Genomic DNA, 57,671 nt, shown 5'->3' with positions numbered 1-57,671 from the left:
AATGACACGCTAGCCAGATCATCTTCAAAAGCATTAAAAAAACCTAATTCATAATCTGAAAAATTAGTAAAGTAAGTATAATACCATTCTAGGTCGTTACCCTTTACGAAAAACTCCCGATTAAAATTGATTAAAATAAAGAAAAACACAAGCGATATAGGTAGTAGCTTTACCAATTTATAGTTGTGAGTATAAACAATCAAAAAAGCACAACAAAGAAACGATAAAAAAGGAGTAAATATAGAAAACAATATTAAAACAGCAAAAACAAATGAAAACTTAACATTTAGAATACTATCATCATCGCTATATGATAAGTGACTATCCACAAGTACTCCTTGTTAATTACTATGTTTTATTTTATAAGCCATTCTTTTTATCAAGAAAGGTAAGCCTGTTACGGTTTTCAGTGCATAAAAAAATGATTTACCATTAATAAAAATAGCATTACCATCTTGCTCTATCGAATACAAAAATCTTTTGGTACCAATAAACCTTTTTTTAAAGGAGTTGAGTCTTGGCATCACTATATAATAAAAACAAAGATATTTTTTCCTATATAATATAATCGCTTTCAATCTCTGATACTCAGCATCGTCTAAATTAAGACTGTTGAGTAACTTTTCTTCATATTCAAATCTAAGCTTAACCGTCTGATAAGAACACGGTGTATTTGAAATTCGATACTCATCATGATCCACATGGATAAATGTTGGCTGCTTAAAAAACAGCACACTTAGCTTGCTTAAATGTATTTTAAGGATTAGCACATGGTCTTGGTATTTTTTACAATTATCAAAGCCACCAATTTGCATCAATGCTTTTTTTCTTCCCATAACCATAGGAGTATAACAGTTACCATCTTCGAGTAATTCAATCGGAGTGGTTCCCTTGAAGTGGCAGAAATCTAACTGATATTTTTTCCCATTAAACTTAGAGTACATATCACTGCAACAAATATCGTACTCGCTGTGCTCATTAAAAAATTGAAGTTTAGCTAAGGTTGCTTCAACAAGCAGCATATCGTCATCATCTAAAAAAGTGACGATTGAGGTTTTGGTTAATTCAACCCCTTTATTACGTGCTATACAAGCGCCTGAATTATCATTTAAAGCAAAATATAATAAGCGGCCATTAAACTCAGGGGCTACGTTATCTATTAGTGCTTTAGTTGAAACCTGGTTAGGTGTATCTAGTCCATTATCATCTATCACCACAATTGATATATCTGGATGCTGACAAGAATGTATTGATTTTAAAATCTTTTCAGCTCTGCCATAAGTAGGGATCACCACGGTCAACTTGTTAACATCATTGTCTTTATCCAACATACTACCTACCTAACACGTAATGAGTCATCCAACTATTACTACTTAATAGTTTATCAATAACAATAGAGCCTGCGATGCCTGCTGTAAGCCCAACCATAAAAACTAAACTCGTATTTAATACATCAAAATAATTTAAAAAAATCCGGCTTGATGCCGTAAAGAACACATGGAACAAATAAATAGAAAAAGAATAAACTCCAATGTACGAAAGCCATTTCATCTTTATTTTCAATAAAAACAGAGTAAAACAAAAGCTAAATCCAATGCCAATTCTTAATGCTCTGTCATCGAAGTCAAAGTATAACGATAACCCGTAAGACACCAGTATCGCTAAACTAACAGTTAACATTTTTTGCACAGCAGAGGGGAACCTTGAGTTCATCATGCCAAATAAAAAGAATGGTAATAAGTAAAAAAAACCATCTAAAGATAAATAGTTAACATCAACGCCTAAAAGGTAAATAACGATAGAAAGAACCAAAATAAAAACAGACGTTAGATAACTATTGAGCAGATTAAAAAACTCAAACAAAGTAACTAAACAAAAAACTAAAAAAATCGCCTCTAAAAACCAATAATGGTCGACAGGAATAATATGCATAAGCCAAAAGTTTATCGTTTCTCGATTAGTCCCTGGCACATAAAACTGTAACAAAGCAAACAAAGTTCCAACCGTTAGCATAGGGTATAGCAATCTTGCCGTTTTCTTTTTTAAAAAAGGAATAAAATTGCTTTTTAAGGGTCTCATACCATATATGAGTCCTGATAAAAATGAGAAAAGCGGCATACGAATATAAATAAACACATCATTAATATCACGTAATACGCCTGAGTCTATTCTCATTCCTTGCGTAGATGAAGATCCAATTACGTGATAACTAACTAACAATATACATGCCAACCCCCGTAACGTGTCAATTTCAAGCTTTCGACTAGCCAACATAATTAAATCCTTATGTTAAAGCATCTTACGAAAACAAATTTCCTATAAATCCATTTAAAAGATAAATATTGTTCATTAAAATAATGCTATCAACTAAAAATTATCATTTCACATTCATATAAAAACAAAATAGACAATGAGCAATAAAATGAATATTTTTTATACTTGCTACTCTTTGAAGAATCGACAACGGGTTTAGATAAAATCCTGTTTAAAATCAATCTTGGATTCTTAATATAATTCTTATATGACTGGGGAAAAAAAGGTAAATGACCTTTCGAAAACGCAAACAAGGTCGACAAAGCCAAAGGGGGATCTATTTTATCTCCTGCCAATTTAAATACTGAGATAACTGAATGATTTTCGGTATTTATTTTTTCATTTATTATGTAGGATGACTCTCTCAAAGCCACCTCAACTCTAGAAGAAACAACCTCTTTTGAACGGTTAACAGTTAAGGTACCAACACCTCTGGTCACACAATAAAAAACTTCATCCAACACACTAATATTATTCGCTTTACTCCCTGACACTAAAGAGAACATCACATCATTAGATGCTAAAACCTCATCAAAGCGAACATTATTCTCAACTAAGAATTTACGTCTAAACACCTTGCTCCAGGGGACATAAAATTTATAGCGGATATCTTCACATTCAGACTGTAAATAGTTATCAATCAATTTAGCATATCGAACATGCCTGTCTGACTTTTCTTTTTCAACCAAACAAAAACTGGTTGGTTTAAAGTAGCAAATGTCACAATCTTTTTTAAGACCAGAACAGATAGTATCAAAAGCATTATCTACAAAATAATCATCGGAATCAGCAAATATGATAAATTCTCCTTTAGCATGCTTTATCCCAATATTTCTTGCCGCGCCAGCACCTTTATAACCTGATTCATTAGTCAGCACAGTCAAGTTTTCATAATGCTTAACCATAAACTCATCTATATAGTCAGTCACTTTCGAATGACTATTATCATCTACAATTATAACTTCCACATAGTTTTTGGAAGGTATTGTTGATAACAATTTATTCAAACCATTGATATTGTTATAGTGAGGGATAATGACTGTATATTTATAACTCATTTGCTAAGCCCTTTACCTATCTTTAATAGTGCTAAATAAACCATTAAGAACCCATTCAAATAAAATGCATATTGAACATGTAAAGTAAAACGGAGAAAAATTAAAATAAATCACTGACTGACACCAAATATTAATAATCAAAAATTAGTCGCTAATACAAAATTTGCAGCTAAAATAATTACACTGCTGATAACCCCGTAGGATATCGTACCAAATACACTTGACAGGCCTGAAGGAAAAATATGTTTACTCATTAGCAGGTAGCATTGAATAAAATTAATTGTAAAACTGATAACTATTAACCAACAAAGCGTTTCTAAACCACCTAAATATACCCCGATAACAATGGCACTTACGCTGGTGAGGGCATGGTAAAAGCCGCATTTCAATAATAAATCTGCTCTACCCGCAGCTTGGTAAAAACCACCACTTGAACTAATCACCACTTGAGTTGGAATTGAAATAGAAAGAATTCTAAGCAATATAGATACATCCCCCCATTTATCACCAAGTAAAATGAACACGATTTCATCGGCAAAGATACATATTAATATTCCGACTAAAGCACCAAGCAATGACATATATTTAGTAAACTTTATATGTAACCGTTCAAATTCAGGAGGGTTTTCTCTAAGCTCCTTCATAACAGGTTGTATTGCCGGCGCCATTGCAAATGTTAATATTAACAGTGGGTATCTCATCAATCGATAGGCTTTATCGTATATCCCTAGGCTTGTTGCACCTAAGTACTTACCCACTAAGATATTATCTAAATTTTTTGAAAAGTAGTTTAAAAAATTAAAGCCGGCTTGATCCTTTGAAAAAGCCAATATTTTTTTAACATGGCCTAATTCTCGGCCAAAGTGCGGAATACCTTCTTCTGTATTCTTAGCGGCAAACAGTATCAAAATATATCGAAAAATTGAGACGACCAAAGGCTTTATCGCTAGCGCCCATATAGGTTCAAAATAGTCTAAAGTGAGCAGTAAAAACACAACGGAAATGATCTCTGCTATTGCTTCACATCGCGCTATGGTAATAAATTTTTTCTCTCGGTTTAGTGCAGACATCGGCACTATAACCGAGGTGTTAAACACAATACTAATGCCAACCGGAATAACTAAATATTGATATATGTCATCACCATAAAACCAAGCAATAAGTGGAGATATGATAAAGAAAATTACAGAAACCGCAGCACCCAAAACCCAAGTAAAACTGTAAATACCATCGCGCATCTGCGTTGATATTTTGGATTCATTAATTAAAGCAGGCCCAAAACCCATCTCGCTTAATAGGGCAAAAAATACAGCAAATACTTGAATAACAGCAAATATACCAAAAGTTTCAGGTGTAAATATTCGCGCTAGTATCATCATTGATAGTAACTGCACTAAATACACTAAGTATCGACCTGTTACGCTATAGAGCATTGAACTAGCTAATTTTTTCCCATTTGAAATTTCAGGCATGAATCACTTTTAGTCCTTTAACAGTACCGAGGTTAGTTGCTCTTTCGTTTCAAATATTCACAAAGTTCCAAAGCGACTAATAGTCATTGCCAAACAAATCTCGGGTATAGACTTTTTCTAATACATCATTTAAATCGGCTGTAATTCGATTAGATACAATCACATCCGCACTAGCTTTAAATGCTGCTAAATCTCGGTACACTGGTGAGTTAAAAAACGTATCTTGCTCCATAACAGGTTCATAAATAATCACTTCTATGCCTTTACTTTTAAGGCGCTTCATCACGCCTTGAATACTTGAGGCCCTGAAGTTATCTGATCCTGACTTCATGATTAATCGATAAATACCTACAGTGTTAGGGTTTCGCTTTAGAATAGAATTAGCAATAAAGTCTTTTCGAGTGGTATTAGAGTCAACAATTGCTGTTATCAGATTATTTGGCACATCAGCATAGTTAGCTCGCAGTTGTTTAGTATCTTTTGGTAAACAGTAGCCGCCATAACCAAAAGAGGGGTTATTATAATGATTGCCAATACGAGGGTCTAAACCTACTCCATCGATTATCTGCTTGGTATCTAGGTCAAGGGATTCTGCATAGGTGTCTAGCTCATTAAAATAAGCCACTCTTAAGGCTAAATACGTATTTGAGAATAGTTTGACCGCCTCAGCCTCTGTCGACTCGGTAAACAAGACTTTGATATCTTGCTTTAATGCCCCTTGAACCATTAACTCAGCAAATATTTCAGCGCGTTTACTCTTCTCTCCCACAATTATTCTTGAAGGATATAGATTGTCGTACAGTGCTTTTCCCTCACGTAAAAATTCCGGTGAGAAAATAATGTTATCGCAATTTAACTTTGCCTTTATCCGTTCGGTATATCCAACTGGCACAGTAGATTTTAAGATCATCACAGCGCTAGGGTTAATCGAAGTCACTTGTTCAATAACCATTTCTACAGAAGAAGTATTAAAATAATTTGTTTGAGGATCATAATCCGTAGGAGTGGCTATAATCACAAAATCAGCACCTTGGTAGGCGCTGACTTTATCTAAGGTCGCTGTAAAGTTTAACGATTTATTTGCAAGAAAATCTTCAATTTCAGTATCGGTAATTGGCGACACCTTGTCATTGAGGAGGTTAATTTTGGACTCAATAATATCTACAGCAACAACCTCATTGTGTTGAGCAAGTAACATAGCGTTCGATAAGCCAACATAACCTGTACCAGCAATTGCTATTTTCATTTAAAACAACACCCTTTTTAACATATAAGTTAATGTTTTTTTTGTAAATCTTATCGGTAGATTCAATAGCAAAAAATTATAATTCCACATATCTCTAGATGGCTTTATCCACGCTACCGCACTGAATTTTAGCTTCCAGATTGCTATAAAAGTTATGAATAATTTAGCTAATAATTTACAAATTTGATTGGTTGTTAGGACGCTTCAACTTTCAAATCCAACCAGAAAACTTAGCAACAAATGAAAGTATAGACACTCACATGAATCTCGGTACAAAGTATGAAAATCAAAATTGATCTTCATTAAAGTCTACGCCATCTAAGTTAATCGGCTTCATCAAGCCCACTTAACAATGATGTTACATTGAAGCATACATGAAACCCCTGTCAGTTTTTTGAAACCCTATAACCTCAATTCAAAAATCAACCTAAAGTAGCCTAATTACTCACCTCGGTATCAAACTAAGTACTATTACTGCGAACCAAGAATAGTACTTTAGTATAGGTCACCCTTGCACTTGGTGGATCCTCAGAGCTTAGAACGCATCCATCTATGCCTGAGGCTGCTGTATTTTGGTGCAATGTTAACTTTAATAAACACCAACCACTTAGGGGAACTAAAGCTAGCAACAACAAAAAACGTTTAAATACAATAACTAAAAATCAAAATTAAGCGTGTTAAGTAATAATTATAAAATAAGGCCATTAAATCGCCCTAAATAGCTGTACATAATTCAATCAAGATCCGTGCCAAAAACAAAGCAAGTTAGTAAGTACCAACAAACAATGTAACAATTTTGCAATAGTTTAGTCCCTAGAAATCTCGGAGCTTAAACTTAGAACACTGCATGAGGCACCTAATTAAATACGTCATTATATTGACGATCATTAAGGCCAACTTCGCTATGATGAAATTTACAGATCCCTTATTGCACATTTTTGCTACAGTTTTAGCATCTCTATGGATAGGTTGGGTGAGAAAATTAATTCATTGCGTGTTGATTTGAATTGGCAACGCTATTGGCTGTTAATACCAATAGTGTTTTCTGCTGTTTGCTTTTCAACAATGAACCACAATATTTTTTCTGGCGCGTTTTTTACTCAAATTGAACTAAAATATGGACTTAACAGAATCGATGACTTTCATAAGTGGCAATCAATTATTGAAAAGGGAGCTGAGTTTTCTGACAGTGAACGCTTGCACTTGGTTAATCAATTTGCCAATCGACATATTAATTTTGTCAGCGATATCGAACATTGGAATAAAAATGATTACTGGGGGACACCGATAGAGTCATTGGGCACTAAAGGTGGCGATTGCGAAGACTTTGCAATTTTTAAGTACTTTACTTTAAAAGCAATGGGAGTCAGCGAAGAAAAAATGCGCTTAATGTATGTTAGAGCGTTATTAATTGACCAACCACACATGGTACTTATTTATTTTGATAACCCTAAGGCCATGCCCTTAGTATTAGATAATTTGACAACAAGCATTAAAAAATCAAATCAACGGACTGATTTAAAACCAATTTACTCATTTAACAGTCAAGGCTTATGGTTAACTAAAGCACGGGGATTAGGTTCAAATCGCCCTGTTAGTACTGGCTCTAAAAGTTGGACAGATCTCGTTAATAGAATAGAGAATGGTGAATAACATGCGAAAATGGAATTGGAGTCGCTGAATGGTAAACAAAGGAATGTCGCTAAAATTACAAGTATTTTTACTTATTAGCTGCTTAACAGTTTTTAGTTTCAGTTTTGGTTTATATAACAATATCTCGACCATGAAAGACTATTTAAATGAACAACTTGCTTCTCATGCTCAAGGCGCGGCACATAGCTTAGGGCTTTCAATTTCGCCTTATATGAACGAGCAAAACCTTGTTGTTGCAGAAACAATGACTAATGTCATTTTTGACTCGGGTTATTATCAACTAATTCAATTTACTGACATCGATGAAGTTGTTCAATTTAAGCGAACGATTGATTTTCCCACTTTATCTGTGCCCAATTGGTTTATGGCCAGTTTTCCATTACAACCTCCCATAATGACCAGTGAGGTAAGTGATGGTTGGCGTTTAGCCGGGCAGTTATCAGTGCAGTCCCATGTTGGTATTTCCTATAATAACTTATGGCATCATGCAGTAACGAGTCTCACTACCACTTTTATTCTATTAATTATTACCTTATTAATCGCTTACTTCATTTTAAAAGCAGTACTAAGACCGCTAAAAACCATTGAGCAACAAGCCAATTCAGCGTCAAAAAAACGCTTTATTACCAACCCAATTATTCCTTTTACTACAGAGCTTAAAGCGGTCGTCGATGCTATGAATCAGATGATTGCTAATATTCAGCGGGCCTTTAAAGAACAAACCCAACTTGCTGAAAATCTAGCAAAACATGCCTACATAGACTCTTTAACAGAATTACCAAACAGACGCGCTCTATTAAAAAATTTCGAATCGATTCAATCAACAAATACACCACAAAAAAATCAGTTCTATTTAGGCTTGATAGCCCTGCCATCGCTAAAAAGTATCAACGATAAACAAGGATATGCCGCCGGTGATGCCTATATTAAGTTAGGGGCCAATATTATTAGCAAGCAACTTAATCAAATCACCGAAATACAGCTTTATCGAGTTTCTGGGTCAGAATTTGCTTTTCTATCGCCATTAACAGAGGATGCTGTCAAATTAGTCCATAAGCAATTAATCGATATTTTAGTGGCTAACAAAACAGAACACGACGTTGAAGATGGTTTTGCAAAATATACAGTGACTTGTATTGGTGCCAATGAAAGCTTTAGCGACACACTCAAACGATTAGACTCTCAATTAACCACTAACCCATATTGCGACAAACACGCTGAGTTAATACTGTCACAAGCTGACAATAGCCACCATACACGGGAAGAATGGGCTCACATTTTAACTCACTTTACTGAATACTTTATCAACGAGCTTAAACACTGCAACCAAGATAATTTTGAGCTTAAATGTATTCCTTTAGATGACTTTTTTGATTTACTGCTACAACCGGTAGTCGATAACCAACAATCAATTATGTATGTTGAATCCTTTGTGGGCTTTAAATTTAATGGAGAGTCTTTACCCACACTAGATGTATTTTCCATGGCCGATAAATTGGGCGTATTACTTGAGCTTGAGCAAGCAATAACTTGTTTCATCTTTTACAAATTAACACACATAAAAAAAACACCCATAGCTATTAATATTAGCAACCAAGCGATACAAAGCTCTGCTTTTACTCATTGGCTATTTAATTTATATCAACTACAACAAAAAAAACTTCCACCACTTTTGTATGAAATTAAAGAATCTGGCGTGATACTTTCGTCAGCTGTTACAACCTCATTTATTAATAAAGCTAAAGAATTAAAAATTGATATTGTCATTGAAAACTTTGGCTCAAACTTAAACTCATTTCACTATATTCGTAACTTAAACGTTGATTTTACTAAATTAGATCCTTGCTTTGTACATGATATAGATCAAGCTGACACACGCTTTTTTGTCCAGACAGTTACCCAAATATGCCATGGTATTGGATTAAAAGTCATCGCTGCGCAATTGGAAACACCAGCCATGATAGGCATTTTTTCCAATATCCATGTGGATGGTCTTCAAGGCAACGGTTTGTATGCTGTTCAAAATTTGACTACTCTTATACCAGTGACATTAGATAGTTCATGGAGCTGTACTTTACAACTCAGTGACTTTTGTCCCCCATCAAACCATGAGGCAGAATAAATGTACCCTAACAAATTAACGCTCATTTTGATTGCTGCAATATCTTCAACGGCGTTGTCAGCAGGAGCATATGCTGTATCTAAAACAGATTTTACCAATGGCGTTCAGACAGCTGCTAATTCAGGGACAAGTTTAGCTGATTACACGCTCACTCAAATGCAATCATCACCTTCAGAACAAACCAATATCCTCGCTTTTGCTTTACAGGCGACTTTTGGCAAAACCGCAACTATATTAGAAGTGCTTAGTGCTGCACAAACTGCAGGAATGAACGCTGATGATGCATTGGCTATCGCTATTGCAAATGGTATAGACCCTTCAATTGTTGCAGAGGTCTTTGAGGAGACACTCACTGCCAGTGGTGGCACATTTGGAGCAGCTCCAGCGCCTGGTGCTCAGGGTTTCGGTGGTGGCTCTGGTGGTGGTGGAGTAACGGCTTCCAGCAACTAATTAGTGTTTATCAAGCACCCTTGCCTTTTATAAAGAACTTGGGTGCTTTTTTATAGCTATTATTAGTTAAAAATAACCGCGATTAAATTTAGCTCATTAACGAGTATTTGTTGCTTAAACTGCAATGAAACCCTACAAACTCATTATCATGCAAGGGGTTGGACGTATATAAAAACAATGAATTATTGTTTATTTCTAGTAATCCTTTCAGCTAACAAACTCTCAACTAATCCTCTCTGCTAATAATCTGTTAGCAAATAATCTCTTAGTCAGTAACCTATTACCTAACAAACTCTTAGCTAACATGCTCTTATATTGTGGCGTTAAATGACTTACGTAAAGAAAGCGTACTAGCCCCTAAATATGGCTTTAATTAAAGCTCTGACTCGCCATTCATTTTCCTTATCAGCCAATCCGGTAAAGCATGCCAACCACCATAATGAGGCGAAGCGTCATAGCTTTCATCACCTGATTGCCAGTTAATACTGCCGTCTTCTTGTTGAGTTACATGCCAATAAAGCAATTCTTTATTGGCCAGTAAGTAATGCTCTAACGTCAAGGCGAATTCTGGGCTCTTGATTAACACCCCAAACTCAATATTTAAAAAATCTGAACGTGGATCAAAGTTCGATGATCCAATGTAGGAATATAAGTCATCAAAGATAAAGGTCTTATTATGGTAATAAGTATCACTATGGTAAAAATGATCACTATTTTTAGCATGATCTTTATATTCATATAAATCCGCCCCCATATCTAATAACAGTGGGCGATGCTTTTCAAAGTATGCCGGCACAAACCCCGAATCATTTGATGCCGATGAATTTGTGATTAAAGTGATCTGTGCATTATTGGCACTAAGCTTTTCAATAATGGTAAATTTATTATCGGTTGGAATTAAGTAAGGCGTTGAAATTACGGCTTTCTTGGCATCATTCACCGGATCAGTCATTAGATTTTCAACTCGACTTCTAAAATATGGCTTACTGTCTTTCATCTTTTCAAGCGAATCAAAGACAGGTTTCACAACAGCTGCGGTATAACCCACTTCTGTTAAGCTCTGCACTTGCTGATTAATCGCATTCACCACTTGTTGGCGGTTTTCAGTTTGTTGCCGATAAGTTTTTTCAAACTCGGTAAATACTCCCACCTGCTTCACTTCTACAAGCATTTCGATTGGGATCAAATAATCAGTGCCCCACAGCCCATCAAAATTCGCTTCAAAAGCCTTAATGACATCACCTTTAAAAATGACATCTAAATCAAAAAAGTTTGCCTCAGTGCTATAGCCAAAGTAGTCATCGCCAATGTTTCTGCCACCTAAAATCATATTGTGACCATCAACGTTAAAGTACTTTTCGTGCAGGCGATTATCCAGCTGTTGCTGATGAATTTGAAAGTCCATCGCACGGCCAATCCAACCCATTTTTCGAGAGTCGAAAGGGTTAAAAATACGAATATCGATATTTTGATGGTGGGCGAGCTCTGCAAGCCACTTTTCATTAAACACCAACAAGTCATCAAGGGTTACTCTGACTTTTACACCGCGATCGGCAGCTTGCTTAATTTCGGCAAAAAGCATTAATCCCGACGTATCTTTGTTCCATGAGAAGTAAGTTATATCAATAAAGCTTTTGGCTTGACGCACTAGCTCAATACGCCTCGCTAAGGCTTCTGGTGCGGTAGGGATTAAGTACAAATCAGCATGGTATTTTTTCGAGTCCCAATCCGCTTGAAAACCGTCCTCAACCTCAGGGTAAGACGTTGCGCAGCCAGTCACCACTATGGTAACAATAATAAAGCTAAGTACAGTTAGGCACTTAGAAATAGAATGCATGTTCATTGATATACCGTCATTATGGTTAAAAAATTACGGCTAGCAAATGCTAGCCGCCAATCAAAGCGATAAAGATAAAGCTTATTTAGTCATTAATTAAAGTAGCCTAAAATTAAGCCTAAATCCTCAAGACCCGTTAAGCGACCTTCGCGTAACTCAGGGTCTATACCAGCTTGCTTTCTTTTATCCCAATCAGACTCAAGTTGTATATTGGTGTCACCATCAATCACTAACACATTGTCATCGCTGGTATTGAATTGATAGTTATCAAACAGCTCATCACTAAACCAAAGACGTGACAATTTATCCATTAACATCATATCACTATCACTTGGAGTAACCTTGTTACCTGTCACGGTATAAGGTTTATTGAACACAAATGGTAATTCCGCACCATTACAAATGTTACCAATGCAGCTAATTGATTTAATTAGCGCTGCAAGGTCAATGGATGTTGCTTCATTACTTGTGGTCCACACATTAAAGCTTGGTTTGTAATCAAAGTTATAAAAAGTCACTGGCACCACACCATTATCACTGGTTTGCTTGGCCATAACCCGTGCTGGACCACTGAAAAGCATATCGTTAACGAGTAAATTAAATTGCGCCATATTACCTGTGGCACCGCTTAACTCACTTTCATCGTTTGGATAAAAGTCCGTTAATTTAAACAGTTCATCTATGATAGCGCCATTGCCTAAGCCAAAGAAAAAGCGGGTAATGGCGTCATAGGCTGTGCTAGGTAAAATGTCACCTAACTCAACTTGGGCTTCAACATCTGAGTTTGTTATGGCCATTAACTCTTGCTCTAACAATGCCAAGTTATCTTGGGATTCTAACCAAGCCTGAATATCTAAAGCGGCTAAATCAGGATCTTCAGGCGCATCATTAAGCTGTTGGATTAAATTGATAATCGTCGGTATTAATGAAGTTAAACTCGGCAGAAATGCCGTTGTTCTTGAATCATTACTGTTAAAGCCTAATACAGTCGGTACATTTAATTCAGTTAATGCTGGCTGCGCTTTTAAATGATAACCACTGATTTCAGGGACAAAAATACCGCCTCTAGCGCGAAAATCAACATAAGGCGAAAAAGGCTTTAAATTGGCTAACGGCGTAGTTTCAGCGCTAAGTTTAGAGGTTAAACATAAACCACTGCCTACTAAGTTATCCACATCAATACAGTCTAATCCTGACCAAGCGCCAACTTTCGCTAATGGATTTAGTGCCTTTTCCTGCACTTGCATGATTTGTTCAAGGGTTAACTCATCAAGTACCACAGAGCCTTCTTCAGCAAATAACTCATCGCCATAATCTTGTAACTTACCTTGAAAGGTTTTGGCTTGATCATAAGACTTATAATCAAAGCCATAAGGGTTGCTTTGCATAATAGCGCGCTGGAAATAGTCACCAGCAAAACTTTCACTGTTTTCGGTTTGCTGTAAAATCCCTACTGACATGGCGCCAGCGCCTTGGCCAACAAGGGTAACCTTATCTGGGTTACCACCAAATAATTCAATATTGTTATTGACCCATTCAAGCGCGCGTTTTTGGTCACCTAAAGCAAAATTACCGCCTTTGTCGTTCTTACTACCATCAAGCCAGTAGCTACCTAAAATACCTAAACGATAATTTAGAGTGACCGCAATAAATGGTTTATCATCTAATGCCCCCTGAGCGACAACATTATCGCCTTGTACTAGCGGGTCTGAGCCTGAACCAAATTCAAAATCACCACCATGAATGAACACATAAACAGGTAAATCAGCGGACTCGACCGTATCTTCTGGGCGCCAAATATTAAGGTTTAAACAATCTTCTGATTGCTCCTGCACCGTTAAATCAAGTTGCGGGCAAGCATCACCAAAAACCGTTGCATCGACCACATCTGTTAATTCTGTGACCACACTGTGCTCAAAGCGCGCAGAAGTCGCATAAGTAATGCCTTTAAACGCCTCTAACTCAACTCGCGTTGCCGTACCCTCTAAATCATTAATCACCACTGACTCTTTAAGCCCCATTACGGTGCTATCACCAATGATCCGATCAATCTGCTGTGGTGGCAGTGGCTCGACAACGGGTACTTCAGGTTCTGGATCTGTAACACTAGGGCTGTCATCACTGCCACAGGCCACTAATGTTAATGAAATAAGCACTGCAAGGGTAGAACGGTAAAACACGGTCATAATTAACTCCATGTATCTCTGATTGCTAGGGTTTGGCTAGTGAATCATCAAAGTAGCTCAAGCCTAATATTAGGTTAAAGTTTGCATCTTTGCTGTATGAGCCTGAATAATTAAATTTATAGTAATTAATTTAACCCTTACCTTGTAATCGCTTATGAAGGATCGAACCATCATCATTAACATTGAAGTAATAAAATTAACCGCTATAGAGTAGTAAAAGCGTGAGATTTACACGGTTTAAAATCGATAAATAGCCCATCTACCCCCAATTGACGATAGCAATTCACGTTAGCCGTTTTGTGAGGGTTAAATCCTTCAAACGCGATTTAACAGATTACACAATGTCCATTAACCTTCTAATATTAATTATCAGCAGATCATAGAAACCGCTTTCGCTTCTATAATATTGCTAATTTGATTTAAAATATCTTTAGATTTTTAGCCGCTAAACGGCTAAATGGAGACACTAATGAACACCCCGAAGAACCTTATTAAGTTAATATTTTTTGCCTTGTTCATAACGGCCTGTAGCTCAAATCATCAACTTGAACAACGGGTTGATGCTAACAATTACAAAGATGCTCTCGTGGCGGCGGATCAAACCGAAATAGCTGAACCTTATCGATTTTGGGCTGATGAACAACCTGCGTTTTTATATGATGCAACCACCAACACCACACCATTAGCAAGTGCGTCAGAAAAGCTAAATATATTAGTGTTATCGGGTGGTGGTGCTAAGGGTGCTTATGGCACCGGAGTAATAAACGGCCTTTATGATAGTAATCAACTACCGCAATACACCATTGTCACAGGGATCAGTGCAGGCTCTTTGATTGCACCATTTGCATTTATTGGTGGTGATGAAATTCATCGATTAAAGCAAGTCATGCTAGGCCTTAACGATAAGGCTATATTAGGTAAACGCAATTTTTTAAATGCTCTTTTTAAAGATGCCTTTACTGATGGCAGTAGTCTATATGAGCTAGTGGAGCAGTTTTACCCTGCTACAATGATTGATAAAATAGCGACTGAACACCAAAAAGGGCGTCGACTATTTATTGGCACTACGCAGTTTGATTCTGGCGAGCTGATGATCTGGAATATTGGCCAAATTGCTGCCAGTAACTTACCAAATAAATATGACTTAGTTCATCAAATTTTAGCCGCAAGCTCGTCAATTCCAGGGGTGTTTCCACCACAATTCATCAATGTTGAGATAGATGGAAAGCCTCTAGAAGAACTACATGTTGATGGCGGCATGAACTCACAAATGTTTGTCGACCCAGGTAATTTCGATTATGGGTTAGTCAATCAGGCTTTAGGTTATCAGCAACCAACTAATATTCACGTTATCCGTAACGGGGTATTAAAATCACCTTATATTTCCCTACATGATAAAGGCCTTGAACTACTGAATCGCAGTTTGAAAAGTATGACGATTCAACAAGCTAGAGGTGATTTATATCGAATGCTGTATTACAGCGAAGTAAATAACTACGATTTGTCATTCACTTATATTGACGACAAGTTTGATGCAGAACCTGCCACCAAGAAAATGTTTGATCAGCAGTACATGGAAGCCTTATACCAAAACGGCTATGACAAGGCGGTAAACAACAATTTATGGCAAAACCAAGTTCCTTATTAAAGAAGTTATAGTTTACTTTCACGACTCTCCCAAGTCATTACTGGGAGAGTAAAATCAAGCTAATACGTCATTATTAATCCCACCTTTTTACCATTTTATCAGCATTTTTAGTCGCTTTAGTTATGACTCTACACTTTTTGGAATAACTTACCATGTTGAGAACGACTTGAAACACTGAACATAATGGCGGCTTTATCAATAAGCTGCAGCTAAGTAACTCCTCTTCTTAATACTGTCTGTTGTTAGCGATTGCGCAATGCCTTAATGATACTACTATCAACCAAAGCAGCTGCATTCATCCATCAATATTCATGCCTCCCATCAAATACATTCCATTCTTCATAATATCGTTTCAGCGCCAGCGGTTCATGGCATGACACGTATGAATAGCACCTTGCAGAGGCTACTCAATTTCATCAGTATTCCAGTTGAAGTCAGTCCCTATAAAGGTTTAACTCATGCTCAACGTTAATGTGACGGGTTACATTGCAGTATTATCAGTCATTTAGGGCTTATAAAAGCCGAACCTAAAATTTTCCACCTTCCTGTGAAATAGTAACTGTTTAAAATGGAGACTAAGCTGCTGATTTAATCTTTTAAAAATACTCAACACAAAAAAGCCCATCAAGAGTACATGATGGGCTTTAATAACAGGGACAGAATAATCAATTAGAAAGGTGTTACAAGCTATAATTTAAACGACCAAATATAGTTTATAAAACAGTGATGACATCTTGTTCAGGTAAACGCGATTTAGGTAAACCAAAGTTATAATCTTCACCCTCTTTGTGATAACCCATTGCTAGCGCAAACTCACAAACGTAACCATCTAACTCTTCTTTAAAAATTTCACCAATTAAGCTTGGATCAACGCCTTCCATCGATGTAGAAGCAATCCCTAAACGAGCTAGCGTATGCAAGGTATTACCAATAGCAATATAGGTTTGCGCTTTAGTCCAATGGCCATTAAAACCACTGTCATCAGTATTTTGCTCTGCAAAACCAAAAGCACCATTTAGCATGTTGTCATACATGTCTGCCGGTAAATGACCTGACGACACTTCAACATCAACAACTTTTCTGTAGTCATCTTTAGTGAACTTAGGGTTATGGGCAAATAAAATCACATGGGAGGCTTCAGTAGCATGAGGCTGATTAAACTGGTGCATATTGGCAAACGTTTCATGAAAACGTTGTTTTGCCACATCAGTTTCTAATACGATAAATTTCCACGGCTGTGAGTTAATAGAAGAAGCAGTTAAACGAATCGCTTGTTTCACTACGTCCATATCCGCTGCTGAAATACGCTTACTTGAATCATACTTTTTCACAGTATAACGTTTATTCAAATCTGCAATAATTGGGTGTGACATAATGATTTTCCTCATAGGTGATGCCGATGCGGTGCATTTTAGGCTTTTCCATTGAGAAAAAAAGAGTGCTAGACACCAATCTTTATGGAGTTTTTAAACCATAAAAAATCCGTAATAGCGGGTGCAGATGGCTCTATAGCGTAACTATACGTAGAAAAAATGACAAACCCATGGCTGTTCACTGGTTATTTTGACTAATTCAGCTGGCTACTTTCACTATATCATTTGCATTTATAAAGGTTAAAAACGATAACGCAATGCTGCAAGAATGATAAAGCACTGTTTTTATATAGTATCTTTAAACTGGCCTGCATATTGCTTTAATTTAACTTAAATACAACATCTACCCTAGTGACTAAAATCTGAGTCACTATGTACTATAAAGTCCAAGGAGTGACATTATGGCCGTGATTTTAGAAGATCGCCCTATTGAGCAAGTCAGAGAACAAGTTATCGATCAGTTAATTGTCAATTATAGCCACGGCATTATCTCTGCTGAAGCCTTTGAAAGACGCCTTGATGAGGCAATGAACTCAAGTGTTCATCAAGAGATCGTCGCACTGGTCGCAGACCTAACCTTAACCGCTGATACTGACTATAGTCAGCAAAAAGACCACCAGTTTGCGCCAAACTATGGCAGCAAAACTGCCACTGAAGATATGCGCTTAACCAGCATATTAGGTAACAGTGAACGTAGCGGCCAATGGGTGGTGCCAAAGGTTATTAAGGTTAATAATATTATAGGCGAAACCACACTGGATTTTAGTGATGCCATTTTTCAGCATCAACATGTCACCATTGAGATTAATTGCTTTTTGGGCAGTAGCAGTATCTATGTTCCTGAAGGCATTAATGTGGTGTGTAAAACTTACGGGCTCGTCAGTAGCATTGAAAACAAAGCGCCTTCTATCGCAACCCGCCAAGCTCCTGTCATCACCATTGAGGGTAAGGTTATTTTGGGCTCGCTGGAGGTGTCTATCAAGCGCACCATTAAAGAGAAATTTATCGAGTTTGCTAATAATTTAAAATCGGCATTTGATACTAAAAACTACTTTTGATACTTGAAGCAACTTTGATACTAATAGCGATTTTTGATGCAAATAACGAACAAAGCCGAACATAAAGTAGGCTAAACCGATAGCCTTTACTGTCTGTTCAGCCGTTAAATATGCCTGATAGCATCAGGGCTTTGAAATATCACGACATAATAGCAAGTCCTTCACTCTGGAAGAGGCGCCTTGATAAAAGCCGATTTCGTTAACAAAGCCTGGCGGGTTTTTAAAGGTGCCAAACAAAATATCAAAAATAGGCAGGTCAGAATAATTATACCTATGTAGGCCTTTTTGATGATGCACAGAATGGCTTTCAGGTCGCTGAATAATATATCCAAGCCACTGAGGAGTGCTAATATTGGTGTGTTGAAATACGGCGAGAAACATGGTGATGTATAAAAACCAACTAATTGCCTGCGGTGATAAACCCACAAACACATTAAGGCTAATACTGCCAACTAATGTAAAGCCAATCATATCTAGTGGGCTAAAATAAAAAGCCCCAAATGAGTCTAACCTTTCGGCGCTATGATGCATCTGATGGAAGGTTCGCCACAGCAGTGGCGTTCGGTGCATACTCCGATGCCATACATAAATACCAAGTTCGAAAACCAGCACGGCAATAATGGTACTCGCCAATGGGTTTAACTGCTGCAGATTGACCAATTGATAAGGCAATAAATACTTATCCCATATCAAGGGTAAATAAGTCGAAAGGTAAAAATAGCAAATAAACACCAACAGTGATTTAGCATACCAGCCTTTAACCTTTGCTTGATGCTGGGCAGGCTTAATTGCTTCAAGCAGCATCAGGCCCAAATATATTCCCAGCAACGCTAAAGAAACTGGGTCCAGCAGAATTTCTAGTGGCGTAGGCATAATCGCACTCCTTAATGTATTTTCAATTTTTAAGAAGTGTCATTATTGGCAATAACACAGTAACAAACATGATGGTTAGCTAACGATTTAGTATTAATTAGCTCAAGCGTGCCATTCGCTTAGCGTAAGTTGATCAAAAAAAGGCAAATAGTCAGCTAGAATGGATCCTAGCTATTTCTGCTCTGAATACCGTTGTTCATGTCTATAAAATAAGGGATTATCTATGCTGTTTCGATTTAACAATATCGAGATTGATACTGATCGGTATGAGATCCGTAAAGATAGCCATGTTTTATCGGTAGAGCCTAAGGTCTATGACTTAATTATTTACCTTATTGAAAATAGGCAGCGTATTATTTCTCGGGACGAGCTGTTGAGCCAAATATGGGCTGGGCGAGAAGTCACTGACACCACCCTCAGTAATCATATTAAAACCGCCCGCAAAACCTTAGCGGATGACGGTGAACAGCAAAAAGTCATTAAAACCATCAGATCCAGAGGCTACCATTTCATCGCTGATGTAGAAGCAACTAATAGCACAAATGCAGATAAGGAGTTAGCAGCTTTACCCTCGCAAACTGTGCCTGTTAACACCCCAAAGCAGAGTCAAAGAACTGTAAGCGGCAAACAAACACCGGCACTAAAATCAACAATCACAATCGTTAGCCTGATTTTATTCATCATACTGATTATTGTCAGCGGCATTTATTATCAAAGCGCTCCCTCAAAAGCAGTAATAAAGCAGGCCTATTTGCTCATTACGCCTATGTCAGTTTCAAGTAATGACGCTACCCAATGGCAGCCTTTTGCCGACCAAATAACCCGAGAACTAATTCAAGATTTACGCAAAGTATCCGGAATAAAGGTGGTGCCGCCGCCATCAGCATTTACCTTTAAATCAAACAAAGCTCGTGCTCATATCAAACAACAATTACCAGAAGTGACCTTTGTACTCGATGGGGTAGTAAAAACAGCGAACAATGGTGATGTACGCTTTACTGTGGAATTAGAAAATATTGATAACGGCGCAGTCGTTTGGGAAGGCAGCTTTGACATTAACGTGGATAAAACTAATTTATTCAGTGCTCAAAATGACATTGCTTCCTCAGTATCCACATCGTTACAGGTGATTATACTTGAAGATGAAAAAGCGAAATTAGCTCAAGTTCCCACCAGCAACTTAATCGCATATGAGCGATATGTTCAAGGCCAATACCAACAAGCTCAGATGAGCCATGATTCAGTGTTGCTAGCGATTGACTTGTACTCCCAAGCCATCGCCTTAGATGAAAATTTTGAAGCTGCCTACATTGCTAAATCCAATGCTTATCGAATATTAATGATTTTATTTGAAAAACCCAAAGATGTACTGCCCAAAGTCATTGCTTCAGCCACTGAGCTGCTGGCTATCAATCCTAACTCAGCAAGCGTTCAAGCGTCATTAGGTATGGCTTATATTCATGCCATGTTATGGGAAGATGCTTGGATAATGCTTAGCAGAGCAAAAAAGATAGACCCTAATCTTGCTCTGACAGAGCTGGGGTTTGCCCTGTACTACACTGCACTCGGTGAAGCTGAAAAAGTACAGCAATCAGTGGCGCGAGCAGACCATTTAGACCCATTAAATCAAGAGATAGCCGAATGGGGCTTATGGGCGTTAATGATGGTCGGTGAAGTTGACGTTGCAATCGCTTGGGGTAAACGCAAAATACAACAACATCCTCAAATGCCCTACCCATTACTGAGCTTATCTGTAGCCCACTACATTAATGGCAATATAGAACAAAGTATTAAACTGGCAAGCCAAGGGGTGGCCTTAAGTCATCAAGACCCCTTTCCCTTAATTCTATTAGCTCAAGCTTATGCCGCTGGCGGATATAAAGATAAGGTGTTGCCATTAATAAAACAGGCGACACAACAACAGCTGTACATGTGCCCCTATGAAACGGCGGTGATATTCGCGTTAATGGGCCAAACTGAAAAGGTATTTCCGCTGCTAGAACAAGCCGTAGAATACCAATCAAATTGCCTGATTTTCGCCAAACATGACCCAAGGTTTGCAGCTATACGTCACACGCCTCGATATGTGGCAATGTTAGCCAAGCTGGGATTAGATGATGCTTCAATCAAGCGCTACTCTAAGTAATCACACTAAATACTCTAAGCAAGTCATCAATTGTTACAACAACCCCAACTTAAATGATGCTCGTAAGTTACCGCTTAGCTGTTAACTTGTTATAATCAGCATCAGCTTTAAATGACCCTATAGAATCATCAATGCAATGGTTCCAATACAAGCGTTATGAATACAATCATTATCAATAAAAACGCTAATAGTCACTCAATCCTAATCAATGCCATTAAACATCATGGAATGATAATTAAAACAACAGGAAATAACATGTATCGAATCGTCACTGCGGGACTGGTTACGCTCTCATTTGTGGGAAGTACCGACGCCTTAGCCAATGAATACGTGCTTAGTAAAGTCGCCAAGCCACTATCACAAAGTATTAAGCTCAACTTAGATCCAGTCAAAGATAACTTCTCAGGCAGCACAGCCATTCAAATTGAAGTGCTTGAAGCCACTAAGCAATTACAACTTAACGGCTTAGAATACACTGCTAGCAATATCCAGTTAGATGCCAAATCAGCTAACAACAAAGACTGCCAACTAGATGTAATCATGCAAGATACTGGGGTGGTTTTGTTTAACTGCCCACATACTATCGAACCTGGTGCATATTCTTTCTCAATGGATTTCACAGCTCCTTATAACCGTCAATCTGTCGGCCTGTATAAAACCATTGATGGCGGCCTGCCCTACTTATTTACCCAGTTTGAAATGAGTGATGCGCGCCGCAGTTTTCCAAGCTTTGATGAACCAGAATATAAAATCCCTTTTCAAGTCACCATCACAGCCCCAAGTACTGAAAAGGTTTACAGCAACACCCCAGAGCTTTCAGTTGCAACCAAAGATGGCCTGACAACTCACGTATTTGCTCAAACCAAGCCAATATCCTCTTACCTTGTTGCTTATGCTGTGGGTCAATTTGAAGAAATTGAAGTCACAGGCATGAAAGTCCCAGGGCGCGTAATAACCACTAAGGGGAAAATCGAGCTAGCCAAATATGCAGCCGAGCAAATGCCGTTAGTTCTAAAAGCATTAGAAGATTATTTTGGGGTCGATTACCCTTATCAAAAGCTTGATAGCGTTGCCGTACCTGAGTTTCCTTTTGGGGCGATGGAAAACGCAGGCTTAGTCACTTATCGTGAAGATATTTTGTTAGTTGATGAGCAAACCGCCAGCCAAAATAGCAAAAAAACGGCCGTTTCAATTATTGCCCACGAGCTAGCACACCAATGGTACGGTAACCTAGTGACCATGCAATGGTGGAATGACCTATGGTTAAACGAAGCTTTTGCCAGCTGGATGGCTGCGAAAGTGACCGAGCAAATTCACCCAGAATTTGAATCTAACTTAGCATTATCCAAAAACTACGTGATGTCATTAGATGCACGGGTATCGACCAAGCCTATCCGCAAGCCCATTAAAACCGAAGCCGACATTATGGACGGTTTAGGCCTTGCCTATAGTAAAGGCGAAGCAGTGCTAGATATGGTAGAAAACTATATCGGCGAGGCTGAATTTAATAAGGGTATTCGTCAATACATTAAAGATCATGCCTTTCAAAATACTGAAGCTGATGATCTTTGGAATGCCTTATCAAAAGCCTCTGGTAAAGATGTTGGCAGTATCTTAAGCACCTTTATTGAACAATCGTCTTACCCTTTAATCGATGTGTCATTAGCAGGTGATAAGCTAACCCTTAAACAAAGCCGCTTTGTAAATGCTGGCACTGTAGCTGCAAAGCAGTCTTGGACTGTGCCAGTATCGGTTAAATACGGTAAAGGTGACAAAGTTGCAACCGAAACCATTTTACTCACCAGTCAATCGCAAACCATCAAATTAGCATTCAGTCCTGATTGGATTTATCCAGATTCAGACGCCATGGGTTACTACCGCTGGTTGTTAGATGAAACACAAATGAGCAGCTTATTAGCCAATGCTAAAACCCAGCTTACAGCTCGTGAGCGTAAAGCCTTGATCTCAGCAGCTGATGCCTTATTAGATGCCGGCTTTATCTCAGGTGGTGAGTTACTGAATATTTTAGGCGCATTTATTGATGACCAACATCCGCAAATCGTCTCTGCCGCATTAGGTTACTTACAATCTCAAAAACGCACCTTTATTGATGACACCAACCAAGAGCTATGGGCTAAGTTCATTGCCTCAAGAGCACAAAGCGCAATCGAGAAGTACGGTGTTACTGCAAAAGTTGATGAAAAGTCATCTATTAGTAAGTTACGCCCAACATTGATTAACTTATTAGCTTTTGAAGCCAAAGATAAAGCCACAATTGCAACCGCTAAAAAACAAGCTGACTTGTACCTTAATGGTAATAACGATGTTGACCAGTACCTTATCGGCACTTACCTCAATATTGCAGTGTATTTTGGTGACAGTAAGGTATTAGCGAAAGTAAAAGCTGAATTTGAGGTAACGAAAGACCCGCAAAAACGCACTCGTTTAATGTATGCCTTAGGCTATGCGCCTACTGAAAAACTACAAAACAGCGTGCTAGCTTATAGTTTGACCGATAAAGTCAATGCGCCAGATTTACGCTATATCTTTGCAGGGCAAGCTTATACCGATGAGCGTAAACAACGCTTTAGAGATTGGATCTATGCTAACTTCAGCGCCATAAAAGCGAAACTACCTCCCTTTGCGGTGGCGATGATCCCATCGTTTACCGGTAGCGGTTGTGATTTAGCGGCACTGGATACAACCAACACATTCTTTAAGCCAAAAGTAGCGCAAACACCTGAGTTTGGCCGTACCTTAGCCAAGCTCGATGAAAGTGTTAAAAACTGCGTCAGCTTAAAGCAGCGTGAACTTGCCAGCGTTGAGAAATACTTAAACCAGCTCTAATCGGTCTGTAGAGCCTTAACTAAAAAGCCAGTCTCACGACTGGCTTTTTGTTGTTAGTGCATCAGTTAGCGTTTTTAGGTGGCTTAGACAGCTTAATATAAACACTTAGGGATATAAAAATCAGCGCACCGCCAATAACTTTTTGCAGCGAAATTTGCTCATCTAACAGACTAAAGCTTAAGATCATGGTCCAAATAGGCTCTAAAATCATAATCAATGCCGCGGTTTCCATCTTAACTTGATACTGGCCTAGAGTCTGAAATACATAACGCACTGACGTAGCGATAACAGTAGAAACCACAAACCAAAATATCAAACTATCATTGACCTCAAAGCTTAATTGCTGGGTAAAGGCTACATACACAGCAGCAACTAAGCCAACCATAAATAACTGTAAACATATCGAATCAAGTGGCTTAATACTGAGACTAATTTTTTTGTTCAACACAAAATGAACAGACAGCAATGAAGAGGCAAGTAAGAAATACCATTGACTGGTCTCCACTTGCCAGCCATTACTTAAACTCAGTAACATCATCCCTACCACACTGATGGGTAAAGCTAACCAAAATGCGCGGTGAGGCTTAACTTTAAACAAAACCCAGGCGGTCATAGGCGCAATGATCATCGCTAAACTCATGATAAATGCCCCTTCAGACAGGCTATTACTGATCGATACCGCAAACACCCAAATCTGTAACGACATCCCCAAGAAAATGCCTACTCCGCAGGCTAATAGCAACTGCTTGGCTCTTAATCGCCAAATACTTTTATAGCAAAAAGGTAATAAAATCAAACTAGCTAACATAAAGCGGCTAGCAATAAACACTTCGCCGGGCATTTCATCAACCACAAGCTTTGACGAAATCCAGCCAACAGCAGCCAACAAGGTGGCAATAAATAAATATAACGCTCCGCGCATTGATAATTCTCTAGAGTAATATTGAAACAGACACAGCTCATCAGCGCCTAAAACAAGCAGGCCGCAGTGAAAATAAGATTAACTAAAGTGCTGTATCAATATGCATGGATCGTCATGCATTGATAAAAAGAAAGGTATTAGCGGTTAGCTTAACCACCCCCTCATATAGTAAAATAGCCACTTTACAGTGAAGTAAAGTGGCTATTATATTTTAACCTGTTTAGCGACTGCTTAACTAGCAAGCGTGCGCTTTATAGGCATTAGTTGCTAGCATACTCACAATAATCAGTTAAGCCTTTCTCATCACCACCAAATAAGGTGGCTGGATCATGCGCAGCCAATGGGTAACCATGCTTAATACGGTTAGGTAAATCTGGGTTTGCCACAAATGGGCGGCCAAAACCAACCATATCCACTAAGCCATCTTGTATCGCTTGCTCTGCGGTATCGGCGTTATACTTACCGGCATAAATGAGTACCCCTTGATATGCTTCACGTACCGCTTTTTTAAAGCCTGCTGGGGTTTCAGGAGCATCATCCCAATCCACTTCTGCAATATGTAAATACACAATCTTATGGGTATTTAATAACGCTGCTGCAGCAGTGTAAGTTTCAACAGGGTTAGCATCAACGGTGCCATTTAATGAAGTAAATGGAGCTAAACGCACCCCAACTCTGTCAGCGCCAATCGCCTCAATCATAGCGCCAACCACTTCACTTAAAAAACGTAAACGGTTTTCTACTGAGCCGCCGTATTCATCGGTGCGGTTATTCGCCTCTGAATCAATAAACTGGTTAATTAAATAACCGTTAGCAGCATGTAATTCAATGCCATCAAAACCCGCTTCAATCGCATTAAGCGCCGCTTGACGATATTCTTCAATCACAGCTTTAATATCTGCTTTGGTCATTGCCCGTGGCTCAACCACATCAACAAAACCAGGCTCTTGGGTGCCGTTGTCGATAAAGACTTTTACATTTTCAGCTTTAAGGGCAGAAGATGAAATAGGTTGCTCGCCACCAATATTATCAGGGTGAGTAACGCGGCCAACGTGCCAAAGCTGAGCAAAAATAACCCCGCCTTGTTGATGAACTAAATCAGTGGTTTTTTTCCAACCCGCAATTTGTTCAGGGCTGTAAATACCCGGTGTCCAAGCATAACCTTGACCCATTGCAGAAATCTGCGTGCCTTCAGCCACAATTAAACCCGCTTGTGCGCGCTGAGCATAATATTTTGCCATCATGTCATTAGCCAAGTTTCCTGGCTGTGAAGCACGTGAACGGGTCATTGGTGGCATTACAATGCGGTTGGTTAGTGTATGACGGCCTAGTTGCAGCGTTTGAAATAATGCTTGTTTCATGTTGTCATTCCTCGAAAAATGGGTCATTGAGCAGCCGATGTAATAGGGCTTTGAGATAACGAGCTCAGTTCAGTTAGCTCGGTTCAGTTAGCTCAGTTGAATCAGCTCAATTTGATAGTTATCAGGGTCAGTGATGAATGCGATGTGCGTCGCGCCGCCTTTTACAGGGCCGGGCTCACGAGTGACTTTTCCGCCTAAATCTTTAATCTTGTCGCAAGCAGCGTAAATATCATCCACACCTAAGGCTAAATGACCAAAGGCATTACCCATATCATACTGGTCTGTATCCCAGTTGTAAGTCAGCTCAATGCTAGTGCCATCTGGCTGATCGGCATAACCAACAAATACTAAGGTATAACGATATTCAGTGTTTTCAGCTCTATCGAGCACACTCATACCCAGCACATCAGTATAAAATTTAATCGATTTCTCAAGATCTGCAACTCTGATCATAGTGTGTAAAAATTTCATAATTTGCCCTTAGCTTCACAGAGATGAAAGCGCTGTTAGTAGTGATAACAAAATAACAATCTAAAACGCTTGCTTTGATTTAATAGGGCTAGTTTACGGCAATGGAGAGGATTAAAATAATTATTAAAAATTCTTAAAATGATAATATTTTATTATTCATTTGAGCTATAGATTTTATAGCGCTACAAAAATGAATCACTCACTAGCGACATGCTACTTACCGGTTGCAGCATTTGTGCGCCAGCCAATCAATTCGACATTCTTATTTTACATTCTTGTTCTACACTGTTATTGCCATAAACGTATTACATAAGCGTTAACCATCACCCCTTTGTGCTTTTACCTAAAGCAATATCTGCAAGGAGCGACAATGAAGCAAAGTTCAACAAACACGATATTGATAGGTAAAGGCGATAATCCCGTTGAGCTACAACTGCGTTATGGTAATCGTCATGGCTTAATTGCAGGAGCGACAGGTACGGGGAAAACGGTCTCGTTGATGATGTTAGCTGAAAACTTTTCCCGTCAAGGTGTGCCGGTTTTTGTCACTGATATTAAAGGGGACATTTCAGGTCTAGCCGCTGCAGGTAAGGTGTCAGATAAACTATTAGCCCGCGCTGATAAAATTGGTATTAGCAATTTCAGCCCCCAAGCTAATCCATGCGTTTTTTGGGACTTACTCGGCCAGCAAGGTCACCCTATTCGCACCACCGTCAGTGAAATGGGGCCAACATTATTAGCCAGAATGCTGGGGCTAAATGACATCCAAAGCAGCATTTTAGACATCGTTTTTGCCTTAGCCGATAGCCGAGGCTTATTACTGCTGGATTTAGACGACCTTAAAGCGCTTCTGACCTTGGTCTCAAAAGAGCGTAAAACCATCAGTGCTGAATACGGTTTAGTCAGTGCGCAATCATTAGCGGCGATTCAGCGATCGCTGATGAGTTTAAAGCGTGACGGTGGTGAGGTTTTCTTTGGCGAGCCCGCCCTTGAGCTAAGTGACATCATGGGCGTTGATGAGCAAAACCATGGCTTAATCAATATTCTGGCGGCAGATAAATTAGTATTAACCCCAAATTTATATGCCAGTTTTATACTATGGTTGTTATCAGAGCTATACGAAAACCTGCCTGAGGTCGGCGATGCCGATAAACCTAAGTTGGCCTTTTTTATCGATGAAGCCCATTTACTGTTTGAGGATAGCCCAGATCATCTACTTAAGCGTATCGAGCAAATTATGCGCCTAATCCGCTCTAAAGGGGTTGGGGTGTATTTTTGCTCACAATTTCCTGACGATATACCCGATGCGATATTGGGGCAATTGGGTAATCGTATTCAACATGCTTTGCGGGCTTATACACCAAGGGACCAAAAATCGGTTCGCGCCGCCGCTGAAACCTTTGTGGTAAATCCTAAACTGGATATCACCGCAGTGATTTCTAGCTTAGCCGTGGGTGAGGCCTTAGTATCAACCTTACAAGATAATGGTGTGCCCAGTATGGTTGAGCAAACGCTGATATCCCCGCCCCGCTGTCGTATGGGGCCATTAACACTGACTGAGCGTAATGCTTGTCGCGCCCAAAGCCCTATCGGCAATCATTATGATATCGCCATTAATCGCGAGTCGGCTTATGAACGCCTCAATCAACTCGAGCAACTTGAAAAAGCCCCTGATGCCAAGCCTCCTATAGAAAAAGCTGACACTAAAAAGTCTACCCCAAAAAAACCAAGCTCAACACCCCAAAAAGATAGCGAGGATGAACAAAGCAATTGGTTTAGCGAATTGCTATTTGGCACCAAGCGCCGTCAAGGTCTAGTACAGAGCTTTTCAAAACAAGCTGCACGCGCGGTGGGCAGTAAGTTTGGCAAACAAATTTTGCGGGGAATACTTGGCAGCATTAGCGGCAAAAGCGGTAAATAATTGTTCGCGGTTATATTGCTCTAGCCAGTCATTTTAACTCATCCTTGACCTGTAAATAGGAATTTTTAGCCATAACTGCCTAGAAAGATCACCTTGTGACAAGCTATATTTTTTGAATTAAATCAATAATATCTAACTTTGAAAAATTTCAGCAATCCCTTTGGTTAACTTAGTTGTAACTTCACTAATAAATGCGCTATTGTTTAGTTAATGGAGTTTTTAGAGGTGATTAAGGATGAGCCAATTTTTCACTTTACTCAATCTTAGTTTACTAGACGTCACGTTAGAATATGTCACGTTAGCTGATGCCTCTGTAATAGATAGCATTACTCAGGCCAATGCCTTTCAAACCACTTATGTTGTTATTCTTCGCTATTTTACAAGACCTTCTGACGTTATACGCGCAGCTAGCATCAAACACCTCAAGCACTTAGCGGCATATTACGCCCCTGTGCTTCCATCAGCCCTTATTAGTCACAATAACTTAATAAGGGGCGACTTATAGATATGATTAACCTGCATTTAAGAAAGTCATTATTATTTGGACTGATTGTATTTTCATTCTGTATATCAATTCTGTATCTAGATAATCGCTCAGAAGATTTTGTCATCGATAAGCAAAAACAGCTTATCAGCGAAAACTTATTTAAATTAAAAAAAGAGCATATTACTGATCTTGTTTCATCGGTGCATATCGCAGCTGAAGCAACCCTTAAGCGCGAATACCAAAAACAACAAACTAATCTACAAACGCATTCGCAACAATTCAAATTAGTACTTAATAACACCCCTGAACATCAACGCTGCCAAGTGCTACAAACTTTAGCCGCTGACGATGATGAGTTTCAATACCAATTAACACAATCAGGACAAGCTCTTTGTCAGTCATCCCATAAGCCAAGTTTACACTCCTCTAAGCCAGACAATACCTTGGCTGAAATAAGTATTAACACAGCGATTGCTGATGATATGCAAATGACACTGTCATTATTACCACCTCAAGTTATCAATGAAGCGAAAAAAAGGATCGCTGCCTTTATTAGGCTAATTAAACTGCAGAACCCAGAAACCTACGTTTGGGTAAATGAAGTGATTAATTACGCCGGTGGTGATGACTTTGCCATTAGAAAAGTTCACCCTAGCCAGCCTGAAACCGAAGGGCAGCTATTATCAACCCTCAGTCAAGACATCAAAGGTAACTACCCCTTCCAGATGGAGCTTGATGGCATTAATGCTCAAGGTGAAGTTTACTTCGAGTATTATTTCAAACGTAATACCAATGATGAAATCGTTAAAAAACTGGCCTATGCCAAATTATATAAGCCTTTTGATTGGATTATCGCCACAGGGGTATATGTGGATGATTTAGAATTTGCAGTAGATCAAGAGATCAACAAGCTGATGGTTGAGCTCAATTTTTACAATAATCTGGTCGCCATTATCGCCATCTTTTTATCCGTGTTACTGGTTATATGTTTATACGTGATAGAAAGAAATGCCCTTAATAGCAAAGAGCGAGAGCTGGCACTAAAACACAAGCAACAAGATGTAAAAAACTACCGTCAAGTACTATCATCTATGCTTGATTTAGTGGAGCGGCGCGATAGCTACACCGCTGGTCATACGCGGCGGGTTGCACAATACTCAGTGATGATAGCTAAAGAGATGGGCTTTAGTAATGCTGAAGTGGAAATCCTCTATGAATCAGCAATCATGCATGACATAGGTAAGATATCTACACCCGATAGTATTCTACTAAAACCAGGTAAACTCACCTCGCAAGAATACAAAATTATTCAGCAGCATTTAGACAGCGGCTACAAGCTACTGGTATCGATTAAAGCCTTTAAAAAACATGCTGAAATCATCAGGTGCCATCATGAACACTATGATGGGACGGGTTACCCTCGGGGACTTAAAGGCAAACAGATCTGCCCACTTTCTCATATTCTCATTTTAGTTGACGCCTTTGATGCAATGACCTCAAAACGTATCTATAAAATGAGTAAATCGAAACAAGAAGCTATCGCAGAAATAAAGGCGCTGGCAGGTAAACAATTTTGCCCTGAAACGGTAAAAGCAGCTGTGCCAGTGCTAGAGAGTGCTAATCTAATTCCTGTTGATCATAATTATTTAAAGGATGAGTTTGAAGAAGCAAGGCTTGCCTATTATTACAAAGATTCGCTTACCGGTTTATATAACTATCGATATCTAGAGCACGTTATCACGTTAAACGAAGAGCTATTTAGCAAACATTATCATTGCTGTTACGTCATCAGTTTGTTCAATTTTGGTCAATACAATAAAACCCACGGCTGGCTCGAAGGTGATAAAAAACTTACCTTTATAGCCAACAAGTTAACTGCATTTTTGCCAGAGTCGTTAATTTTTAGAGTGTTTGGCAATGACTTTCTTATCTTAACCCTAGAGCATATAGAGCTAGATGCAAAGTCGCTAATCGCGCAACTAGAACTTGATAACCTTAATATTGAACTTGCGTTAGAGCATATCAATATTGACCAGCAGCAAATCCACAATGTAACTCAATTTACTGAGATTATTAACAAGATAGTTAATAAGAAGACTTGCCCCAATATGCCCTAAAGTTCTGTATCAGGCTTGTAAAGCAACAGCATGAATAGAGGGTATTCATGCAATACTGTCTAACTAATAGTCACGAGATTAATCATAAAATAATCGATCAAGTAGCCAAAATGCGAAATAAAAATTAACTAAAAAATTAACTAATACTATAATGTTAACTGAGGGTTTGAGTCGTATCTCGTAGTATTAATCTAAGGAAGTCAATAATGAAATGGTTACCTGCTAAGTGGGTGTTAGATAAAGAGGCAGAACTATCATTTCAACAATCTTTAAATCAACGCTCACGCACAAATGCAGTAATGATGAGTTACATCTTAATTACGGTGTTGCTATTTTTTACCCTATCTTCATTTGCAGCCACTAATTATACTTTCGCCGACATCTTAACCCGTATTGTCAGCCTCCTAATTGCAATGGTAATGATTTTCAGTATTAAAAAATCAGCCACCTGTTACCTTGATTCGATACTGTTATTTTTTGCGGTGCTGTTTACCCTCATCAATGGTTTATTCTTTTATAGCTATGCTATTAACCATCAAGAGCTCCATGAAGGCGGCCCTATGCTGTCAGCCATTTTTATTACAGCCATTTCCATACTTCACTTAGGTCAAAAGTTCATTATTTGGCTGTTACTGGGTGTTGCTCTGCTTATAATCCAATTCAACACCGAGGTGGATATCATTTGGAGTATAAACTTCTATGTGATAACAGTTGCTATCATGACCGCGATGCAATATCAAACGGATGTACTGCTGAGAAAACAATATAAATACGAGTTAATTCAAACACAAAAAGCGCAAACTGATAAGTTAACAGGGATTCATAATCGCTATAATTTCGATAAGCAATTCTCGACTCTGTTACACAATTTAAAACAGGGGCAGTACCTTTCATTGGCGATGATCGATATTGACCACTTTAAAAAATATAATGACCGCTACGGGCATTTAATGGGCGATAAAGCCTTGGTCAGCTTTGCCCAGTTACTTTCAAACCAAGGTGCCGATATGGTGGTGCGCTTTGGTGGCGAAGAATTTATTTTGGTTTCTGTCAGTTCAAATCAAAATAAGCACTGGCTTGAAGATCTCCCCATGCAGCTTAAACGGCTCGAGATTGAGCATAGTGATTCAGCAACCGGGTTTCTGTCAGCATCCGCTGGGGTGGTAAGTGTTAGTGCCAATCAGCGTCACCTAGTTAATAAAACCAAGCTTTTAACCTTAGCCGATCGCTGTTTGTACCAAGCGAAAAAAGCCGGTAGAAACCAAGTGTGTCGCCAAAAGGTATCTTGTGAAGAATAAGACTTAAGTTAAGCTTGAGGCAAAAGTTGCAGTTGAGGCTGAGAATGAACTTGCGCTCACCGCCAGATAGCATCATTCGGATGAGTCTTTTTTATTTGCTTCTCTAGCAACCAAAATAAAGGTTAAATACATTTTAGTTGGCAGTGACAGCACCATGCCAAAAGCGACACACATCGAACTGATGATAATTCCCTTAACGCCCATTGCGGCTACGGTATCATTAAAGTTGTGTAAATAAATCCCAAGTAAAATTAAGCAAATACCAATGGTAATACTGGTTCTAAGCAGTAGTATTAATTGTCTATTGCTCACTTAATTCTCCTCATTCTAAATCACGTCTTCGAATAATTTCAATCCGCCAGACATCACCTCTGCGATATTCTTGTAAAAGAATAAAGATAAGGTATGAAAACCACAATCGCCAATCTAGCCGCTAACAACAAAAACAACATAAACAACATAAACAACATAAAAACAATAACTTAAAATCAATTACACCATATTCTCTGATAAATCTTACGTAAATCAATGTATTAAAACTCATCCATCTTTATTTGCTTCTACTATAATTTTTATAGATTTGTCGATTAACGTTATTTAATGCATTTAAACATAAAGTGCGCATCATTTTGGGATTTTACTATGAACACAGGTAACACGGATTTGTCACGTCGAGGTTTCATTAAAAAATGTGTGATTGGTGGTGTTGCGGTATACAGCGCACCAATGATTTTTGATAAAAATAAAGCTTTCGCCGCAACCACCTCAGAGCAATTAAAAGCCAAATGGAATGTTGGCGCTAAACCCGCTTATCGCTATGATGCGATAGAAAAAGTCACCGGACAGAAAATTTACGGCCGTGACTATCGCGCTCAGGACATCCCTGACTGGCCTAAAAAACAACATTATGCACATATTATTAGGGTCAACCGAGCTGATAAAATTCTCGTTGATTTAGACCTTTCAAGTATTCCTGATAATGCCAAACCTTACTTTACTATTACTGCTAAAACCCTAAAAGACAACCAACTTAAGTTACCCGATTTCTATGGCAAAAACATGCTATTACCATTAGGTAACACTCCAGATTATCAAGGTCATGAAGTCGCCATTTTACTGTTTGATACATTCATAAAATATAAACAAGCCAAAGCTGCAATTGAGTTTAATGACGCGATTTTCAAATGGGGCGAATCAACTCCGTTAGTCACCGCCAACCAAGATCCCTATGCTTGTTGGCGTATCATTCGACAACAAGGCGACGGTGGCAGCGACGCAGAAGATAAATACAGTACTTTGCATGATGGATTAATTTTCCCTGATTATGAAAATCATAAACCAGTTTGGAGTGCCAGTATTAACCCATCAGGTAATAGTGCCGAAAAGGCCATGTATTACGCCAGTGAGTTACAAAATGATTTAACTAATCCAGACTGGTTAGTGATTGATAAAAATTTCACGACCCAATCAATTGAACCCATGATGTTAGAACCTGAAGCATTTAATGGTTGGTTTGATAAAAACAACGCCAGATTACACGTGGTCATTTGCTCTCAATCCCCCCAAGACTTTTACGCACAAGCCGGTGAGGTATTAGCAAAAAGTCCCCTAAGTGTTTCCATTAAAGAGCTTATCGTCCACACCCCTTATATTGGTGGTGGCTTTGGCGCTAAAGATCATACCATTTTCCCGTATTACGGCATTATTGCCTCACTTTATAGTACCAATCCAGTGCGAATCGCCAATGATCGTTTTCAACAATTTCAATCAGGTTTGAAACGCCATACGTTTAACATGGATCACAAACTGGCTTTTGATAAAAAAACCAAGAAAATAACTGGATTAGTCACCAATATGGTACTAGCCGGAGGAGGAAGAAAGAATTTTTCTGATTCGGTTACCATGGTCGGCGCCAGTGCAATTCAGAGTATTTATTACTTACCAAGAAATGATATCCAAGCCTGGTGTCACCCTTCAGCAACCCCTCACGCAGGATCTATGCGGGGCTATGGCACACTGCAGTCCATGGGCGCGATGGAAATGATGATCAATGAAGCTGCCGAAGCGTTAGATATTGATACCTTTGAATTACGAAGAATTAATGCCTTTAAAACTGGACAAAAAAATACCCAAGGCGCGACGCCTAACGGTAAAGCACGCTACGTCGAAATGCTCGATTTAGCTGAAAAGCATGATATCTGGGTTAATCGACAACAAAACAAAGCAGACTTTGAAAAAGCCAACCCAACTAAAATGTATGGCGTCGGCTTTGGGATTGCCACCAAAGATTACGGAACGGGAGCTGAGGCACCATCGGCTTCGGTTGCCATCACCCCCGAAGGTAAAATTGTTATCCAAGTTTGCTCAATTGAAATGGGCACGGGAACCGAAACATCCCAAGGGGCATTAATAGCCAAGTACCTAGGTAATATGGCTGATGAAGTCCATATGGCAAAGATTCAAGAATTTGATGCCATGGAGTTAATTGAAAACGACAATCCATACACTATGTCTCAAGCCCATCAAGATGAAATGTCTAAAAAACCCACATGGACACCTGCCATAGGAATGGCCTCATCAGCCAGTCAGTCATCCTTTTTTCAAAGCCATGCTACCGCTCAGGCTGCAAAATTTATTCTACAATACAGCTTAATACCCGCTGCTGCCGCTATCATCAATGGTCAGAGCACAGCAAAAATTGATCCTGCTACGGTAAAATACAGCTGGGATAAGGGCGCTATGGTGCTAGCAGGCCAGCAACCTATCCCTTTTGCACTACTTGCCAAAAAAGCCCATGCCATGGGATTAATCACCTCTGTCATGACCCATGCCTTTAATCGCTGGGAATGGGCAACCGCTGATTTTGACATTAACGGTAAAAAACAAAACTTTCCGTTAGATGCAATTGCTATTCAATATGGTATTGGCGCAACAGCAGAGCAAAAGCAGCAATACAATGCTGCAGGCTATCAAGTCATAAAACGTCTATCAGTCAATTACCCTAAAACCAATATGAACAATGCCATGGTCACTTACTACACCCCTTGTGCAACCTTGGTTGAGATTGCCATTGACAAGCAGCAAGGGAATGTAGAGATATTGCGCACCCATAGTTGGATTGAACCGGGAAATGTCCATGTTAAAGAACTCGTTGAAGGTCAGCTTGAAGGCGGGCTAACAATGGGCGTTGGACACGCATTATATGAATACCTACCTGATGACGAAACAGGAGCTGGAACAGGTAAATGGAACCTAGACCGTTACCAAGTTCCTTTTGCAAAACATAATGGTGTATGGAATATGAAGCATACCATTATGCCACCATTGTCAGATTCAGATGACTCAAAAGGTGTTGCCGAGGTCGTGATGATCCCTGTGGTACCTGCATTAGTGGAAGCTATCTATCAAGCAACAAACCAGCGTTTTTATCATCTACCGATTACACCACAAGACATATTGAAGGCTATTTAATTATGAGTGATATCAGTTTAACAATTAACGGAAAATTAGTCGGCCCTATCGATGTAGGCACGGATGTCATGATGATTGAGTTTCTTCATGAATATCTCAATATGACTGGAACAAAATTTGGTTGTGGTGAAGGCATTTGCCATGCTTGTGTAGTGATCGTTGATAATGATGATGGCAGTAGTAGCACAGTAAGAACTTGTATCTCGGGTGCTCATGCATTCAACAACTTTAAAATCAGAACCATTGAAGGCCATGCTAAAACCAATAACATGGGTGAAATCATTCAACTTAGCCCAGTACAAGAGTCATTCATCAAGCATTTTGCCTTTCAGTGTGGTTGGTGTACCTCTGGCTTCACCAACGAAACCACACTACTGATAGAAAAATTACAAAAGGCGCCCATTAACAAAGCTGATGTAGAGGCGGTTATTCTTGAGTCTTTAGGGGAGCATGTATGTCGCTGTACCGGTTACGTAAAATATTACCAAGCAGTTAAAGAACTGATACTCACAACAGAGGGTTTAACCACATAAATAGTAACCACTTAATCCTGGTTCACTGCAAAATAAAGGCTATCTCATTAGATAGCCTTTATTTTTTACATTGATTTAAATAAACCACCCCATCGTTAAGCCATAAATATGATGTTCGTTGCAGTGGAAAGTAGCTTATAAAAATATCGAATTAATATTTTCACATCACTATTGGCAGAGTTCTATAGATAACTATTCGCATAAGAAAGGCCTGAAAGACTAAAAACCGTTACAAAATGATCTTTGTAGCTATCGTGGTTTAGCAACTCAGTAAACAGATGAATTACCAAACAGGCGTTGAATCGAGCAAGGCGATAAGGGAAAAATATAAACTAAGCAGTTGAGACGTGAGGTGTTGGATTTAGGATTTAGGATTTAGGATTTTGAATGATGGATTTTGAATAATGGATGCTGGATGCTGGATGCTGGATGCTGGATGCTGGATGAGACAGGCATTGAATTTTAGACACAAAAAAGCGAACCCAAAGGTTCGCATTTTTAATAATTACGATAAATAGGAAAACCTAAATGCGTAATTATTTGAAGTAACGTAACGGGTAACCCGTTACGTAGACTTTCAACTTAGATAGCAACTACGTTAGCTGCTTGTGGGCCTTTTTGACCTTGCTCTAAATCGAAAGAAACTTTTTGGCCTTCAGCTAAAGTTTTGAAACCTTCAGAAGCGATAGCACGGAAATGTACGAATACATCTGCGCCGCCATTGTCTTGAGTGATGAAACCGAAACCTTTGTCTTCGTTAAACCATTTTACGATACCAGTAGTGTTAGACATAATGTGTCCCTTATATAATTAAGAATTAAAAAATTTATCGCGAAAATGCGATGCGCTGAGAGCTGAATTATTTAATGTGACGATGAAGCTAAGGGAAACACAGAGGAACAACGATAACGTAGAATTCTGAGGCTTTACTTTTACTTGATGTTTCATTAATAACTCTGAATGTCAGAGCGAGGTGAATCTTACATTAGTTTAAAAAATTGTAAAGGTATTATTTTATTTAAATATCAAAACAGCCAGATATCTGACCACTGACTAACAGGTATATAGCACAATTAATCGCTAATATACTTATGCTTAGCAGTAATTATAGCTCTGGCTGCTATGGTTTAGCTGTGATTGATAATAATATAGCTTGTCACTTGGCTATGACGGTTATCATGGATATTTACAGTGGATTAACTTTTTTCAACGCCCCGAAACGATCAGCATCAATCCCTTGCTTCCAATAGCCAACAGCAAAGATGTTAAGCCTTTCAAAACCAAGCTGTTGTTGTAATACGGGCTTCAAAGCGCGTATTTGACCAGCTTCTAGCCCCATAAAGACATGACTATCCTTGGGTAAGTCTTTAGCGATTAGTTGTACTTGTTGCTCAAGGGTTATTGTTGACTCATCTTCAATAAACCAATGAGTATTTTTTGAATCGTCATAATCCATCTCAATGATATCAGCACGGGTAGGCACGCTAATAATGGCCTTTAATTGGGCATCAGGATTAAATCTAGGCACGTAACCATTTATGGCATTTACAGAGGTGATATCCCCCACCAGCAAGTAACTATGGTGATTAAAGTCAGTTAATTTCATCAAACCTGGGCCCGCTATACTAATACGGTCGCCCACTTTTGCCTTTTTTGCCCAACTGGTGGCAGGACCTTGGTGACGGTTAATCACAAAATCTAACCCTAGCTGGTTAGAGTGTGGGTTAAAAAAACGAATCGTGTACGAACGCATTTTTTGCGCTTCATCGCCCGTCGATGGCAAAAACACTTTAACGTGCGCGCCTTCAAGCCCCTGCGGAAAACCTTGTAAACTGGTTCCGCTAAAGATAATTCGACGTAAATGAGACGACAGCTCAATAATTTCTGCAACCTGTACAGAGCGCAAATTGGGCTTTCTAGGCTTCATAGAGACATCCTCTTCGACTTGAAAAAAAACTAGTAAGTTGATAAGGTCAACCATAGTTAACATTGTTGACTAAGTCAACTAATTATCAGGACCAACCAAAAATGAGTCACTTATCCATTTCTGATGCGATTTTTAACATCGCACATTCATACCGTTTAGCCATGCGATCTTCTCTTAAGGCTAATGAAATTGGCTTAAATGCCATGCATGTTAAATGCCTTAGCTTGATTAACAACAGTCACACTTGCACCGCAAACGATATCGTTAACCTTTTAGCCAGAGATAAAGCACAAATTGCTCGGTTAATAAAAGAAATGATGGATAACCAATGGCTAACGAAAACGGCAAACCCAGAAGATAAAAGAAGTCAGATATTATCACTGACTGCAGACGGTAAAAAACTCGCTGTACTGATTGCAAAAACCCAAAACGATGTGAATCAAAAAATGCTGCGAAACCTGCCAGTTGAAGACTTGGCCACATTTACACGCATTGCTGATGCGCTCTTTAATAACCTTAATGACAATGAAGAATAAGCGGCCTTTTAGTTAGTTGCCTTTATCTTAGCCGGTTTTTAGCATGACAAGTCTCTCCTAGCACTAAGGCTTGTAAGCCGAGCGATATCAGTGCTAAATACTTGGCAGTAGCTTTGACGCGATTAGCCACAAATTTGCTATTGAAACGAATCGAATAACAGATTAAAATGCGCCCAAATTTGAGGGAGTAGCCGTTCTGTCACCACGACAGGAGGTTGTGTCAACATAATTGGTCGAAGACCATGGTGCAATCAACGCTTAGCATTAAGCGTCTGGCGAGACTCGAATGACCACACGCATATAGCTAGGGCTGGGCGTGGGTTTTTCGTGTCTTAACACAACCAGCCCTTGCAGTGCGTTATATTATGTTGTCATTATTTTTACCTTTACTTGCACTCGTTGCAGGTCTTATCGCTTTATCTGTCAGTGCCGACCGGTTGATCGCAAGTTCTGCGACTCTGGCTAAGCATTGCAAAGTCTCTATGTCCTTTATCGGTATGACTGTGGTGGCTTTTGGCACCTCAGCTCCAGAACTTCTCGTGTCCTCTATCGCAGCCCTAAATGGTGCTGGCGAACTCGCTATTGGTAATGGTATTGGCTCTAATATCGTTAATATAGGATTAGTGCTTGGCATTTGTGCTTTACTCGTGCCGTTATCCATTAAAGTCCATTTCATTCGTCGGGATTTACCTATCTTAATCGCGGCAATCTTATTTTGCGCCCTGTTAATGTCAGACGGCAATTTAGACTTCCAAGATGGCTTATTACTACTAGTAGCGTTAGCGGCATATTGTGGTTACCTAGCCTTTTTAGTGGGTAAAGGCGAAGCTGACGCAGAAGAAGTTGAGTTTTTAGAAATATCTAAAAGCCGCTCTGCTGTGGAAACGCTATTAATGCTAAGTGTGCTGTTAGCCGCCTCACAACTGATGGTTTGGGGCGCTGTAGAACTGGCTAAAGCTGCCGGGATCAGTGAGTTAATCATTGGGCTAACCGTTATTGCCTTTGGTACCAGTTTACCAGAGTTAGCAGCAGCCATTGCTGGAGTGCGCCGCGGTATGCATGACATGGTATTTGCAACTGTGATTGGTTCAAATATTTTCAATATACTTGGGGTGATTGCCTTCCCTGCGCTGTTAGGTGACAAGCAGCCATTACCAGAATTATTGGTCGCCCGTGATTACCCTATGATGCTGTTACTCACCGCTATCGTCGCTGTGGCATTTATGGTTACTTATTTTAAACAAAGAAACATCCCTGCTACTGAAAAAAGTTATACCTTTGGCCGCACTGCGGGGGCGCTGTGTTTAGTGAGCTTTAGTGGCTATATGCTTTATCTCGGCGCTGTGACAATGCAGGCCTAGTTGGCTAGGTAAATATTAGCTAGGTAACCATTGGCTAGGTAACCATTGGCTAGGTAAACAAAAGACAAATAACAGTGGGGTTCGAGTGCCCCACTGACCTTTACCGTTCGCTTACTTAACCTTCTCATTCCTATTCTGTATTTTCTTGATTACTGCCAAGCGCTATCAGGCTTCCAACTCTCTGCCCACATTGGTAATTGCTCAGCAGGCATTGGCCGTGCAATACCATAACCTTGCGCTAGCATGCAGCCCATAGACAATAGCTGGGTTCCATGTTCGATGGTTTCAACACCTTCAGCAATAACTTGGCGATGAAAAGCCCGCGATAAACTAATCACCCCCATCACAATGGCGCGGTCATCAATATCAATCAGCATGCCTTTGACAAAACTCCGATCAATCTTCAGTAGGTTGGCAGGTAAACGTTTAAGGTAAGTGAGTGATGAAAACCCTGTGCCAAAGTCATCAAGCGCAAAGCTGACGCCAATATTAATGCATTGCTCCATTGTCGCCAGCACTTGCCCCATATCCCCCAGCGCGCTGGTTTCTAGTATCTCAAGCTCCAATGAACTCGGTTTAATCAACGGTCGCTGCGCTAATGCTGCTGAGAGTTTGGCAGTAAAATCTTTTTGTTGTAATTGTAAGGCGTCAATATTAACGCTGACAGCAATATCAAAGCCAGCAAGGGTCCATGAATACATCTGTGAAAGCGCGGTATCAATAACCCAATCTCCCAAAGTGACACTGATGGAATGATTATCAATAAAAGGAAGAAACTCCCCAGGTAATAGCAAGCCTTTCTCTGGGTGCTGCCAACGGATCAACGCCTCACAACCGATCACAGTGCCTAATTTCATATTCACTTTCGGCTGGTAATATAAAACAAACTCATCTTGCTCAATCCCCCGCTGAATATCATCAATCACCTCAAGGGTGCTTTGTAAGGATTTGTCTTTATTGACATCAAACAGGTGATAGCGGTTTTTGCCACTTTGTTTAGCTATATACATGGCCTGGTCGGCATGGCGTATCAGTTGATCTGCACTCACACCATCTTGAGGGTACAAGGTAACGCCAATACTGGCAGACACCTGCAAAATGGCTCCAGCAGCTTTAATCGGACAACTTGCTACCTCTAGCATCCGCTCTAGAACCAACTCACAATCGTGCATGCTTTCTAAATCCACCAGTAAAGCAATAAATTCATCACCACCAATACGGGCCAGAATGTCTCCATCTCGCAGAGTTTCGCTCATTAACTGCGACAAAGTAATTAGCAACTCGTCACCGACATTATGGCCATAGGTGTCATTAACGGCTTTGAATCCATCTAAATCAAGGTAAGCCACGGCTAAAAATTTTCCGCGTCTGATGCTCTGACTCATTGCATGATCCAGTCGTTCCGCCAGCATTACCCGATTGGCTAACCCTGTTAGCGGATCATAATGGGCAATGTGTTCTAGTTGTTGTTGATGGCGCTTCATTGAGGTGATATCTGAAAACAGTGCGACATAGTTTTGGGTTTGCCCCTCGGAATCTGTAACCGCACTAATGGTGATTAGCTCGGCAAATATGTCGCCATTTTTACGCTTATTCCACAGCTCGCCTGACCACTGCTTATGTTGTAATAACGATGCCCACATCCTGTTGAAGAACTCGCTGTTGTGCCTACCTGAGTTTAAAAAACGTGGGTTTCTGCCAATGACTTCTTCTCGCTCATAACCGGTAATCGCGCTAAAAGTGGCGTTAACATCAATAATAACCCCATTAATGTCGGTGATCATGATGCCCTCACGGGCATGAGTAAAAACACTGGCTGCGAGTTTGAGTTGATCTTCAATTTTTTTATTATTACTAATATCAATAACTTCAATAACTCGTGCATTACAGCCTTTATAAGTAATATTTTTTCCCTTAATGCTTAGCGGATATCGTGTTCCGTCCTTGCGAAGGCCTTCAGCTTCAAAACTATTTCTATCATCTTGATGCATTCTTATTTTTACCGTTTCAAGATACTCTTTCGCGATTAATTTCAAACCATCCATACCAATGAGCTCTGAGTAACTGAAACCAGTAATAGTGGATAAACCATTATTACACTCAAGGATACGGCCCTGATCATGGATAACAATACCGCCATAGGTTGCTTCGCTAAGAGCCCTAAAGCGCTCCTCACTTTGCTGTAAAGTCGTTTTAGCCTCTGCCAAACGTCGATTAAACAAGTGCATATAGAGAGTGATACTACTGGCTAAAACCACCAAAAAAAGCGCTATGGATAATACCGGGTAGAGCCAGTTAGGAGTTGATGTAGGGCTATCATTATAAATAAAGCCATCAAGGTGACGAATATCATTGACCACACTGGCCTTAGCAAAGGTATTTGCCATATGTTGCCAGCGATCAGAGTTCATATGCCCAATTTGGATCAAATTAGGCAGAATCAAGTTTTGCATTGCATTAGCTTCATAGAGCAAATGCTCACGGGTTTTATTAACCTGATACTTAGCCATTAATATATCGACTATTTCTTCAGGGTTGTCCATGGCATAGCGCCAACCTTTGAGGGTCGCTCGCCTCATTGCCGCAACACGTTTTGGATAATTATTTAACTCAGCTTCAGTAGTGAAAAAAATATCACTGTAAAAATCAACTCGGTAGCTTACTGGATCAATAATGTCATAGGGGACATTAGCTTGAGCAAGTACATAGGGTTCATTGGTAATATAAGAGTTAAAAGCATCCACCTTGCCCGTGATTAAATCATCAAGCTGAAAGCTACTGGGGACGATCTCAAGCTGTGACAAGGAAATGCCTTCATTAACTAACATGGTCAAAAAGCCTGCATCTTTACCCTTATTCGCCAGCATCACTCTTCTGCCAATAAGGTCATGGGCAGAGCGTATTCCTGACTCTTTTAACGTCAACAAGATAGATGGTGAATGCTGAAAGATAGCAGCCAAAGCAATAAGTGGTTCACCTAAAAGGCGATGGTATAGCACCTCACTGTTACCTACTGCATATAAAGCATTACCCGATAACACTTCGGCTACCGGTAAGCGTTGCGGATCGCCTTCAAGCAAACGAACCTCAAGACCTTCTTCTTGATAAAAACCCTTTTCTAACGCAGCATAATAGCCGGCGAATTGAAATTGATGATGCCAACGTAACTGCAAATATACGATATCCACTGCTTTTGTTGACGCTAGTGATAACGATTCTGATATTTGGGTTATTTTGAGCTGTGCTGAGGTTTTTACAGAGCGTTCAACTAAAGGCTCAGATTTAGGCTCTGATAAGGGGGCAGATAAAGCAGCAGCGAACGAGCTAGATACGCTTACGATTAACAAAGTCACTAAGACAAATAGCACACACACAACTGCTGCACGACGCATCATCGAAGCATAGATACAATTTCTGAGCGATAATAAACCAAACCACATGCAGTAAACCTTAGCGTTAACAGTCGATAAAGGGTGCTAAATGCTGTACTTAAACCATGAATTTATTGGTACTGAGATTAAGAAATAAACGGAATTGCCATCGCAGGGAGGGGAATATAACTAAAGCTATTAGAATCTAAAAATTGCTCTTCTTCCCTGATATTAAAATCGACTTAAACCGCTAAAACTACTTTTTATCTTTGCAGCCAAAACACTGAATAATAAAAGTATAGAAGATAACAACACCTTCGCCATCAGCCAGGCTAGTTTAATCTAAAAAAGTGTCAAATAACGCCAATTTGTGGCAAGTATGTATTCAAGCTGAGTGTGAATAGCTTGGATATACTGCCAATAAAATATGCAAACCGATAAGATAACCCAGCAAAGAGTTCACCTGACTCTGAACTCTGGAAAAATAGCACTGAGCAGGTGGGCAAGTTAACACATGCCCACACACAGCTTAGCGCTCAACTCTGGCTAGTCTTGCTTCAAAAAATGCCACGGTTCTTGACCAAGCAAGTTCAGCATTTTTCTCATCATAACGGCCGGTAGAGTCATTATGAAAACCATGATTAGCATTGGGATACATGTGCATAACGTAATCGACATTGGCCGCTTTTAAATCCGCTTCATATTCTGGCCATGACGCATTAACCCGTTTATCAAGCTCACCCAATTGGATCATCAGTGGCGCCTTAATATTTGGCCGTAAGGCTTTGGCCGCTGGCGTACCATAAAATGGAACTCCGGCATCAATCAGATCGCTTTCTATCGCGGCTAAATAATTCACCATATAGCCACCAAAACAAAAACCTACTGCCCCCAGTTTACCGTTAGATTGCTGATGTGATTTTAAAAACTTAGCAGCGGCAACAAAATCATATTGAATTTTTTCACGCTCAAGGGTGCGCTGCATGGATCTGCCTTCATCGTCATTGCCAGGATAGCCACCTAGCGGAAACAAGGCATCAGGCGCAAACGCAATAAAGCCTGCTTTAGCCAGCCTGCGGGCCACATCTTTGACGTAAGGGTTTAAACCTCTATTTTCATGAATAACCAATACCACAGGGAATTTACTATCAGGGTTTTCTACAGCTTGGGTGGGTAACACTAAATAGCCTCGACCTTCGCCATGGCCTTGGGGGGACGCAAAGTTCTGATAACTGGCTTTAATGTCACTATCGTTAAATGACACTTGCTCGGCTAAGGCATAATTAGGTAATAGCGCACTGGTTAATACTGTCATGGAATAGCCCAGCGCCACTAAACCGGTTAATTTTTTCATAAAAGTACGACGGTCCATACCGCCATGTGCATATTCATCGTACCAATCAAAAGCTTCTTGTGGAATATTATTATTTTTCATATTTTACCCATATCAAATTAGCGGCGCTGGTGTATTGACTTGATTACTATTAACTCATCGCAGCATTTACCTAAACAAATGAGAATAACAATCAAAACCATTTTGACTAATTAATATGCGGTAAGCTTGCTTAAAAAGCAAACATAAAGCAGTTGATTTATTTACACTAAAACATAAGCAAATAACGGCGCGCCAATCACCATAGCAATACCGGTAAAAATCATGGTTAGGCTGGCCACAACCCCTTCCTCTTGGCCAATTTCAGCCGCCTTGGCCGCGCCCACACCATGGGCAGCGCCGCCTAAAGCTGCACCTTTTGCCAATGGGCTTTTAATTTTGGCTAATTTAAATACAGGGCCGCAAAGTAACATGCCTAGCACCCCAGTAATTAATACTAAGGTTGCAGTTAAATCAGGTGCACCGCCAAATGCGGTAGTTGCCTCAATAGCAAATGGGGTTGATACTGAACGCACCAGTAAACTGTGTGATAGCTCAGGCGGTAAATAAACAAACTGCTCAATCAGCCATGAAGATAATAATCCCACCAGCAAACCAGTAATCACCCCAATGCTAATTGTTAATGGATAACGGCCAATTAACTTACGCTCACGGTATATGGGCAGCGCAAAGGCAATAGTTGCTGGCGCAAGCAAAGCGCTAAGATAATGGTTATAAACAAAATAAGTAGGTAACGGCACTGAAAAAATCACTACCAATACCATTAAACTTGCCGGAGTTGAAATAATCGGTGATAACCACCAGTAATGGTAATGTCGGTGCAAAAACTTACTACTAAAATAAGCCACTAAAGTCGCTAAAAGACATATCAGCGCTAAGGTTTGTGATGTCATCCATGGCGACGTCATTAAGGTCAATGAGCTAAGAAACTGCATATTAAACTCCCACCGTATCTGACGTTGCCAGCGCTGCATCTGCTAACATTTTTGTCGCTCTGTTGCGCCTTGCTCGGTTTCTACGGCGCTCGAATCTAAATACCCTATCAATAACAAAGCCGGTGATCACTAACACTGAAATACTGCCCAGCACTAAGGTGAACATCAAACTACCCCCAAACTCTTCAAACATAGGAGCATAATGGATTGAGGCGATAACCGGAGGAATAAAAAACAGCAATAATTCACCAATTAACCACATTGCACCAACGGCCACAAACCGCTCAGGTAACCACTTAAATGCCAATAGAATGTACAAGCAAATCAGGCCAATCACACTACTTGGTATGGGTAACGCTAGCAGCTCAACCAAGTATTGAGCGCTAAAAGCTAACCCACACAAAAAAGCCACTTGTAACAGCAAATAGGAAGTTCGTTTTACAAACATCAGGGAGGAAGTCATAACACATCAGATTAAATTCGTTTCGAGGTGGCTATTTTACCCTTGCAATAAAAATAAAAATAATGAATATTATTTACCAATTAAATAACTAAAAGCTATGTAATTATGGATCTTAAAACGCTGCAATATTTTGTCGACATCGTAAACTGTGGTGGCTTTAATCGCGCTGCAGAAAAAATCCATATTAGCCAACCTGCGCTGTCAAAATCCATCACCCAATTGGAAGCTGAACTTGAGCTTACGCTACTCACCCGTGGTAAACGCGGCACAGCCGTAACCCTTACCAGCTACGGCCAGCTGGTGTATGACTATGCGCAGCAGTTACTCAGCACCAAACAAGCGCTGTTTGATGAAATAGCCTTACTGAAAGGGCTCCATAAAGGGCAGTTAAAATTAGGCTTAGCGCCACTGGGCAGCGCCGAGCTATTTGCGCCAATTATTGCCAAATACCAGCAACGTTATCCACACATTAATAATCAGCTGTTAGTTCGCGGTGGAGTGCAACAAACCTTAGCATTAAAAAATGGCGAAATAGAGCTAGCAACAGGTATTATCGAGCTTAATCAAGAGTTTGAAGGAATAGCAATTCATACCGAGCCTATGGTCGTGGTGCTGCCAAGTCAGCACCCGCTGGCAAAGCAGCCGCAAATATCCATCAAGGCACTGGGTAACTGCGAGCATATCTTATTTGAAGCAGAGTTTTCACTGCATGAGATGGTCATTAATGCTTATCAACAGGCTGGTATCAGCATAGAAAGCCCAACCTTAGTGAATCAACCTGAGTTTGGCATAGCGCTGGTTGCTGCAGGCACTGGGATAATGTTATTACCTAAGTTTATTGCCGAGCGTTATCAACTGGAAGGCGTGGTGCAGCGTGAACTTATTGATACCAATTTAAGCTGGAAGATGAATTTATTTTGGAGTAAAGGCAAGCCATTATCTTTTGCCGCAATTGCCATGATTGAGCAGGTTAAAGAGCACCTTAACCAGCTAGCGCTTTAAATGCTAAAGTTGAATCATTTCAGATGAGATATCTCGCTATCAAACAACCTGAAAGTGATAATAGAAATGGATCGATTCTAAAGACAATTTAGGGCATAAGTGATTGAGTAATGCCGCAGTGGACGAAAACCCGGGCCAAGCGGCGGCTTTTTGCTTTTTCTGGCAGACCTTGTTAAAAGTAGTCACGACTGACCCAAGATGCGCCAGTGAACGAACACGCAATGACATAAGAGCCATGACAAAGTTTTCGCTTCTTTACATGTACACTTTAGCATTCTCGTGAAATCTAGTACGCTCTGATTTCCATCAGCTATCCTTACGGCCATACCCATGATTGAAGTTTCAAAGAACTTCATTAGCTGTTGAGTTGACATCATCCTTTTATTATCTTCCGCAGCTTCATGTGCTATGAATTTCTCGCCTTTCCAATCTAACAAGTTTACTAGCAAGAATCAGGGCAAGATAACGATGCCAATTTACAATAGAATACGGTCTTAGATGTTATATCACATTCTAAGACCTTCTATTACTTAATAGGATCCAGTTAAAAGCTATAGCCAATATCTGTACCGTTACTGATACTCAGAGTTTCACCGAGTAAGGTGAAACTCATTTCTGATGAATCATAAGTAGTGACTTTATAGCAAACTTATTAAAGCTTTTTTGCAGATGAAAGTTCAGCTTCTAGCTCTTTCATCGCTTTTTGAGTTTTAAATTCAGAATAAAGTACGGCTTCATCGTTAGGATCTAGCTTTTTACCAGACTCTTTAATTAACTTGTCAAATAAAGGCTTAGTATTTTCCATAATGACTAATGCACACAATTGTTTTTGATCATCAATACGAGCAAAAGCGACTTCTTTTGGTATTGCGCCTACAAGACTTTGTTCAGCAATCTGTTTGCTTACTTGTGCAAAGCTTGAACTACTTGTAGTCGTGTCATCTTCTTGTTGCTGTTGGTTAACTAGCTTATCCATCACCATTGCTTTAGTGTTTATTTGCGCAGCTAGATCTGCACGTGCGTTGGCAATCGCTTGTGCTCTACTTGCAGCCATATTACCGCTCCACTGAACACAGCTTGAAGATGCTAAGCCTGTTTCATGTGTCGGCATCAATACCCAACTCGGGACACTGTCATTTTCAGCTAGCGGTGTCGACTGAGGCTCTTGAGTGCTACTACATGCACCAACTAAAAGAAGGGTGCTAGCGATCATTAAATGTTTCTTCATCATAATTTACTGTTTCCATTCCATGTGGGTAATTTTGCTTGGTATTGCTCTTCTAATTTACGAACTTTTTTAAGGTAATTCTTAGTTTCAGAATAAGGTAAATCTTGCATTAGAGTGTGATAAACCTGCTCACTAGACATGGTATTTATTTTCCCTAATGCTTGTTTAACATTGCGATTGCTACCACCATTAAATGCCTTAGCGACATTACCTGCACCGGTATTGTAAGCCGCTATAACGCAGTATTTTCGACTTTGAGGATCAATAATGCCCTTAAGGTAGCGCTCAGATAATATCGAAAGATAGCCTGCTCCATAGAGAATATTTGTTTCTGGCTGATAGAGTTCGTTTGCGGTGGGAGCAGCTTCTTGTTGAAGCAACTTATTAGCCACATCCATTCCTGCCGATCTCGGGACAATCTGCATTAAGCCAAAGGCTGGTATATGGGATTTTGCTTCTGGATTAAATGATGACTCAGCATGGGAGATTGCTAACAATAAAGCCAGTTCTTGTCGCTGCTCACTGGCTTGTGTATTAAACGAATCCAAATATGGTGATGCCTTTTTATATAAATAGTCGTCAGGTAACGCAATCGTATACGACTGTATATTCTTATACTTCACATCCTTCTTTTTAACTTGCTCTACTTGTTTTTCAAGGTTTTTAACTCGTAACTGCTGTTGCTTATCAAGCTGTTGCTTCTTAGTCTTTAGCTCAGTTTCAGTAAGCCTTTCGTCAGCCTCAAAGCTATTTACGACTTGCTCATGCTGCACAATAATTTGTTGTTTTAGCAAAATTTCAGATGCTTCGACTTGAGGTTGCTGAATCATTTTTGGCGTTGTTTGCTGTAACAATTCAAAAGAATCGTCATTGTCGATGACGATTTTTACTAACGTCGCTGTATTGCTTTTATCCAGTGCTGCTGACGTTAAAGGATCATCCCCAACAAGCTGCTCTATGGTTAACGTATTGGCTTGTTCGTTAACAATAATCCTGCTGTTTAAATCGTCACTATAAACAATTTCTTGCTCAATTGAGCTTTGCGCAGGTGCAGCCCATTGCTCTAGCAGTTGGCCACGAAATGCATCATATTCTGCCAAGTATTGCTGCCTAAATGTGTCATATTCTTGCTGTCTTTGTTGGCTAAAATCCTGTTGCTGCTGTTTCCAGCCTTTTTTAAACTCATCAAAAGAGGCATCTGTTGCGAGTACCAAAGACGGTAGAAGTATCATTGGTAGCAGTAGTTTACGCATGACTATGTCCTTAAAAGTAAGCATTGAATTCATACTTTGTCAGCAATGAATCTGCAATATATTGCGGTGAAATCTCAGAAATGCCATAAAAATTAGCAGTATAAGCCGCTAGTTTTTGTGTTAATTGGCTTACCTCTGCAGAATTGTCTTCTAACGTTGCATGTTCAAGCTCATTCAAGGTTAAAGTGGCATTTGTTTGAACTTGTTCATATTCAGTGAAACCGGCCAACAAATTTAAGTACATTCCCTGTGCCCCTAATTCTTTAGATTGCAGGTAGTAACTCACATTTTGATAATCATAAAAAAATAAATTTGAATCAGCTGTTATATCTGCAATGGTATTGGCTTTAAGTAAGTGGTCAGTAAAAGGTACTGCTGGGGTGAACTCAGCAAGTAACGGATTTTCATGTTGTAAGCTATGTAGCACAATTCCCACAATACGCTGCTCTTTGTTAATTAGCGTCAGCAGATATTTAGGATCTTTATAATAACGATATTCGATATTGGGATCTAAATTCGAGGTTTTAATCACCTGAGGAATACCCACACTCTGCTGCACAAACTCAAGATAATTACCAATATCCAAAGCTGCTACTCTTTTATCCTCTATCTGGTGAGTAAAATGAGTAATGAATGCTTGATAACCCTCTGTAAGTAATTGCTTGGTGTCAGCCCAATTACCCAAGCCCATTAGCACCACCATCAGCACTAAAAAGCCTGAAGCGACTCGAGCAAAAAAGCCTTTTTTCTTGGGCTGGCCACCGGTATTGACGGTGTTTTTATTTAAAATATCTTGAGCATTCATTCGCTAAATTTTTATCCTTTACGTTTTACAATATGGCTTTATTGTTCTTAGTGATTAAAAATAACTACTTAAATCATCGGCTTGACTAGCTTCAATTTGTTGTAATTTGTCCTCTGCATTTTCAAGCAATTGCAGACAGACTGGCTCATCACAGGCCCCCATTAAGTTCACCACTTCATCAAATTTTTCAGCGGCTAACCATATTTTCCCGACGGCTATTTTACTTTGGTTTAGGGTTAATTTTTCAGGGTGTAAATGTTCGTCTAAATAGGCTAAAGCTGATGCTAAATCAGTTTGGCTCGCAATTAATGCCACCGCATCGGCTTGTGTTCGCCTATGCTGTAACGCCACCTTTAGCATCGCACGTAATAACTCAATATCACCGTCTTCTGCTGCCCACCAAGCGCCAGTGAGTGCCAGCCCGGCTATATTATATGAAGCATCACTAGAACTAACCTTACCTTCACAATTCAAACCATCGTGTGTTTTTTCTTGTTGATAATCCGTAATATTGGCATCTATAAAACTCAATGGTTTTGGCAGTACTTGCGACGTACGCGCCATTAAATCAGCGCGCACTTGCTCTCGTAGCGGTAACGTTAACGCACGCCGACAAGCTGCTTGTAAAGCAGCTTTTGAGTGTGTTTTTAAAGCCACCACTTTAGCGCTACTACCATTTGCCTCACTAATAAAAAAAGGGCTAGTTTCTCTAACGACACCACTACTATCTACGGAAATGTCGCCAGAGAAAATCGAGGCAGCTAAAACAATAGATAGCATTAAAGCTCCTCGGTGCTCGATACCTTGCCTGAAGCTGCTTGTGGGTTTGCCGCGTTATTATTTACACCGCCAACAGCCTTAATTTTGCGAGCTGAGTTATCGCTGGCATTTAAACTTTGCCCACCCACTTGCATCTCTTTATTGGCTTTTTTCGCTGTAGCTTCAAGGCTTGGTGAATACACTGCAATACTGTACTGCCAGTAACCATCTTCACTACTAAAGCTTTTTACACTGACACCCGCAGGCAGTGTTCCCTTTGCTAGTGTCGAGTAATCATCAGATTGTTTAAATTGGTTAACAAAGGTTTCACGATCATTTTCAAGCACTTTTACTTGCTGAGGATCTTGCATGTAAGGGTCGTCATATTGAAATTGTGAAGAACCTTCCATTTGCTTTTCATCAAAGCTACCTTCCCAATACACTTTCTCACCTTGCATGGTTGCCAATAATGCTGAGCGAGCTCGGGTTTGCGATTGTGACTTGGCTGCAGAGCGTAACTTATTGGCTACAGACTTATTTTTATTTTGTCGAATAATCGCAGAGCCATACCCCATAACAACAACTTCACCGGTTTCTGCATGGGTGAGGATTTTAGCGCCGACTGGAGGTAACACCCCACCTTTGATATCGCTAACAACTTGTTTAAAAATGCTATTAGGATCTGTGGTGACCGCTACTGCACCATGCTTTTGACGCACTTGAGCACGTGTTTTAGGCGTAGAAATTAAACTCACACGCACATTACTTGCTGCAACATCGTCATACACATCAAATGTCACGAAGCCTGCAAGAGAACCTGAGATCGACTCCTTACAGGCTTCCATCATTTTTGTTTGTGTATTGGCAACACTATCAACGCCAGTATCAATCGCATCCATACTGGTCTGAACGAGATTACTACATTGATGATCAACCCCTGTCATGTTTTCGATTAGCTGCTTTTTTGCGATCAAGTAAGCTTGGTTATAGGCGCCTCGCTTAGATAGTAATGTGGCATTGAGGTTGTCATAGGTGGTGTAACTGACGCTACCAATAGACAAAATCCCTGTTCCACTACCAACCTGGATCATTTTGACACCGTCTTCATCATTTTCAATCAACGCTTGATGTGCAACCGCAACCGCCAAACTGGCATCATCAGCGACGATGGCATCACCTTGCACGAGCACATCATCGCTATCAACCTGTTCAGCACCAGGTCTTGCCGGCACCATATCGGTTAAATCAAAGTCATCGCTCGCCATTGCTGGCATAGAAAGCGAAAGCGCTAGAGTTAATATTCTTAATTTCAAAATAGTTTCCTTACTTTTTAATATCTAAGAGTAAAATCATTTTCAATACTGATGGCGGATAATCTGTTACCAGTGGTAGTTAACACTTGATGCACGGCATCAGCGAGGTCACCTGTCGCGCCTTTATATCTCAGGCTAGCAACAATGTTGTTATCTTTTTCATATATGGTCACATCAGACACTCCGCCCAAGGTACTTAACAATGCTTGAAGTTTTTGCGGTTGCTTGATTTGGGATTGGGGTAACCATATTTGGCGGACTAGTCCGCCTCGAGCAACAACTTGAGTAAACGCCTGTTGCAACGCTTGTTGTAAATCTTGGGCTTGTTGTTCATGGGCAAGATGAACTGACATTAAGTCTTGTTCAACTCGCTGACCACTGGGCAAAGCTAATAGCGCAGGGTTATTTTTCCAGTGGCCATAGATATTACCGCTCAAATCTTGAACGCTCACATTGAGGTGTAATCGACTGGTATTGGTGGTATTCGCTAACTCAGCAGCGGCCAATACCACTAAACTAGCCACGTTAGCTACTTCCACACCTTGCTCACCTAACCATAAGGTTAATTCGGTTTTTAAAGGCTCTGGCGCAATCACTTTCACCCGCGGCGAGCCTATTACTGATAAAAGCTTGGATGCTTGCTGCACTAGCGGTTTTTTTTCAACTACCGCATGCAATGTCACTTGCAAACCATCATTATCGATATTTTGGCTATCTAAAATCTGCCACTCTTTAACTAAACCTTCGCTATGGCTGGATAACTGTTGCCCAATAAGCTCTTGCATTTGGGTGGTTTCAGTATCATTTAACACCTGTAAGTTCATCAATGATGACTGACTGTGCTGCTGGGTTAACCACACGCCAACCACCTGTGAAACAGCTCGTTGTAAAGCATCCATTTCAGCATGATGACGAGCGGTTTTGCCATTTTTAGGCCAACCTTCACCCGACACGGTAACACTGATATTTTGAGTACCTTCTTCCCAGTTTTGATGGCTAGGAGCAGGAATATCCAGCAAAGACAAGCTAACGCTGACACAAGTATCATTACCACTTAAGCTAGGTGATGAGGTGTTTAATGGAATAGCCCCCATACTTAACCCCTCAATAATGTCACTACGTTGCTGCTCATAAAGGCGCACAGTGTCATCATCTAACGATGCTCCTAAAAACTGATTATTGTCGGTAATAGCTAAACTTTTATTACCTTTAATAAATGCTGCCAGCTCTGCCGCAGCTTGGGTTTTAGCACTAGAAATAGCCAAGTTACCACGACCATAAGCGCAGGCAGTTGTTTCCATCATGCCATCAGGGAGAACCTTCACCTCTGCCGCCAGTGGCGTAGACAATAAGGCTAATAAACTTAAGCCTATTGTTCTCATGTGCGTTTCTCCAAAAAGCCTTGTGGCGTCCCTACAGAAACAGCAAATACCTTACTGTTAGGATTAGGGCGATAAATTCCACCTTTAGCTTTTTTCTTGATTGAATCCGCAAGGTCATTATCTTTCCAGCGAATGATCTCGCCAATAGAACTATTGGCAGAAGGAGTCACATGAGCAACACCAATAGGTTCAACAAACCCTGCTTCATAGCTAAATACAATCATGGTTTCATTGGGTAATACACCTGCATTTTGACCGCGGTCTAGACTTAGTTGATTACCTTTTATACCCATTACCTGAGTAGTTGCAGGCATTTCTGTCAGCATACGCGTTAATAAAATATCAATGCCACGAGAAGCCATATCATTGACTACGGCATTAACATGAGCACTATCAAAATAACGGAAGCCACTCACATAACGATTGCTGGCAGTGACGTATTTGAGTTCAGACCGCTGGCGCACATCTTCAGATTTAACTCTAATTTTGCCTAAATTAGGGTGAGATAATTTTTCACGAGTGTAAGGATTAAGCACCGAACTGGTTAGCTCTAAGGTGTAATCCATCCAACTGGTGATACTGCCTTCATTTTTAACCGTTCGTAGTGAATCTAATTTAACGATGTAATCTGGGTGAAGCACTTGCTGGCTACTGACTTTTTCAGCTAATGCTTTAGCCCCTTGCTGATCAAGAACTGTTTGTTGTTCTTGTGAGACAGTTTTATCGTCTCGGGTAACAATTCTAAAACGATTAATGCCAGCAAACTGATTCTCTAGCATCATTAACAGTTGCTGATCTTCAAAGGCACTTAATGCTTCAACCCCTTCCCCTTCACCAGTAACCCTAGCGACGTCAAAATACATCCGGACAATAGGTTTTTTCAGTGGGCAGCCATCATTTTCATTGTTTACATCGAAACTACAGCGGTCTAAACCCTGAGTATCAAAATAAGACGGAACACGAATGTCACTGTCTTTAAATTCGTAAGCACTTTTTGCCACTTCCGCATTAGATGCTCGATTACTGACTTTATCTGTGCGAGTCTGCTGTGCAGGAGTACTTTGACAACCCGCCAGCACAGCTAAAGCGAGTAGAGAAAAAGAAGCATATTTTACAAATTTCATAACAAATCCTAATTATCGAACATCCAATTACTGATAGGGTCTTGTAGTTGTGTTTCTAACTGTTGCAGCGCAATTGACTTAGCTATCGCAGAATCAGCACCGACGCCTTCGGCAACAACATTGCGCTGATGTAATACTCTAAAAGGTGACTTGGTTTCTGTAATCGACAGCAACAAATTGGCTTGGGCTAAGCGCTTAGCACCACGATTAGCGTATTTCCATTTCAGATTAGCTTTGACCCACAAAGGCGTATTACCACCTTGAGGAAGTGCGCTGCTTAATACTGATTTAACCGTAGCTAATTCATGACTGGCGATGACTTGGCAGGACACAGAATCAAATGCCTGCCGCTTATGCGCCATAAAACCATCAAGCTGTTGATAAAAATCACTATTACTAGCATTGAGTAAGCTCAGTACCCTTAAGCGCTTATTGGCAACATCGAGGGTTTCATCATAGCGAAGCGCCCAAATAAACTTCTGGCTGGGTTTTGCAGGAGGGGGTGACAGACGGGACAAAATAGCCAACTCATTTTCTAAGTTAGCGATGAGTGTCGATTTTTTTATTCCAAGCAGTAAAGCTGTTTCAGTGTCGACTTGCGCAGCCTCTAACTCCTCTACACCTTCAAGTGTAAAAGGCAAACTACTCATCTGACTCGTTTGCGTAAATTGGCTTTCTGCATGGCTGTTTTTAGTCGTTATAACCTGAGTTTGCTCAACGCTGTAATCAACACTTAATTGCGCTACGATCTCGCTTAAAGCCGCATCTCTGGCAGCGATACGATCGCTGCCAGTCCCAACGCCAATGATGTAATCATCATTGTTAGGAGTATGCGTTACCCACTCAGGCCAAGCATATACAGAAGCGCTAAAAGCAATTGCCATAAAAAAGGCAAATAGGCTTTTAATCATTAGCTTTTAGCTTCCTGCTCTTGTTGAAGCTGTTTAACTGCATCAATTGTTTCTTTCTCTAAATCAATAATTTCATTAGCTTCTAGTGCTAGTGATAGTTGATCCGTGGCTTTTAATAATGCAGTACCAAGATCTTGTGGATCCTCTTCTGTTTCTTCATCAGACATCATAGATGAAAATAGAGAACCAGCTGCATTGATTGCCGTTGCTTGCGCTACTGCTGTACCATGTTCAGATAAGATATAAACAGACTTAGCAATTTCTACTGTCAAAGTCGTTGTTAACTCAACATTTTGGTTGTAAACATTTTCATTAGCTTGGCTATAAGCATTAATTTTTGGTGCAATTTTTTCTTCTTCAGTTTTAGCGCCAGCATCAAACTCTGCAATGGCAAGCTCAAGCTCTTCAGGAGTGGCATCTTTATAAGCATATAAAAATGCTTGTACATCCCTGAAGTTTTCAGTTTGCTTTCTATATTCACCAATAACATTACGCTGACGTTCTAATATCGCAGCCGCCATATTCAAAAACTCATCAACACCAGGTTGAATAGTTACTGGGTTATAGCCTAAGTTATCCATTTTGACAGTAAGCTCTGATACAGCTTGATCTCGATCAAGCGTTGCAGCGTTATCAGATGTTGAAGCACAGCCAGTAAATAATGGTACGCAGATTAATGCACAGATGAGAGATTTTTTCACGTGATAGTTCCTTTGATAATAGAATTATCAAGGAAGAAGGCGCAGGCAAATATTATAAAAAATGGATCTTCCATAATAAATTTCTTAACTCTTCCCTGAATCGTGGTTTCATACTACAACAATAAAAAAATATAAACCACAGGAAAGTAACGCATTTTTACATCACAATCACAAATTTAGACACTCAGCACAAACCGACAACAACCCAGTAAATAGCATGTACATTAGAAAAAAAACACAAAATAAAACTATTACAAAAACAAATTACAGAATAAAATTCCGCATATAAATTAAAAAATAACAACTAGGTTATCGTGAACGATAAAATTCACTCAATATTTATT

Annotated in this window: 45 protein-coding genes (1 of these 45 running past the window's edge); 16 read left to right on the top strand and 29 right to left on the bottom strand. The window is 39.8% G+C overall.

The window, feature by feature from the left end:
* The 6 genes from BCU94_RS17010 to BCU94_RS16985 all read right to left on the bottom strand — a co-directional run.
* Window positions 1-329, bottom strand: the 5' portion of a protein-coding gene (locus tag BCU94_RS17010; RefSeq protein ID WP_102439084.1) for an EpsG family protein. Its footprint begins 892 nt before the window's first position; only the first 329 of its 1,221 coding nucleotides appear in the window; its start codon is at window positions 327-329; its stop codon lies beyond the left edge, outside the window.
* A 12-nt stretch (window positions 330-341) separates the two neighbouring features.
* Window positions 342-1,331 carry a glycosyltransferase family 2 protein gene (locus BCU94_RS17005; protein ID WP_102477060.1) on the bottom strand — a complete coding sequence of 330 codons (990 nt, stop codon included), beginning with the start codon at window positions 1,329-1,331 and terminating at the stop codon, window positions 342-344.
* A gap of 1 nt (window position 1,332) precedes the next feature.
* Window positions 1,333-2,274: an acyltransferase gene (locus tag BCU94_RS17000; protein WP_102477059.1), complete on the bottom strand. Its 942-nt coding sequence runs from the start codon at window positions 2,272-2,274 to the stop codon at window positions 1,333-1,335.
* Between the two features lie 89 nt (window positions 2,275-2,363).
* Window positions 2,364-3,371: a glycosyltransferase family A protein gene (locus BCU94_RS16995; RefSeq protein WP_102477058.1), complete on the bottom strand. Its 1,008-nt coding sequence runs from the start codon at window positions 3,369-3,371 to the stop codon at window positions 2,364-2,366.
* 137 nt (window positions 3,372-3,508) lie between these two features.
* Window positions 3,509-4,843 (bottom strand): lipopolysaccharide biosynthesis protein, encoded by a 1,335-nt coding sequence (locus tag BCU94_RS16990; RefSeq protein WP_102477057.1) that lies wholly within the window; start codon window positions 4,841-4,843, stop codon window positions 3,509-3,511.
* 76 nt (window positions 4,844-4,919) lie between these two features.
* Window positions 4,920-6,089 carry a nucleotide sugar dehydrogenase gene (locus BCU94_RS16985; RefSeq protein WP_102439094.1) on the bottom strand — a complete coding sequence of 390 codons (1,170 nt, stop codon included), beginning with the start codon at window positions 6,087-6,089 and terminating at the stop codon, window positions 4,920-4,922.
* Between the two features lie 1,065 nt (window positions 6,090-7,154).
* Between BCU94_RS16985 and BCU94_RS16980 the strand changes: the two genes are divergently transcribed.
* From BCU94_RS16980 to BCU94_RS16970, 3 genes are read left to right on the top strand one after another with little or no spacing between them, the layout of a single operon-like run.
* Window positions 7,155-7,742, top strand: a complete 588-nt coding sequence (locus BCU94_RS16980) for a transglutaminase-like cysteine peptidase (RefSeq protein WP_241903532.1) — start codon at window positions 7,155-7,157, stop codon at window positions 7,740-7,742.
* A gap of 28 nt (window positions 7,743-7,770) precedes the next feature.
* Window positions 7,771-9,864 carry a LapD/MoxY N-terminal periplasmic domain-containing protein gene (locus BCU94_RS16975; protein ID WP_102477056.1) on the top strand — a complete coding sequence of 698 codons (2,094 nt, stop codon included), beginning with the start codon at window positions 7,771-7,773 and terminating at the stop codon, window positions 9,862-9,864.
* Window positions 9,865-10,314: a hypothetical protein gene (locus BCU94_RS16970; protein ID WP_102477055.1), complete on the top strand. Its 450-nt coding sequence runs from the start codon at window positions 9,865-9,867 to the stop codon at window positions 10,312-10,314.
* Between the two features lie 373 nt (window positions 10,315-10,687).
* Here the strand turns inward: BCU94_RS16970 and BCU94_RS16965 are convergent, their stop codons facing one another.
* A complete protein-coding gene (locus tag BCU94_RS16965) occupies window positions 10,688-12,157 on the bottom strand; it encodes a phospholipase D family protein (RefSeq protein ID WP_198589942.1) in 1,470 nt (489 codons plus the stop codon).
* An 86-nt stretch (window positions 12,158-12,243) separates the two neighbouring features.
* A complete protein-coding gene (locus BCU94_RS16960) occupies window positions 12,244-14,337 on the bottom strand; it encodes a carboxylesterase family protein (protein ID WP_102477054.1) in 2,094 nt (697 codons plus the stop codon).
* Window positions 14,338-14,806: 469 nt separating this feature from the next.
* Here BCU94_RS16960 and BCU94_RS16955 point away from each other — a divergent pair, with 469 nt between their 5' ends.
* Window positions 14,807-15,985, top strand: coding sequence for a patatin-like phospholipase family protein (locus BCU94_RS16955; protein ID WP_102439104.1), 1,179 nt, complete (start codon window positions 14,807-14,809; stop codon window positions 15,983-15,985).
* A gap of 713 nt (window positions 15,986-16,698) precedes the next feature.
* On the opposite strand, the gene BCU94_RS16950 is transcribed toward BCU94_RS16955, so the two are convergent.
* Window positions 16,699-17,358: a nitroreductase family protein gene (locus tag BCU94_RS16950; protein WP_102439106.1), complete on the bottom strand. Its 660-nt coding sequence runs from the start codon at window positions 17,356-17,358 to the stop codon at window positions 16,699-16,701.
* Between the two features lie 401 nt (window positions 17,359-17,759).
* Here BCU94_RS16950 and BCU94_RS16945 point away from each other — a divergent pair, with 401 nt between their 5' ends.
* Window positions 17,760-18,416 (top strand): LiaF domain-containing protein, encoded by a 657-nt coding sequence (locus BCU94_RS16945; protein WP_102439108.1) that lies wholly within the window; start codon window positions 17,760-17,762, stop codon window positions 18,414-18,416.
* Window positions 18,417-18,539: 123 nt separating this feature from the next.
* Here the strand turns inward: BCU94_RS16945 and BCU94_RS16940 are convergent, their stop codons facing one another.
* On the bottom strand, window positions 18,540-19,289 hold the full coding sequence (locus BCU94_RS16940) for a sterol desaturase family protein (RefSeq protein ID WP_102477053.1): 750 nt from the start codon (window positions 19,287-19,289) through the stop codon (window positions 18,540-18,542).
* A 223-nt stretch (window positions 19,290-19,512) separates the two neighbouring features.
* Between BCU94_RS16940 and BCU94_RS16935 the strand changes: the two genes are divergently transcribed.
* Together BCU94_RS16935 and BCU94_RS16930 are read left to right on the top strand one after the other, a co-directional pair.
* Complete coding sequence (locus tag BCU94_RS16935; RefSeq protein WP_102477052.1) at window positions 19,513-21,435, top strand: winged helix-turn-helix domain-containing protein; 1,923 nt, start codon at window positions 19,513-19,515, stop codon at window positions 21,433-21,435.
* Between the two features lie 255 nt (window positions 21,436-21,690).
* Window positions 21,691-24,282: a M1 family metallopeptidase gene (locus tag BCU94_RS16930; protein WP_102477051.1), complete on the top strand. Its 2,592-nt coding sequence runs from the start codon at window positions 21,691-21,693 to the stop codon at window positions 24,280-24,282.
* Window positions 24,283-24,343: 61 nt separating this feature from the next.
* Here BCU94_RS16930 and BCU94_RS16925 read toward each other — a convergent pair whose 3' ends face one another.
* The 3 genes from BCU94_RS16925 to gloA form a co-directional block, all read right to left on the bottom strand.
* Window positions 24,344-25,204, bottom strand: coding sequence for a DMT family transporter (locus tag BCU94_RS16925; RefSeq protein WP_102477050.1), 861 nt, complete (start codon window positions 25,202-25,204; stop codon window positions 24,344-24,346).
* A 260-nt stretch (window positions 25,205-25,464) separates the two neighbouring features.
* Window positions 25,465-26,565 carry an alkene reductase gene (locus BCU94_RS16920; RefSeq protein ID WP_102477049.1) on the bottom strand — a complete coding sequence of 367 codons (1,101 nt, stop codon included), beginning with the start codon at window positions 26,563-26,565 and terminating at the stop codon, window positions 25,465-25,467.
* A gap of 87 nt (window positions 26,566-26,652) precedes the next feature.
* Window positions 26,653-27,036, bottom strand: coding sequence for a lactoylglutathione lyase (gene gloA, locus BCU94_RS16915; RefSeq protein ID WP_102477048.1), 384 nt, complete (start codon window positions 27,034-27,036; stop codon window positions 26,653-26,655).
* Between the two features lie 370 nt (window positions 27,037-27,406).
* Between gloA and BCU94_RS16910 the strand changes: the two genes are divergently transcribed.
* The 4 genes from BCU94_RS16910 (at window position 27,407) to BCU94_RS16895 (ending at window position 32,859) form a co-directional block, all read left to right on the top strand.
* Window positions 27,407-28,957: a helicase HerA-like domain-containing protein gene (locus BCU94_RS16910; protein WP_102477047.1), complete on the top strand. Its 1,551-nt coding sequence runs from the start codon at window positions 27,407-27,409 to the stop codon at window positions 28,955-28,957.
* 235 nt (window positions 28,958-29,192) lie between these two features.
* Window positions 29,193-29,462 carry a hypothetical protein gene (locus tag BCU94_RS16905; RefSeq protein ID WP_102439120.1) on the top strand — a complete coding sequence of 90 codons (270 nt, stop codon included), beginning with the start codon at window positions 29,193-29,195 and terminating at the stop codon, window positions 29,460-29,462.
* Window positions 29,463-29,464: 2 nt separating this feature from the next.
* On the top strand, window positions 29,465-31,561 hold the full coding sequence (locus tag BCU94_RS16900) for an HD domain-containing phosphohydrolase (protein WP_102477046.1): 2,097 nt from the start codon (window positions 29,465-29,467) through the stop codon (window positions 31,559-31,561).
* 206 nt (window positions 31,562-31,767) lie between these two features.
* Window positions 31,768-32,859: a GGDEF domain-containing protein gene (locus BCU94_RS16895; protein WP_102477045.1), complete on the top strand. Its 1,092-nt coding sequence runs from the start codon at window positions 31,768-31,770 to the stop codon at window positions 32,857-32,859.
* A 72-nt stretch (window positions 32,860-32,931) separates the two neighbouring features.
* Here BCU94_RS16895 and BCU94_RS16890 read toward each other — a convergent pair whose 3' ends face one another.
* Window positions 32,932-33,171, bottom strand: a complete 240-nt coding sequence (locus BCU94_RS16890; RefSeq protein ID WP_102477044.1) for a hypothetical protein — start codon at window positions 33,169-33,171, stop codon at window positions 32,932-32,934.
* A gap of 330 nt (window positions 33,172-33,501) precedes the next feature.
* On the opposite strand from BCU94_RS16890, the gene BCU94_RS16885 reads away from it, so the two are divergent.
* Both BCU94_RS16885 and BCU94_RS16880 read left to right on the top strand, forming a co-directional pair.
* Window positions 33,502-36,330 (top strand): molybdopterin cofactor-binding domain-containing protein, encoded by a 2,829-nt coding sequence (locus tag BCU94_RS16885; protein WP_102477043.1) that lies wholly within the window; start codon window positions 33,502-33,504, stop codon window positions 36,328-36,330.
* Window positions 36,330-36,863: a 2Fe-2S iron-sulfur cluster-binding protein gene (locus BCU94_RS16880; protein WP_102477042.1), complete on the top strand. Its 534-nt coding sequence runs from the start codon at window positions 36,330-36,332 to the stop codon at window positions 36,861-36,863. The genes BCU94_RS16885 and BCU94_RS16880 overlap by 1 nt, the downstream gene beginning before the upstream one ends.
* 582 nt (window positions 36,864-37,445) lie before the next feature.
* Here BCU94_RS16880 and BCU94_RS16870 read toward each other — a convergent pair.
* Window positions 37,446-37,655, bottom strand: coding sequence for a cold-shock protein (locus BCU94_RS16870; protein WP_076539522.1), 210 nt, complete (start codon window positions 37,653-37,655; stop codon window positions 37,446-37,448).
* Between the two features lie 394 nt (window positions 37,656-38,049).
* Window positions 38,050-38,790, bottom strand: coding sequence for a siderophore-interacting protein (locus tag BCU94_RS16865; protein ID WP_102477041.1), 741 nt, complete (start codon window positions 38,788-38,790; stop codon window positions 38,050-38,052).
* Between the two features lie 101 nt (window positions 38,791-38,891).
* Here BCU94_RS16865 and BCU94_RS16860 point away from each other — a divergent pair, with 101 nt between their 5' ends.
* Window positions 38,892-39,326, top strand: a complete 435-nt coding sequence (locus tag BCU94_RS16860) for a MarR family winged helix-turn-helix transcriptional regulator (RefSeq protein ID WP_102439129.1) — start codon at window positions 38,892-38,894, stop codon at window positions 39,324-39,326.
* 365 nt (window positions 39,327-39,691) lie between these two features.
* Window positions 39,692-40,687 (top strand): calcium/sodium antiporter, encoded by a 996-nt coding sequence (locus BCU94_RS16855; RefSeq protein ID WP_241901121.1) that lies wholly within the window; start codon window positions 39,692-39,694, stop codon window positions 40,685-40,687.
* Window positions 40,688-40,836: 149 nt separating this feature from the next.
* Here BCU94_RS16855 and BCU94_RS16850 read toward each other — a convergent pair whose 3' ends face one another.
* From BCU94_RS16850 to BCU94_RS16835, 4 genes are all read right to left on the bottom strand, one after another.
* Window positions 40,837-44,127, bottom strand: a complete 3,291-nt coding sequence (locus BCU94_RS16850; RefSeq protein ID WP_102439131.1) for an EAL domain-containing protein — start codon at window positions 44,125-44,127, stop codon at window positions 40,837-40,839.
* A 460-nt stretch (window positions 44,128-44,587) separates the two neighbouring features.
* Window positions 44,588-45,493: a dienelactone hydrolase family protein gene (locus BCU94_RS16845; protein WP_102477040.1), complete on the bottom strand. Its 906-nt coding sequence runs from the start codon at window positions 45,491-45,493 to the stop codon at window positions 44,588-44,590.
* A 161-nt stretch (window positions 45,494-45,654) separates the two neighbouring features.
* Window positions 45,655-46,386: an LrgB family protein gene (locus BCU94_RS16840; protein WP_241901120.1), complete on the bottom strand. Its 732-nt coding sequence runs from the start codon at window positions 46,384-46,386 to the stop codon at window positions 45,655-45,657.
* Between the two features lies 1 nt (window position 46,387).
* The gene (locus BCU94_RS16835) at window positions 46,388-46,789 is read right to left on the bottom strand and encodes a CidA/LrgA family protein (RefSeq protein WP_347231950.1); all 402 of its coding nucleotides are present in this window, start codon (window positions 46,787-46,789) and stop codon (window positions 46,388-46,390) included.
* Window positions 46,790-46,954: 165 nt separating this feature from the next.
* Between BCU94_RS16835 and BCU94_RS16830 the strand changes: the two genes are divergently transcribed.
* Entirely contained in the window at window positions 46,955-47,851 is an 897-nt protein-coding gene (locus BCU94_RS16830) for a LysR substrate-binding domain-containing protein (protein ID WP_102477038.1), read from the top strand.
* A gap of 652 nt (window positions 47,852-48,503) precedes the next feature.
* Here BCU94_RS16830 and BCU94_RS16820 read toward each other — a convergent pair.
* From BCU94_RS16820 to BCU94_RS16780, 9 genes are read right to left on the bottom strand one after another with little or no spacing between them, the layout of a single operon-like run.
* Window positions 48,504-49,082 (bottom strand): LPP20 family lipoprotein, encoded by a 579-nt coding sequence (locus tag BCU94_RS16820; protein ID WP_241901119.1) that lies wholly within the window; start codon window positions 49,080-49,082, stop codon window positions 48,504-48,506.
* Entirely contained in the window at window positions 49,079-50,332 is a 1,254-nt protein-coding gene (locus tag BCU94_RS16815) for a transglycosylase SLT domain-containing protein (protein WP_157937404.1), read from the bottom strand. The genes BCU94_RS16820 and BCU94_RS16815 overlap by 4 nt, the downstream gene beginning before the upstream one ends.
* 10 nt (window positions 50,333-50,342) lie before the next feature.
* Window positions 50,343-51,137: an ETEC_3214 domain-containing protein gene (locus tag BCU94_RS16810; RefSeq protein WP_241901118.1), complete on the bottom strand. Its 795-nt coding sequence runs from the start codon at window positions 51,135-51,137 to the stop codon at window positions 50,343-50,345.
* 54 nt (window positions 51,138-51,191) lie between these two features.
* Window positions 51,192-51,917, bottom strand: coding sequence for a hypothetical protein (locus BCU94_RS16805; RefSeq protein WP_102439142.1), 726 nt, complete (start codon window positions 51,915-51,917; stop codon window positions 51,192-51,194).
* Window positions 51,917-53,209: a hypothetical protein gene (locus BCU94_RS16800; RefSeq protein ID WP_102439143.1), complete on the bottom strand. Its 1,293-nt coding sequence runs from the start codon at window positions 53,207-53,209 to the stop codon at window positions 51,917-51,919. Before BCU94_RS16800 ends, BCU94_RS16805 begins: the two co-directional genes overlap by 1 nt.
* A 17-nt stretch (window positions 53,210-53,226) precedes the next feature.
* Window positions 53,227-54,591 carry a hypothetical protein gene (locus tag BCU94_RS16795; RefSeq protein ID WP_102477036.1) on the bottom strand — a complete coding sequence of 455 codons (1,365 nt, stop codon included), beginning with the start codon at window positions 54,589-54,591 and terminating at the stop codon, window positions 53,227-53,229.
* Complete coding sequence (locus tag BCU94_RS16790) at window positions 54,588-55,715, bottom strand: hypothetical protein (RefSeq protein ID WP_102439145.1); 1,128 nt, start codon at window positions 55,713-55,715, stop codon at window positions 54,588-54,590. Before BCU94_RS16790 ends, BCU94_RS16795 begins: the two co-directional genes overlap by 4 nt.
* 8 nt (window positions 55,716-55,723) lie before the next feature.
* The gene (locus BCU94_RS16785; protein ID WP_102477035.1) at window positions 55,724-56,626 is read right to left on the bottom strand and encodes an LPP20 family lipoprotein; all 903 of its coding nucleotides are present in this window, start codon (window positions 56,624-56,626) and stop codon (window positions 55,724-55,726) included.
* Window positions 56,626-57,327, bottom strand: a complete 702-nt coding sequence (locus BCU94_RS16780) for a hypothetical protein (RefSeq protein WP_102477034.1) — start codon at window positions 57,325-57,327, stop codon at window positions 56,626-56,628. Before BCU94_RS16780 ends, BCU94_RS16785 begins: the two co-directional genes overlap by 1 nt.
* Window positions 57,328-57,671 lie beyond the last annotated feature (344 nt).

The sequence above is a fragment of the Shewanella sp. 10N.286.52.C2 genome (assembly GCF_002874545.1).
Taxonomy (GTDB): Bacteria; Pseudomonadota; Gammaproteobacteria; order Enterobacterales; family Shewanellaceae; genus Shewanella.
This window is presented reverse-complemented; position numbering and strand designations above follow the sequence as displayed.

Bases quoted from the DNA above. Each gene is read 5' to 3' on its own strand.
- BCU94_RS17005 (WP_102477060.1), bottom strand. From the start codon at position 1,331: ATGTTGGATAAAGACAATGATGTTAACAAGTTGACCGTGGTGATCCCT.
- BCU94_RS16985 (WP_102439094.1), bottom strand. From the start codon at position 6,089: ATGAAAATAGCAATTGCTGGTACAGGTTATGTTGGCTTATCGAACGCT.
- BCU94_RS16865 (WP_102477041.1), bottom strand. From the start codon at position 38,790: ATGAAGCCTAGAAAGCCCAATTTGCGCTCTGTACAGGTTGCAGAAATT.
- BCU94_RS16820 (WP_241901119.1), bottom strand. From the start codon at position 49,082: ATGATGAAGAAACATTTAATGATCGCTAGCACCCTTCTTTTAGTTGGT.
- BCU94_RS17000 (WP_102477059.1), bottom strand. From the start codon at position 2,274: ATGTTGGCTAGTCGAAAGCTTGAAATTGACACGTTACGGGGGTTGGCA.
- BCU94_RS16975 (WP_102477056.1), top strand. From the start codon at position 7,771: ATGGTAAACAAAGGAATGTCGCTAAAATTACAAGTATTTTTACTTATT.
- BCU94_RS16860 (WP_102439129.1), top strand. From the start codon at position 38,892: ATGAGTCACTTATCCATTTCTGATGCGATTTTTAACATCGCACATTCA.
- BCU94_RS16980 (WP_241903532.1), top strand. From the start codon at position 7,155: ATGAACCACAATATTTTTTCTGGCGCGTTTTTTACTCAAATTGAACTA.
- BCU94_RS16790 (WP_102439145.1), bottom strand. From the start codon at position 55,715: ATGAAATTTGTAAAATATGCTTCTTTTTCTCTACTCGCTTTAGCTGTG.
- BCU94_RS16795 (WP_102477036.1), bottom strand. From the start codon at position 54,591: ATGAGAACAATAGGCTTAAGTTTATTAGCCTTATTGTCTACGCCACTG.
- BCU94_RS16840 (WP_241901120.1), bottom strand. From the start codon at position 46,386: ATGCAGTTTCTTAGCTCATTGACCTTAATGACGTCGCCATGGATGACA.
- BCU94_RS16895 (WP_102477045.1), top strand. From the start codon at position 31,768: ATGAAATGGTTACCTGCTAAGTGGGTGTTAGATAAAGAGGCAGAACTA.
- BCU94_RS16885 (WP_102477043.1), top strand. From the start codon at position 33,502: ATGAACACAGGTAACACGGATTTGTCACGTCGAGGTTTCATTAAAAAA.
- BCU94_RS16905 (WP_102439120.1), top strand. From the start codon at position 29,193: ATGAGCCAATTTTTCACTTTACTCAATCTTAGTTTACTAGACGTCACG.
- BCU94_RS16845 (WP_102477040.1), bottom strand. From the start codon at position 45,493: ATGAAAAATAATAATATTCCACAAGAAGCTTTTGATTGGTACGATGAA.
- BCU94_RS16930 (WP_102477051.1), top strand. From the start codon at position 21,691: ATGTATCGAATCGTCACTGCGGGACTGGTTACGCTCTCATTTGTGGGA.
- BCU94_RS16955 (WP_102439104.1), top strand. From the start codon at position 14,807: ATGAACACCCCGAAGAACCTTATTAAGTTAATATTTTTTGCCTTGTTC.
- BCU94_RS16995 (WP_102477058.1), bottom strand. From the start codon at position 3,371: ATGAGTTATAAATATACAGTCATTATCCCTCACTATAACAATATCAAT.
- BCU94_RS16810 (WP_241901118.1), bottom strand. From the start codon at position 51,137: ATGAATGCTCAAGATATTTTAAATAAAAACACCGTCAATACCGGTGGC.
- BCU94_RS16920 (WP_102477049.1), bottom strand. From the start codon at position 26,565: ATGAAACAAGCATTATTTCAAACGCTGCAACTAGGCCGTCATACACTA.
- BCU94_RS16950 (WP_102439106.1), bottom strand. From the start codon at position 17,358: ATGTCACACCCAATTATTGCAGATTTGAATAAACGTTATACTGTGAAA.
- BCU94_RS16830 (WP_102477038.1), top strand. From the start codon at position 46,955: ATGGATCTTAAAACGCTGCAATATTTTGTCGACATCGTAAACTGTGGT.
- BCU94_RS16965 (WP_198589942.1), bottom strand. From the start codon at position 12,157: ATGAACATGCATTCTATTTCTAAGTGCCTAACTGTACTTAGCTTTATT.
- BCU94_RS16935 (WP_102477052.1), top strand. From the start codon at position 19,513: ATGCTGTTTCGATTTAACAATATCGAGATTGATACTGATCGGTATGAG.
- gloA (WP_102477048.1), bottom strand. From the start codon at position 27,036: ATGAAATTTTTACACACTATGATCAGAGTTGCAGATCTTGAGAAATCG.
- BCU94_RS16815 (WP_157937404.1), bottom strand. From the start codon at position 50,332: ATGCGTAAACTACTGCTACCAATGATACTTCTACCGTCTTTGGTACTC.
- BCU94_RS16925 (WP_102477050.1), bottom strand. From the start codon at position 25,204: ATGCGCGGAGCGTTATATTTATTTATTGCCACCTTGTTGGCTGCTGTT.
- BCU94_RS16940 (WP_102477053.1), bottom strand. From the start codon at position 19,289: ATGCCTACGCCACTAGAAATTCTGCTGGACCCAGTTTCTTTAGCGTTG.
- BCU94_RS16855 (WP_241901121.1), top strand. From the start codon at position 39,692: ATGTTGTCATTATTTTTACCTTTACTTGCACTCGTTGCAGGTCTTATC.
- BCU94_RS16900 (WP_102477046.1), top strand. From the start codon at position 29,465: ATGATTAACCTGCATTTAAGAAAGTCATTATTATTTGGACTGATTGTA.
- BCU94_RS16910 (WP_102477047.1), top strand. From the start codon at position 27,407: ATGAAGCAAAGTTCAACAAACACGATATTGATAGGTAAAGGCGATAAT.
- BCU94_RS16870 (WP_076539522.1), bottom strand. From the start codon at position 37,655: ATGTCTAACACTACTGGTATCGTAAAATGGTTTAACGAAGACAAAGGT.
- BCU94_RS16970 (WP_102477055.1), top strand. From the start codon at position 9,865: ATGTACCCTAACAAATTAACGCTCATTTTGATTGCTGCAATATCTTCA.
- BCU94_RS16990 (WP_102477057.1), bottom strand. From the start codon at position 4,843: ATGCCTGAAATTTCAAATGGGAAAAAATTAGCTAGTTCAATGCTCTAT.
- BCU94_RS16960 (WP_102477054.1), bottom strand. From the start codon at position 14,337: ATGACCGTGTTTTACCGTTCTACCCTTGCAGTGCTTATTTCATTAACA.
- BCU94_RS16850 (WP_102439131.1), bottom strand. From the start codon at position 44,127: ATGTGGTTTGGTTTATTATCGCTCAGAAATTGTATCTATGCTTCGATG.
- BCU94_RS16945 (WP_102439108.1), top strand. From the start codon at position 17,760: ATGGCCGTGATTTTAGAAGATCGCCCTATTGAGCAAGTCAGAGAACAA.
- BCU94_RS16785 (WP_102477035.1), bottom strand. From the start codon at position 56,626: ATGATTAAAAGCCTATTTGCCTTTTTTATGGCAATTGCTTTTAGCGCT.
- BCU94_RS16805 (WP_102439142.1), bottom strand. From the start codon at position 51,917: ATGCTATCTATTGTTTTAGCTGCCTCGATTTTCTCTGGCGACATTTCC.